General features: G+C 53.7%; 45 protein-coding genes (2 of these 45 running past the window's edge). 19 read left to right on the top strand and 26 right to left on the bottom strand.

Annotated features, from left to right (window positions below; translation table 11 throughout):
- Window positions 1-567 carry the beginning of a SusC/RagA family TonB-linked outer membrane protein gene (locus tag FOE74_RS07925; RefSeq protein ID WP_188686500.1) on the bottom strand. It extends 2,469 nt beyond the left edge of the window, so 567 of the gene's 3,036 nt are visible here — the first part of the coding sequence; it begins with the start codon at window positions 565-567; its stop codon lies beyond the left edge, outside the window.
- 550 nt (window positions 568-1,117) lie between these two features.
- On the opposite strand from FOE74_RS07925, the gene FOE74_RS07920 reads away from it, so the two are divergent.
- Window positions 1,118-1,993: a DUF2911 domain-containing protein gene (locus tag FOE74_RS07920; RefSeq protein WP_149098042.1), complete on the top strand. Its 876-nt coding sequence runs from the start codon at window positions 1,118-1,120 to the stop codon at window positions 1,991-1,993.
- 98 nt (window positions 1,994-2,091) lie between these two features.
- On the opposite strand, the gene FOE74_RS07915 is transcribed toward FOE74_RS07920, so the two are convergent.
- From FOE74_RS07915 to FOE74_RS07905, 4 genes are all read right to left on the bottom strand, one after another.
- A complete protein-coding gene (locus FOE74_RS07915; protein WP_149098041.1) occupies window positions 2,092-2,676 on the bottom strand; it encodes a nitroreductase family protein in 585 nt (194 codons plus the stop codon).
- A gap of 24 nt (window positions 2,677-2,700) precedes the next feature.
- The gene (locus tag FOE74_RS07910; RefSeq protein WP_149098040.1) at window positions 2,701-4,389 is read right to left on the bottom strand and encodes a sodium:solute symporter family transporter; all 1,689 of its coding nucleotides are present in this window, start codon (window positions 4,387-4,389) and stop codon (window positions 2,701-2,703) included.
- Window positions 4,386-4,511, bottom strand: coding sequence for a hypothetical protein (locus FOE74_RS21560; RefSeq protein ID WP_262713743.1), 126 nt, complete (start codon window positions 4,509-4,511; stop codon window positions 4,386-4,388). Before FOE74_RS21560 ends, FOE74_RS07910 begins: the two co-directional genes overlap by 4 nt.
- Window positions 4,512-4,682: 171 nt before the next feature.
- Window positions 4,683-7,208 carry a PIG-L family deacetylase gene (locus FOE74_RS07905; RefSeq protein ID WP_149098039.1) on the bottom strand — a complete coding sequence of 842 codons (2,526 nt, stop codon included), beginning with the start codon at window positions 7,206-7,208 and terminating at the stop codon, window positions 4,683-4,685.
- A 183-nt stretch (window positions 7,209-7,391) separates the two neighbouring features.
- Here FOE74_RS07905 and FOE74_RS07900 point away from each other — a divergent pair, with 183 nt between their 5' ends.
- Window positions 7,392-7,676 (top strand): hypothetical protein, encoded by a 285-nt coding sequence (locus FOE74_RS07900; RefSeq protein ID WP_149098038.1) that lies wholly within the window; start codon window positions 7,392-7,394, stop codon window positions 7,674-7,676.
- 93 nt (window positions 7,677-7,769) lie between these two features.
- On the opposite strand, the gene FOE74_RS07895 is transcribed toward FOE74_RS07900, so the two are convergent.
- Window positions 7,770-8,462 (bottom strand): hypothetical protein, encoded by a 693-nt coding sequence (locus FOE74_RS07895; protein ID WP_149098037.1) that lies wholly within the window; start codon window positions 8,460-8,462, stop codon window positions 7,770-7,772.
- 392 nt (window positions 8,463-8,854) lie between these two features.
- Window positions 8,855-9,700: an OmpA/MotB family protein gene (locus tag FOE74_RS07890; RefSeq protein ID WP_149098036.1), complete on the bottom strand. Its 846-nt coding sequence runs from the start codon at window positions 9,698-9,700 to the stop codon at window positions 8,855-8,857.
- A 339-nt stretch (window positions 9,701-10,039) separates the two neighbouring features.
- On the opposite strand from FOE74_RS07890, the gene FOE74_RS07885 reads away from it, so the two are divergent.
- The 7 genes from FOE74_RS07885 (at window position 10,040) to FOE74_RS07855 (ending at window position 16,672) form a co-directional block, all read left to right on the top strand.
- Window positions 10,040-10,261: a CDGSH iron-sulfur domain-containing protein gene (locus FOE74_RS07885; RefSeq protein ID WP_149098035.1), complete on the top strand. Its 222-nt coding sequence runs from the start codon at window positions 10,040-10,042 to the stop codon at window positions 10,259-10,261.
- A 118-nt stretch (window positions 10,262-10,379) separates the two neighbouring features.
- Entirely contained in the window at window positions 10,380-11,846 is a 1,467-nt protein-coding gene (locus FOE74_RS07880) for an APC family permease (protein ID WP_149098034.1), read from the top strand.
- A 675-nt stretch (window positions 11,847-12,521) separates the two neighbouring features.
- Entirely contained in the window at window positions 12,522-13,079 is a 558-nt protein-coding gene (locus FOE74_RS07875; RefSeq protein WP_149098033.1) for a porin family protein, read from the top strand.
- Between the two features lie 397 nt (window positions 13,080-13,476).
- Window positions 13,477-14,001, top strand: coding sequence for a GNAT family N-acetyltransferase (locus tag FOE74_RS07870; RefSeq protein WP_149098032.1), 525 nt, complete (start codon window positions 13,477-13,479; stop codon window positions 13,999-14,001).
- A 69-nt stretch (window positions 14,002-14,070) separates the two neighbouring features.
- The gene (locus FOE74_RS07865; protein WP_149098031.1) at window positions 14,071-15,111 is read left to right on the top strand and encodes a zinc dependent phospholipase C family protein; all 1,041 of its coding nucleotides are present in this window, start codon (window positions 14,071-14,073) and stop codon (window positions 15,109-15,111) included.
- 96 nt (window positions 15,112-15,207) lie between these two features.
- Window positions 15,208-15,822, top strand: coding sequence for a deoxynucleoside kinase (locus tag FOE74_RS07860; RefSeq protein ID WP_149098030.1), 615 nt, complete (start codon window positions 15,208-15,210; stop codon window positions 15,820-15,822).
- Window positions 15,823-15,997: 175 nt separating this feature from the next.
- The gene (locus FOE74_RS07855; RefSeq protein ID WP_192576596.1) at window positions 15,998-16,672 is read left to right on the top strand and encodes a hypothetical protein; all 675 of its coding nucleotides are present in this window, start codon (window positions 15,998-16,000) and stop codon (window positions 16,670-16,672) included.
- Window positions 16,673-16,704: 32 nt separating this feature from the next.
- On the opposite strand, the gene FOE74_RS07850 is transcribed toward FOE74_RS07855, so the two are convergent.
- The 5 genes from FOE74_RS07850 to FOE74_RS07830 form a co-directional block, all read right to left on the bottom strand.
- A complete protein-coding gene (locus FOE74_RS07850) occupies window positions 16,705-17,124 on the bottom strand; it encodes a hypothetical protein (RefSeq protein ID WP_149098028.1) in 420 nt (139 codons plus the stop codon).
- A gap of 105 nt (window positions 17,125-17,229) precedes the next feature.
- On the bottom strand, window positions 17,230-18,594 hold the full coding sequence (locus FOE74_RS07845; protein ID WP_149098027.1) for a M23 family metallopeptidase: 1,365 nt from the start codon (window positions 18,592-18,594) through the stop codon (window positions 17,230-17,232).
- Between the two features lie 101 nt (window positions 18,595-18,695).
- Window positions 18,696-18,953: a hypothetical protein gene (locus FOE74_RS07840; protein ID WP_149098026.1), complete on the bottom strand. Its 258-nt coding sequence runs from the start codon at window positions 18,951-18,953 to the stop codon at window positions 18,696-18,698.
- 35 nt (window positions 18,954-18,988) lie between these two features.
- Complete coding sequence (locus FOE74_RS07835; protein ID WP_149098025.1) at window positions 18,989-19,504, bottom strand: hypothetical protein; 516 nt, start codon at window positions 19,502-19,504, stop codon at window positions 18,989-18,991.
- Between the two features lie 79 nt (window positions 19,505-19,583).
- Window positions 19,584-20,414 carry an MOSC domain-containing protein gene (locus FOE74_RS07830; RefSeq protein WP_149098024.1) on the bottom strand — a complete coding sequence of 277 codons (831 nt, stop codon included), beginning with the start codon at window positions 20,412-20,414 and terminating at the stop codon, window positions 19,584-19,586.
- Between the two features lie 516 nt (window positions 20,415-20,930).
- Between FOE74_RS07830 and xseA the strand changes: the two genes are divergently transcribed.
- The 3 genes from xseA to FOE74_RS07815 all read left to right on the top strand — a co-directional run bounded on the left by xseA (window position 20,931) and on the right by FOE74_RS07815 (window position 23,826).
- Window positions 20,931-22,511 carry an exodeoxyribonuclease VII large subunit gene (xseA, locus tag FOE74_RS07825; RefSeq protein WP_149098023.1) on the top strand — a complete coding sequence of 527 codons (1,581 nt, stop codon included), beginning with the start codon at window positions 20,931-20,933 and terminating at the stop codon, window positions 22,509-22,511.
- A 122-nt stretch (window positions 22,512-22,633) separates the two neighbouring features.
- Window positions 22,634-22,846: an exodeoxyribonuclease VII small subunit gene (xseB, locus tag FOE74_RS07820; protein WP_149098022.1), complete on the top strand. Its 213-nt coding sequence runs from the start codon at window positions 22,634-22,636 to the stop codon at window positions 22,844-22,846.
- Window positions 22,847-22,956: 110 nt separating this feature from the next.
- Window positions 22,957-23,826: a sulfurtransferase gene (locus FOE74_RS07815; RefSeq protein ID WP_149098021.1), complete on the top strand. Its 870-nt coding sequence runs from the start codon at window positions 22,957-22,959 to the stop codon at window positions 23,824-23,826.
- Between the two features lie 129 nt (window positions 23,827-23,955).
- Here FOE74_RS07815 and FOE74_RS07810 read toward each other — a convergent pair whose 3' ends face one another.
- Entirely contained in the window at window positions 23,956-25,164 is a 1,209-nt protein-coding gene (locus FOE74_RS07810) for a S8 family peptidase (protein WP_149098020.1), read from the bottom strand.
- Window positions 25,165-25,447: 283 nt separating this feature from the next.
- On the opposite strand from FOE74_RS07810, the gene FOE74_RS07805 reads away from it, so the two are divergent.
- Window positions 25,448-26,209: a peptidylprolyl isomerase gene (locus FOE74_RS07805; protein WP_149098019.1), complete on the top strand. Its 762-nt coding sequence runs from the start codon at window positions 25,448-25,450 to the stop codon at window positions 26,207-26,209.
- 90 nt (window positions 26,210-26,299) lie between these two features.
- Window positions 26,300-26,695, top strand: coding sequence for a hypothetical protein (locus FOE74_RS07800; protein ID WP_149098018.1), 396 nt, complete (start codon window positions 26,300-26,302; stop codon window positions 26,693-26,695).
- Between the two features lie 165 nt (window positions 26,696-26,860).
- Here the strand turns inward: FOE74_RS07800 and FOE74_RS07795 are convergent, their stop codons facing one another.
- From FOE74_RS07795 to FOE74_RS07780, 4 genes are all read right to left on the bottom strand, one after another.
- A complete protein-coding gene (locus FOE74_RS07795; RefSeq protein ID WP_149098017.1) occupies window positions 26,861-28,951 on the bottom strand; it encodes a M13 family metallopeptidase in 2,091 nt (696 codons plus the stop codon).
- A 222-nt stretch (window positions 28,952-29,173) separates the two neighbouring features.
- Window positions 29,174-30,100 carry a YihY/virulence factor BrkB family protein gene (locus FOE74_RS07790; RefSeq protein ID WP_188686498.1) on the bottom strand — a complete coding sequence of 309 codons (927 nt, stop codon included), beginning with the start codon at window positions 30,098-30,100 and terminating at the stop codon, window positions 29,174-29,176.
- A 73-nt stretch (window positions 30,101-30,173) separates the two neighbouring features.
- On the bottom strand, window positions 30,174-31,217 hold the full coding sequence (locus FOE74_RS07785; protein WP_149098015.1) for a hypothetical protein: 1,044 nt from the start codon (window positions 31,215-31,217) through the stop codon (window positions 30,174-30,176).
- A gap of 2 nt (window positions 31,218-31,219) precedes the next feature.
- On the bottom strand, window positions 31,220-31,570 hold the full coding sequence (locus FOE74_RS07780) for an MGMT family protein (protein WP_149098014.1): 351 nt from the start codon (window positions 31,568-31,570) through the stop codon (window positions 31,220-31,222).
- 470 nt (window positions 31,571-32,040) lie between these two features.
- On the opposite strand from FOE74_RS07780, the gene FOE74_RS07775 reads away from it, so the two are divergent.
- The 4 genes from FOE74_RS07775 (at window position 32,041) to nudC (ending at window position 38,599) form a co-directional block, all read left to right on the top strand.
- Window positions 32,041-33,144, top strand: a complete 1,104-nt coding sequence (locus tag FOE74_RS07775; RefSeq protein WP_149098013.1) for an efflux RND transporter periplasmic adaptor subunit — start codon at window positions 32,041-32,043, stop codon at window positions 33,142-33,144.
- Window positions 33,145-33,156: 12 nt separating this feature from the next.
- A complete protein-coding gene (locus tag FOE74_RS07770) occupies window positions 33,157-36,258 on the top strand; it encodes an efflux RND transporter permease subunit (protein WP_149098012.1) in 3,102 nt (1,033 codons plus the stop codon).
- Between the two features lie 24 nt (window positions 36,259-36,282).
- The gene (locus FOE74_RS07765) at window positions 36,283-37,599 is read left to right on the top strand and encodes a TolC family protein (RefSeq protein WP_149098011.1); all 1,317 of its coding nucleotides are present in this window, start codon (window positions 36,283-36,285) and stop codon (window positions 37,597-37,599) included.
- Between the two features lie 88 nt (window positions 37,600-37,687).
- The gene (nudC, locus tag FOE74_RS07760; protein WP_149098010.1) at window positions 37,688-38,599 is read left to right on the top strand and encodes an NAD(+) diphosphatase; all 912 of its coding nucleotides are present in this window, start codon (window positions 37,688-37,690) and stop codon (window positions 38,597-38,599) included.
- A 178-nt stretch (window positions 38,600-38,777) separates the two neighbouring features.
- Here the strand turns inward: nudC and FOE74_RS07755 are convergent, their stop codons facing one another.
- The 8 genes from FOE74_RS07755 to FOE74_RS07720 all read right to left on the bottom strand — a co-directional run bounded on the left by FOE74_RS07755 (window position 38,778) and on the right by FOE74_RS07720 (window position 50,343).
- Entirely contained in the window at window positions 38,778-39,299 is a 522-nt protein-coding gene (locus tag FOE74_RS07755; RefSeq protein WP_149098009.1) for an acyl-CoA thioesterase, read from the bottom strand.
- A gap of 40 nt (window positions 39,300-39,339) precedes the next feature.
- Window positions 39,340-39,951, bottom strand: a complete 612-nt coding sequence (locus FOE74_RS07750; RefSeq protein WP_149098008.1) for a TetR/AcrR family transcriptional regulator — start codon at window positions 39,949-39,951, stop codon at window positions 39,340-39,342.
- 305 nt (window positions 39,952-40,256) lie between these two features.
- The gene (chrA, locus tag FOE74_RS07745) at window positions 40,257-41,624 is read right to left on the bottom strand and encodes a chromate efflux transporter (RefSeq protein ID WP_225840728.1); all 1,368 of its coding nucleotides are present in this window, start codon (window positions 41,622-41,624) and stop codon (window positions 40,257-40,259) included.
- 58 nt (window positions 41,625-41,682) lie between these two features.
- On the bottom strand, window positions 41,683-42,546 hold the full coding sequence (locus FOE74_RS07740; RefSeq protein WP_149098007.1) for a chromate resistance protein ChrB domain-containing protein: 864 nt from the start codon (window positions 42,544-42,546) through the stop codon (window positions 41,683-41,685).
- Between the two features lie 166 nt (window positions 42,547-42,712).
- Entirely contained in the window at window positions 42,713-45,292 is a 2,580-nt protein-coding gene (locus tag FOE74_RS07735) for a DUF4132 domain-containing protein (RefSeq protein ID WP_149098006.1), read from the bottom strand.
- A gap of 3 nt (window positions 45,293-45,295) precedes the next feature.
- Window positions 45,296-45,634, bottom strand: coding sequence for a hypothetical protein (locus FOE74_RS07730; protein ID WP_225840727.1), 339 nt, complete (start codon window positions 45,632-45,634; stop codon window positions 45,296-45,298).
- A 297-nt stretch (window positions 45,635-45,931) separates the two neighbouring features.
- The gene (locus tag FOE74_RS07725; protein ID WP_149098004.1) at window positions 45,932-48,898 is read right to left on the bottom strand and encodes an FAD-binding and (Fe-S)-binding domain-containing protein; all 2,967 of its coding nucleotides are present in this window, start codon (window positions 48,896-48,898) and stop codon (window positions 45,932-45,934) included.
- 287 nt (window positions 48,899-49,185) lie between these two features.
- Window positions 49,186-50,343 (bottom strand): class I SAM-dependent methyltransferase, encoded by a 1,158-nt coding sequence (locus tag FOE74_RS07720; RefSeq protein WP_149098003.1) that lies wholly within the window; start codon window positions 50,341-50,343, stop codon window positions 49,186-49,188.
- Window positions 50,344-51,012: 669 nt separating this feature from the next.
- On the opposite strand from FOE74_RS07720, the gene FOE74_RS07710 reads away from it, so the two are divergent.
- A complete protein-coding gene (locus tag FOE74_RS07710) occupies window positions 51,013-57,153 on the top strand; it encodes a PAS domain S-box protein (protein ID WP_149098001.1) in 6,141 nt (2,046 codons plus the stop codon).
- A gap of 365 nt (window positions 57,154-57,518) precedes the next feature.
- Here FOE74_RS07710 and uxuA read toward each other — a convergent pair whose 3' ends face one another.
- Window positions 57,519-57,671: the 3' end of a mannonate dehydratase gene (gene uxuA / locus FOE74_RS07705; protein WP_149098000.1), read on the bottom strand. It continues 1,020 nt past the right edge of the window; 153 of the gene's 1,173 nt are visible here — the last part of the coding sequence; the start codon falls outside the window, past its right edge; its stop codon occupies window positions 57,519-57,521.

Genomic DNA, 57,671 nt, shown 5'->3' with positions numbered 1-57,671 from the left:
CAAATCTGACAATGCGTTCACACCCTGCCCGCCGTAGCTGACTTGGGAATAGTCTCCGGTGGTCAAAGGCACCCCATCTACCACGTACAGCGGCTGGTTACTGGCGGAGATAGAACTGGACCCACGTACCCGAACAGTCACCCCACCCCCTGGCGTACCAGAGTTCTGCGAGATCTGCACCCCGGCCGCCCGGCCCTGCAAGGCCTGGTCAACGCCCACCACGGGCAAGTCTTCAATGGCGGCGGCGGTCACCTGGGCGGTGGCCCCGGTCAGTTCCCGGCGCTCCTGGGTACCGTACCCTACCACCACTACTTCTTCAATAGACTCGGTGTCGGGCGCCAGGCGCACATCTACCGTGGTGTTGGTTCCTACGGCCAATTCACGGGGCGTAAACCCAATAAAGGTAAATACCAACGTTGGGGAACCCGTCACACTAATAGAGTAGCGCCCTTCTACATCTGTACTGGCGCCTATGGTTGTGCCTTTCACAACCACACTCACGCCCGGAAGTGCTGATCCATCGGCCGCAGAGGTCACTCTCCCGGAGATGGTTCTGTTTTGTGCCATTGCATTAAAACTTAACACAGTGAGCAAAAACATGAACAAGAGTAAATGTTTTTTCATTTGGTGTAGTTTGTTAATTAGTAAATGGTAAGGCAATTCTCACATAAGTTATATTTCCCAACTGTAATTCCAATAGGTCTTCTTCTACGAGTCGCTTGCTTCCATAGAAAATATAGGTAAAGGAGTAGCCTTATCTAATTTAACTATTTGACAGCAAGAATATTAACTCAAAGCAATATTTATGTTAAAATTTTATTTTCTGCTAAAGTGGAAGATCGTGGAGCAACATGATGGTGGAAAGTTTAACTCTGCCCTTGAATTATCAGAACATACCTACGATATTTTTAAACTTACGGAACAATAGATTCAATTTTTTCTTAACAAATGTTCATAACTCAACTGCATAAGTTTATGTTTTTATAACATAATATTGCTCTATTCAGAATAAAGTTAAATTTTATCAACAAGAAAGAGGTAACTCCTTGGTTTAGGCTTCCTCCCTGCTTTTCTTTAATATTACAGCACCATTTTTGCGTTAAAAACCATAAAAGACATGAAAAAGACCTTAACCCTGAACTTAGCCTGGTCCCTGGCCATTGCTATGTTCTTCCTGGGCAACCAAGCCTCTGCTCAAATCAAGATGCCGGCCGCCAGCCCTGCTTCCACGGTGAAGCAAACCGTGGGTATGACAGATGTGACCGTGGAATATTCTCGCCCCAGCATGAAAGGCCGGAAGATTTTCGGAGATCTGGCGCCTTATGGCAGATTGTGGCGCACCGGGGCCAACGGTTCTACCAAAATCACCTTCTCTGACGAGGTGATGCTGGAAGGCAACAAAGTACCCGCCGGTCAATATGCCCTGTACACCGTGCCCGGTGAGAAAGAGTGGACCATTGTCATCCATAAGAACACCAAGCACTGGGGAGACGGTGGCAAGGACTACAAGCAGGAAGAAGACCAGGTGCGTTTCAAAGTGACTCCTAAGAAACTGGCCGATAAAGTGGAAACTTTCACCATTGGATTTGCCAACCTTACCAATAACGGCGGCACCCTGCAGATCATGTGGGAGAACACCCTGGTACCGGTTAAAATCACCACCGATGTAGACACCAAAGTGATGAGCCAGATCCAGGAGAAAGTGATCAACGGCACCAACGTGACCCCGGCTTTGTACGCGGCGGCCGCTTCTTACTACGCGGACAACAACAAAGACCTGAAACAAGCCCTGACCTGGATGAAACAAGCCAACGACAAGGACCCTAAGTTCTGGACCCTGCACCAGCAAGCCAAGATCCAAGCCAAGCTGAACGACTACAAAGGCGCTACCGCTACGGCCCAGAAGTCTATCGAACTAGCTAAAAAAGAAAGCAACGCTGATTACGTGGCCTTGAACGAGAAACTCCTGGCGGAAATCAAAAACAAGAAATAACGCTTTCTGGCTGTTTTTCTTAAAATGCCCCTAAAAGAGAAGCCCACCGGTACCATACCGGTGGGCTTCTCTTTTAGGGGCATTTTCTTCTCTATTGGTTACATCCAGCGTACTTTCTCCTCTAAAGAAACCGTTCGCTTTCCTTCGGCCCCGGCCCCATCGGCGTACCCCAGGTACAGCACGCCTAGAACGGTATCTTCTTCCCGCAACTCCAGCATTTCTTTCATGGCCGGGTGGTAGGCCATTCCGCCAGAACCCCAATAAGACGCTATACCTAAAGCAGTAGCCCCCAGCAGCAGGTTTTGAATAGCGCAAGACGCGGCAGCCACTTCTTCCAGAGCCGGGATCTTGGGCAAATCACCGCGTTGCATGTAGGCCACCAGCACGTGCGAGGCCTGGTCGCCCATGTGCAGCAGTTTCTCATACTTCACCTCCAGGAACTTATCTGGGGTGGTGTGGTGCTTATACAGCGCCGCGTGGGCCCGGCAGAAATCCGTCACCTTCTCGCCGGCATAGACCACAAACCGCCAGGGCTCGGTGTAGCCATGGGTAGGTGCCCAGTCTGCCAAAGCTAGAATCTCCCACACCTGGTCATCTGGTATGAGTTGCCCATTCATCTTCGGGGGCTTGGTGGTCCTGCGGTTTTCTATGATGCGCTGGAGCGCAGTAAAGGTCTCGTTCATGGCAGAGGTACTAAAGAAATGAAATCAGGCCTGCTTTCTAGCCAAAGGCTGCAAAAGAAACCCTATGCTTACTACCAGCGCAACGCCAATCAGGTTGTACCAGAGGTACGCGATCTCTGTTTGGTAGTACAACAGGAAAATGAGCAATTGGGTCACCACGGCCGCCCAAAACACGGCATGGCCCTGCAAGCGCTTGAAGTAGAAGGCGGCAATGAATACCCCCAGAATGGTGCCGTAAAACAGAGAACCCAAAATGTTGACCGCCTGAATCAGGTTTTCCAGCTGAGAGGCGAAAAGCGCGAAGAAAATAGACACGGCGCCCCACCCAATGGTAAACCAGCGCGAGGCCTTGACATAATGGTCATCTGAGGCGTTGGGTTTAAGCGAGCGTTTGTAGACATCCACCACCGTAGTAGAAGCCAGGGAATTAAACGCCGAGGCGGTACTGCCCATGGCCGCACAAAGCACCACCGCCAGCAGCAAGCCCACCAAGCCTTTGGGCAATTGCTGGGTCACAAAGGTGAGAAACACATAATCGGTATCCTTCATGTCAGTGCCTTGGTTGTGGGCTTTTACCAGTTCCTGGGCCTGGGTGCGAAGTTCTTTGCGACTATTCTCCGCCTGTTCCATTCGCTGGGCTGCCTGCTCCTCCGCGCCAGCATCCTTCTCCCGGTGGGCTTGCACCAGGGCCAACGTCGCCTCTTTTTTCGCCTGGAAAACCTGTTTATCCTGTTCTTCCAGAGAGCGCCAGGCCGGGGCCGCCGTGGAAGCCAGCACGTTCTGCGTGTGCTGCTGGTTGAAGTACAGGGGCGGTTGGTAGAATTGGTAGAACACGAACACCAGCACGCCCACCAGCAAAATCAGGAATTGCATGGGCACCTTCACCAAACCGTTCATGAGCAGCCCCAACCGGCTTTGGGCAATGGTCTCACCGCCCAGGTAGCGTCCCACTTGTGACTGGTCAGTGCCGAAGTACGAAAGGGAAAGGAAGAACCCGCCAATGAGCCCAGACCATAGGTTGTACCGATCATTGGGGTTAAAGCTCAGGTCTACCAGGTTCAGCTTACCAGAGGAACCCGCCACCGCCATGGCTTCTGAAAAGCCTACCTCCGGGGGCAGCAACCGCACCACCACAATGGCGGCCACCAGCATACCGCCCAGCATGACCGCCATCTGCAGACGTTGCGTCTGGCTCACCGCCTTGGTGCCGCCTACCACCGTGTAAAACGTGACCACCACCCCAATAAAGAGAATGGTGCCCGTAAGGTTCCAACCCAGAATAGCCGACAGGATAATGGCCGGGGCGTAGATGGTGATGCCCGTGGAAAGGCCCCGCTGCACCAGAAACAAAAAAGCGGCCAGCGAGCGGGTCTTCAAATCGAAGCGGCTTTCCAGGTACTCATAGGCCGTAAAGACCTTGAGCCGGTAGTAGATGGGAATGGCCGTGATAGACAGCACTACCATGGCCAAAGGCAACCCGAAGTAGAATTGGATGAACCGCATGCCGTCGGCGAAGGCCTGGCCCGGAGTAGAAAGGAACGTGATGGCACTGGCCTGGGTAGCCATGATAGACAGGCCCATCATCCACCAGCGCTCCGTGTTATCGGCCCGCAGGTACCCTGACATATGCTGGGCCTTGCGGGTCTTCCAGACCCCATACAAGACAATAAACGCAATGGTGCTTATCAGCACCCCCCAATCCAACCGGCTCATGAATAGGCTTGGGTGATGAGGTAAAACACCAGAATCAACCCGGCCAGCACGCCCAGCACCAGCCAGTACATGGCCTTCCAGGTTTTAAAGAACGGGGGCGGGTCTATGTCTCCTTTGGTCATGTATTGGTCTATAAAGTAAGGTTCTAAGGTTCAAACAAAAGCACTTTCCGCAAAACAGGCGCAAAACGCGGCGCCGGCCCAACTCCCCTTCCATCTACCCAACGCTTTGTGGCACTGCCGGTATTGCCTTGCGCCAGTCACTCCCACAGGCTTACCCCCTATGGCGGTGTTTTAGGGCCTATTTCCTGAAACCGGCTCTGAAACGGTTTTCCCTAAGGAAAGCAGGTTCACGAACAACCGGTACGCTCCCGGCACTCCGGCCGGCAATTCTCTGAAGAAGGAATACCCGGTGTACACGAAATGCCCTTTCCCATATTTGGCCACCAGCAAGCCTCCTTCTTTGGCGGTTTCACCCGGGTCATTGGATGAAAGGATGGCTTCGTACTCGGGGTCCCATTGGTTGGGGAAGTACAGGCCGCGTTCCTGCACCCAGCCCTTGAAGTCCTGCGCGGTGATTTTGTTAGGCGTATTGAGAACCGGGTGGTTAGGCTGAAGGAACCGGACGTCGGAATCTTCTACCGTAACGCGGTCATTGGACAACTTGAGAGGATACGGCCCCAGGTCAGGAGTCACCAAACCATTGCTCACGTTGTACTGCACCACCAGCGTGCCTCCGTTCTTGACATACTGCATGAGTTGGGGCTGCAGGAATTTGAGGCGGTCCAGGGTGTTGTAGGCCCGCACGCCCACCACCACCGCATCATATTTCTGCAAGGCCGCCGCCGACAGATCTCCTACCTGGAGTTGGTCTACAGCGTAGCCGATCTGCTGCAGGCTGGCCGGCACCTCGTCTCCGGCGCCCATGAGATAGCCGATGTACTGGCCTTTGCGTTTCAGGTCTAATTTTACGGCTTTGGCCACCGCCTCTGGCAACAGGGTTTGGGTAGGAATATGCGGGTACTGGATGGTGCGGAGGCTCTGCGTATAGGTTTTGCCTCCGCTGGTGACGGCGGCGCCCAGTTCACTTTCTATCTGGGCTGCCCCGGGCGTGACCATGAAGGTAAAGGTTTGCTCCTCGCCTTTCTGCGCCAGGCTAACCGCGGCGGTGGCTGGTTCAGCGCGCCAGCCCTGTGGTAACCTAAGCGTTACCTGCCCCGCCACCTGGTCTTTCCCGGCACGCACCCGTACCGTCACCGGCTTGGGCTGGGCATCAGCGAAGACGTAGACTTTCTCTGTGATGTTCACGAAAACGGGCGGCGTCACTTCAAAAGGCCGGTACTGCTCCCCTTCCACGGGGTCTGTTCGTTTGTACACTACCGGAACGGTAAATATGAAAGGCTGACCCTGCACGTTCAGGTGCAGGCGCACCTGGGCGGGGGCGGTATTCTCTGGTTGCCCAATCATGGCCGGGTCTTCTACCTTGAACATGCCAGTGGAACCGGGTTGCCGCAACCAATAAGGTTGGGAATAGGCAGTGGCAGCCGGAATGGTCATTGTAGTGCGGGCAAACCAGGGTTTGCTTTCCTCCAGCTTCTGCTGCACGGTGGTGTCTTTTCCCGCGAACAGGTAGTCTACCTTAGTGAGCGTGACGGGTACCTGTGACCGGTTCACCGCCTCAATGGACAAGGTGACCGGCTCATCCGGCGACACCGAATAATCCTTTACCGAGGAGGCCTCCAGGTACAGCCCCAGACACGCTTTAATCACCTCCTGCAGTTCTTGTTGCTTTACCGTCTTCCAATAAGAGGCGGGTAATTTGGCCAGGGCCGAATGGGCTTTGAGCAAGACCGGCACCGAGGCGGCCGGGGCCGCGACCTGGTACTTCTTCAGGGCTTCCTGCAGCAGGTTGGCTACTTCCTGGCTGCCGGGCACGCGGTTCCAGGAAGTGTTAACGCCTTCCGCCAGGTCTTTCTTGGCAGGTGCGCCTTTCAGAAACTCAAAGTATTCTACGGCCTCTCCCCGTGTACCGCTGCTGCCAAACCCCTGGCTTTTGTGCATGCTGCGGCTCTGGGCCGCAATCTCATTGTAAGACCGGCCCAGCAGGGGGCTGTACACGCCGGTCTCTACCATCAGTTTATCTGCGGCGTCAAACTTCTGTCCGGGACTATAGAAAAAGGAGGAGGTGTTCCAAAGCAGGCGTTTGGCTTGCCAGGGCTCCACGGTTTTCAGCTGCTCAGGGAACCGCTTGGGGTCAGCGGCGGCGTCAAAGGCTTCCTGGGCAATCATGGCCGAGGCGGTGTGGTGCCCGTGGGTGCCGCTGGGTTGGGGCGAGAACCGGGTGATAATCACGTCTGGCCGGAACTTCCTGATGACCCACACGGCATCTGCCAGCACCTGCTCCCTGTCCCAGATGGTGAACGTCTCAGCGGGGTTCTTGGAAAACCCGAAGTCATTGGCGCGGCTGAAGAACTGCTCTCCGCCGTCTACGCGCCGGGCCTGCAACAGCTCCTGCGTCCGGATGATGCCCAGTTCCTCCCTGATCTCTGGCCCAATCAGGTTCTGGCCGCCATCGCCGCGGGTGAGCGACAGGTAGCCGGTGCGGTATTTGCGTTCATTGGCCAGGTACGCGATGAGGCGGGTGTTTTCATCATCTGGGTGTGCCGCAAAATACAGCACGCTGCCCAGCACGTTCAGTTTTTCCAGCGCCAGGCGGATATCAGCGGCATTGGGTTTCTTGGGAGCCTGGGCAAAGGAGGCCGAAAACCCCGCTCCCCAGGCCAGGAGCACGGCAGTCACTAAAACACGTACAGAGGTCATGTCAACCAAAAGAAGTTCAAATTAATGTTGGGGTCTAAGACGGGAATCCCAGCGGTATCAGAGGGTAAAGCTATGGAATTTTACTTCAAGGGAACAGGGCCACCCCATGATTTAGGCCGGATAACTTTTTCGCCTGTTTAGCAGTTAACAGAATCTAAAACAGCGCTTAAACAGAAGAACGATATGAAAAAGCTCCTAATACTTTTGGCAATGGCTGGCATGACCGGTTTCAGCGCCTGTGACACCCAAACCGGCGGGAACACGAACTCGGCGGGGCAAGACGCGGCGCAGAACTCCAGCAACCCCAACAACAAGAGCAGCGTGGTGAACCCCAACCCCAATGACACCACCGGGGCCACCGCCACTGAACTGACCCAGAAACGGGTAGGCAACTCAGACACCCGCGGTGAGGAGAATTCCTCCAAATCAAACACCACCAAAAACCAGGTACTCAGAGACACGATCTAAGAGCCTTACTAACAGCGAGGCCGTTTCTGAAGCGTTTTCCTAAAAACGCTTCAGAAACGGCCTCGCTTCTTTTAGTATTGAGTTAATGACGCCTTACTGCGCCTTTCCCGGCCCTTGTTTCTTGGCTTTCTGCTGCTCCTTGAACTCCTGGCCAGACCTGAGGGTGTAGAACTCGCCAATGAGGCTTCTGATCTTTATCTCATCCAGGGTGGTGAGCTTCTCCTCTACCGCGGCTTTGCGCTTGCCCAGGTTCTGCAGAATATAGTCTGCGTAGTCCCAGTCGCGGGAGGTCCAGGCCTGCCGTTTCACCCGCACGTTCTGCATGAACCGAATGTAGGCCTCGCGCAGATGGATAGCACTGATGTTCTGCACATTAGCAAAAGACCCCAGCAGTTCCTTTTCGCGCAGGCGCACTTCTTCGGCTTGCAGGGGTACTTCATCGGCCATGGGTTTGGCCTCTAATTCCTGAAAACGGGTTTTTAACTCCAGGAACTCCCGCTTGGAGTTCTCAGACAGGTTCTGGAAGCTGCCTTCTATCTTATTGGCCTGCCGTGAAAAATCACTCTTGATAGTAGGCCATTCGGCACGGGTGGTAGTGGCTACTTTGTCTGACTGAAGCCTTACCCATTCCTTGAAATTACGGAGGTCCTGTTCCACCACCGGTTCCTGGGTTTCCTTGGCGGAAGAAGTGGTGGGTTTCTCGGTTTCCTGTTCCTGGGCCCACCCCGTACCGGAGCATGCCATTGTCAGGCCCAGTACCAGCCCAAAAATATTTCCTTTTTGCATGGTTTGTCTCTTGTAATGTTGATCGGTTGCCTAGCCAAAGGTACTTATTTTTCTGAAAGGCCCTCACTTGCTTATAGAGCAAGAACAAGGCCAAAAAAGGCCCTGGCATTTCCTCCCATGAGCCGTTCTATTTTGCCCCTGCTTTACCAAAAACAGCCTAAAAAAGAAGGCCTACCCCAGCACATGGCTAGAGTAGGCCTTAGAAAATCAGGGAAGGGCCGGTTTATGCTACCTCTTACATGGAATGCCATATTCTACCATTCGCGTTGTAAGGCTATCGCCTTACTGAACCGGTAAACTTCTCCCCAACATGGTTTTGAGGTAGAAACTTGAACCAGGGAAAAGGTAGAAGGAAACGGCCTTCTCTTAGGGCAACTTCCGCCCAAGCAAGCTTAGTTCTTCTCCAGAATCTGGAAGAGCTCATCCAACTTAGGCGTCAGGATGATCTCGGTGCGGCGGTTTTTCTGGCGGGCATCTGCGGTGGTGGCGGCATCAACGGGCACGTATTTAGACCGGCCCGAAGGCGTTACGCGTTGTGGTGCTACCCCGGCTTCGGTGAGGATGCGGGTGATCTCAGTGGCCCGCAGTACGCTCAGGTCCCAGTTGTCTTGCATGCCGGCGGTGCCTCTGGCCACGGGCACGTCATCGGTGTGGCCTTCCACCACCACGTTCACGTCTGGCTGGTTCTGCAGTACGCTGGCCAGTTTCTTAAGGGCTTCCTGCCCCTGGGCGTCTACTTTGGTAGAACCCGACTTGAACAGCAACTGGTTTGAAAGGGACACATATACTTTGCCGTTGCGCACATCTACGGTGAGGTCTGAGGCTTTAAAGCCCAACAGGGCCTTGCCCACTACCTGCCGAAGGTTGTTTACCGCCCGGTCTTTCTCGTCCAGGATCCGCTGCATCTCGGCCAGTCGGGCTTCGCGGGCCTGTAGATCAGCGCTGAGTTTGTCTACCTGCTGGTTCTTGTTGCTCAGGTTGGTCCGGAGCGAGGCTTCAGTAGAGGCTTTCTCCTGGGCCAGGTCGGCTTTCTCTTGGTTCAGACGTTCTTTGTCTTGTTGCAAACGGGCGCGTTCGCTTTCCAGCTCGGCTTTCTGGCGGGTCAGTTCATCTTGCAGCACCACCAGGGAGCGGTTTTCAGCCAGGGCCGCCTCATACTTTTTAGATGACACACAGGATCCCAGCAAACTCATAGCCAACACAGCGGGCAACGCAGATCTTAAAACGTTTTTTCTCATAGTATTATAATTAATCAGGCAATAGATGCTTTGGAAGCATCGTAGTTATACGTACGCAGCGGCTGCCGGGGTTAAAACACAGAAAAAAATGGGCAGAAAGCAAATCTTGCCGGCATCTCTTGTTGGCTAGCAACCAGCCGTGGGTTCTGTTGGGCGGCCGGTTCCAGGATTTCTCCCCTAGGCTCCCTGGCAGGCAGAAACCTTGGAACCGGCATGCGGCGCTTTGCGCAAAAACACTATCTTTGAAACGAGGCAAAGTCTTCGCTCCTTCCAAGAGGGACGGAACAGGCGTTGCCTCTTCTTGAATCTTTTCGTTTACCCCTATTTTTTGAAAACAGCATGAAAACCAAACTGACCGTGAACAATAACGGCTCGCTCAAGATTGAAGGCGAGTTCATCATAGTTGACCCCCAGGGCAATGAGTACAACCTGCAAGGGCGCGAGGTGGTGTCTATCTGCCGGTGCGGCCTATCGCAGAATAAACCTTTCTGCGACGGTTCGCACAAAGGACATTTTGAGCACAACGCCGTGGCCTTTGAGTTGCCGCCGCGCAAAATCTAGTTGTAGGTTCTTTTTGTGAAAAAACAATGGAAATGAGCGGGGGCCTGGCCTCCGCCTTTTCTTTTTACTCTTTTCTTTCTCCACCTTTCACCCTTCTTTCCAACAGTCATTAGATTCTATGTCAGAAACTTCTACGGGATTCAAGCGCGAGATCAAATTATTTGATGCCGTCATGTTAGTTGCCGGGTCCATGATTGGGTCCGGTATTTTTATTGTTAGTGCCGACATTGGCCGCTCTGTAGGAAGCTCTGGTTACCTGCTGCTGGTTTGGGGACTGACGGGCCTTATGACCCTGGCCGGCGCACTGAGCTACGGTGAGCTGACCAGTCTGATGCCCCGCGCCGGGGGCCAGTACGTGTATTTGCGCGAGTCTTACGGGCCGTTGGTGGCTTTCCTCTACGGCTGGACCCTTTTCCTGGTGATCCAGAGCGGGACCATTGCGGCCGTGGGCGTGGCGTTTGCGCGGTTTACCGGGGTGGTGTTGCCCTGGTTCTCAGAAGACAATGTCTTGCTGGATCTGGGCTTTCTGCAATTCACCTCGGTGCAGTTGCTGGCCATTGCCTCCATTGTGCTGCTCACCCTCATCAACCAGCAAGGCGTCCGGAACGGAACCATCATCCAGAACATCTTCGGGAGCACCAAGATCATTGCTTTGTTCGCGCTACTGGGTTTTGGTTTGCTGCTGGGCACCAATCCGGAGGTCATGGACCTGAACTTCTCCAACCTCTGGGATGCGCAGTCGGTGGTGCTGGACAAGGAGACCGGGGCCATCACCCGCACCACGCTTTCGGGCTGGGCACTCATGGTGGGCATCGGCACGGCCATGATCGGGTCGCTTTTCTCTTCTGACGCCTGGAACAACATTGGCTTCTCCGGGGACGAGATCGTGAACCCCAAGCGCACCATTGTCTTGAGCATGGCCATTGGTACGGCTATTGTCACGGTGCTTTACATCCTGATCAACATTGTGTACCTCACCATTCTGCCGCTGCAGGGTGACCCGGCGGGGGTAGATGCTCTGAGCCGAGGCCTCCAGTTTGCCAGCAATGACCGCGTAGGCACGGCCGTGGCCGAGGTGATGGGCGGGGCGCCCGCCACCATTGGCATCGCCATTCTGATCATCATTGCCACCTTTGGCTGCAACAACGGGGTGATCCTGTCGGCGCCGCGTGTGTACTACGCCATGGCCAAAGACGGGCTTTTCTTCCCCAGCATGGCCAAACTGAATAAGAACGGGGTTCCGGGGGCTGCTTTAGCCATCCAATGCGTTTGGGCGAGTTTGTTGTGCCTTTCAGGCCGTTACTCAGACCTGCTGGACTACGTGATCTTTGCGGTGCTGCTGTTCTATATTCTGACCATTGCCGGCATTTTTGTGCTTCGCCGCACCATGCCAGATGCCCCGCGCCCGTACAAGGCCATCGGTTATCCGGTGTTGCCTGCCTTGTACATTCTCATGGCCTCCTTCATCTGTACGATCCTGCTCATCTACAAGCCGGACTATTCCTGGCCCGGCTTGATTCTGGTGGCGGTAGGCGTACCGGTGTATTACCTGGTTGGGAAACGCTTTAAGCGGGTAGAAGGGTAACCGCTTTCCCCCTAAACAAAGAACCGCTGCCCCGTTAAGCTACGAGGCAGCGGTTCTTCGTTTATAGCCTATTTCATAGAAAAGGGACCTGAAACCGAACGGCTATAAAAGCGAAAAGCCTTCCCCGTCTGGGAAGGCTTTTCTAATATTGGTTTAATAACGTAATCAATGCTTTTCCTGATGTTGGCTTTCGCCGTTGTCTTACCAAGCGTACTACTAGAGTATCCCTTACTACTAAACCAGTTCGGCTTATCTTCATAAGTTTCAACTCCAGGCAATTCAGCCTAGCTTTTCACTCCATCTGGCCAGCTTACACTATTTAACCAATTGTTATACCTTCTTTAACGGCTCCTTTTAGGCAAGGTTTCAAAAAAGACAGTAAAAATATCATTGGGGTTTTCCGCTGCTCTAGGGCTTAAACCAACCCCCATCAAAAAAAGGCACCATCCTTCATCCGCTTTCTCCATTCTTTGGAGCAAAAAGGGAGTACTAGATAAGCGGGGCTCTTGCAGAGAAGCCCGCCCTTTGGAAGATCTACCCCTGGAGCACACGGTTTTTTAATAAATAGCCGTTAAGGAGGTGGCCATGGCAGGAGATTTGGTACCCTTTTCCGCGAAAGGCATCCTTCCGGGATTATTGCCGTACCTTTCATATTTTTAACAGAGTACTATTCTTATGAGAAAACTATTGATAGCCGGAGCCTTGGTGCTCGCTTGCGTAGTGGGCGCCCAGGCCCAAACCAGCCTAGGAATCAAGGGAGGCTTGAACGTCTCTACCATTCGGGTGCCCAATGCGGATATTGACCCCAGAATTGGGGCGCATTTTGGCGGTTTTGCCTCTACCCCTATCTCCAGCCGGTTCGCGCTGCAGCCCGAAGTTTTGTATTCCTTACAAGGCGTGGAGATTCACCCGTACACCTTCACCTACCATTACCTGAATGTGCCGCTTATCTTCAAAGGCACTATCGCGGGCGGACTTCATGCCCAGGTAGGCCCACAGTTCGGCATCTTATTATCGGCGAAGCGGGAAGAAGGCAAGCATTCCCTGGACATCACTGAACACACGAACCGCTATGACGCAGCCGTGGCCCTGGGATTAGGCTATGATGTAGCCGCCTGGCAAGTATCGGCGCGCTACAACCTGGGCTTATCTGATACTCGCGACGACAGCGACAGCGGCATTGACCACACCAACAACGTCTTCCAACTGTCATTGGGGTATAAATTCAGATAACGCATCTTTCGTTTTTTAACTTATTGGAGGTCCCTTGCCCGTTTTCCACGTGGGTGAGGGACCTCTCTTGTTAAAGGGGCATTTTCAGAAAACGGGGGAAAAACGCTTGCCTTTATAGATCCACCCAAAGCTCCTGCCCTAGCCGCCTATTCCCACTCCACCCTGACAAATAACGGTTACAGCCGCTCTCCTGAGGCATCGGTTTTTAAACCGCCCAGAGATCTTTCTAAGGGCTGAAGAGGTAAGGAATGAAGAGGATTAACCGATTCCTTGTGTTTTCGTGGCTACGGCCGCTACCTTTGTTTTTTGCTATCAGAGAAGTTATCTAGAACTGGTTAAAGTCTGCCATAGTTGACCCGTTACAAGCAATTCAACATTCACTTCGCACTTATTCGTTATGACACCGTCCCTGCCAAACGCCCCGCGCATTGAGATCCAAACCACCACAGACGCGGCCATCATCCATCAACTGGCCCATGCCACCTGGTACCCTACCTACCAGAACATCCTGGCCAAGGAGCAGATTGAGTTTATGTTAGCCCAAGTGTATTCCCTGGAAGCCCTGGAGAAGCAGATGGCAGAGGGACAGACGTTCCTGTTGCTGCGGGCGGAGGGTGAACCAGCTGCTTTTGCGGCCTATTCCTGCCTTAATCCGGCTACGCACTTGTATAAATTGAACAAACTGTACATTCACCCGGCCTTTCAGGGACATGGATTTGGCAAACGACTTCTCCAAGAAGTGACACAAAGGGTAAAGGACCTTGGGGGAGCAGAATTAGAACTTAATGTGCATAGGGAAAACCCTGCCCAGCACTTTTATTTAAAGCACGGATTTAAAATTTCACAAATTGTAGATCTTCCTTTTGCCCAATTCATGCTTAATGACTACATTATGCACTTAAACCTACTATCCCCCAAGTAGAAAGCGCCGATTAACCAACCGGCTACAGATTTATTCTGATTCCGTGAAACATTGTAAATTTATATATTTATGATTCGCAACTCACCCCGTAAAGTACTATTGACGCTTGGGCTTCTCTTCCTCTGCTCAGGGATTGGATATAGCTGGGGGTTCTTCGGCCACAAAGTTATTCAGCAACTGGCCATTTACGGGTTGCCCAAAGACATGCAGGGGTTTTACCACCGGCACATGGCGCTTCTGGTGGAGACTTCGGTGCGGCCTGATGAACGCCGGGACCATGACCCCCAGGAAGCACCCCGGCACTTCATAGACCTGGAGGCTTTCGGGGCGAACCCGTTGGAGGAAATGCCCCAGGTGTATACCCAGGCCGCCGCCAAATACAGCGCAGACACGTTGCAGAAGTATGGGGTGGTGCCGTGGCAGATCCTGAAACTGAAAGAGCGCCTCACCCAGGCCTTCTTCCGGAAAGACACTGATAGCATTCTGTATTACTCTGCAGACCTGGCCCATTACATTCAAGACGCCCACGTGCCGCTGCACACCAGCCTGAACTATGACGGGCAACTCACCGGCCAGCATGGGTTGCACAGCCTCTGGGAATCCAAGCTGCCCGAGCAGAACCTCTCCTCTTACTCCCTGCAACATAACAAGGCCCGTTACCTCCCAAACCCGCAGCAAGAGATCTGGAACGTGATCAAGGCCTCGCACCTGCTGGTGCCTAAGGTACTGGCCCTAGAAAAGCAGGTAAGCGAGACTTTCACCCAAGACACCAAATACATAGTCACCGAACGCAACGGGCGCACCCGCAAAAGCTATACAGACGCCTTCAGTACCGCCTATAACCAGGCGCTGGGTACCATGGTACAGGACCGTATGCGCGCCGCGGCAGAGCAGACCAGTTCTTTCTGGTACACCTGCTGGGTAGACGGCGGCAAGCCAGACCTGGAAAAATTGCTTCCTACGCCCCGTACCAAAACCGAGAAAAGCCAACTCAAGCAGGAACAGAAAGCCTGGAAGAAAGGCACCTTACAGGAAAAAGACCTCCTGCTCACCAAAATACGGTTCTCTCTCATGAATGTGGTGGAATGGGTAAGCAACACGCTGTCATAGCGCTACTTTTTCAAGCCTATCTTTTTTCCGCTGCCAGAAATCTGAAGGCAAAGCCGTACTTTTGCGGCTCGCGTTTAACAACAGTAGAGACAACCCATGCATATTGCAATAGTAGGCAACATTGGAGCAGGAAAAACCACGCTAGCCACTAAACTGGCCCAACATTATAAATGGGAGGTTTTTCTGGAAGCCGTAGATGACAACCCCTACCTCAAAGACTTTTATGAAGACATGCCCCGCTGGGCGTTCCATCTACAGGTTTTCTTCCTGAACAACCGGTTCAACCAGGTGCTCAAGATCAATGAACGCACCAATGGGGTTATCCAGGACCGCACCATCTATGAAGATGCCTTCATCTTCGCCAAGAACCTGCACCAGTCCGGCATGATGAGCGACCGCGACTACCAGAACTACTTCAACCTCTTCCAGTCCATGACCCGGCTGGTGAAGGCCCCAGACCTGTTGGTGTACCTGAAAGCAGACCTCCCTAAACTCATTGAGCAGATCCAGAAACGGGGCCGCGACTATGAAGACAATATCTCGCTGGCCTACCTCAAGAACCTCAATGAGCACTATGAGCAATGGATTGCCGGATACAAGCACGGGAAACTGCTGGTCATAGACGTGAACCACATGGATTTTGTGCAAAAGCCCGAGGACCTGGGCGAGATCATTGACCGCATCAACATTGAGCTTTTCGGGTTGTTCTAAACCGCCAGGCAGAACCGTCTGAACCACTGAACCAAGGGTGTTTCAGGGCTTGTTTTTTGAAACAGACCCTGAAACACCTTTCTCTTTTCGGGCCTCCTCTACTTCCGTTTCGGGCTCCGTTTTTCCTGAACACCACCAATCCTGAAGAATTGCGTATACATAGCAAAAAATAAATATGATGCGCAAACCCTCAAACTATACGGCGACTGGTGCGCTTTTTCTGGTACTACTGGGCGGCACCGCCTGTGAACGCACCTCCCCTTCCAACAATGACCCCAACAACCAGCCTCAGAACCGGGCAGAGGCAGACCTGGCCGAGCTACGGGAGTGGGTGAAAGACAAAACCGAGAAAACAGACAGCACCCTGCTGGAGAAAGGCCCCAAGGTGCGGGAAGAGTTCAAGCAACGCTCCTCTCAACTAGACACCCGTTTAGACAGCCTTTCTGAGAAATCAAAGGAAGAATATAAAGAACTGCGGAGAAAGTACGAGAACTGGGAGGCCCGGAACCAGCAGCGCGGCGAGGTGCCCCTGCACCAGGAAACCCTGCGCCGCATAGAGACAGAGCTTTTCGGGACGCCCAACGCCCTGGAAGTGCAGATACCCGCTGACCAGATGCGCGACGTGTACACCCAGTTCCTGCAGAACGTGCGCCAGCGCCGCACCACCTGGACCGCCTCTGACTGGGATTATGTAGATGCCATCTACCGCCGGCTGAACGAGAAAAAAGACCTGGTGGAAGCCCAGATCCCGACTAATGACAAACTAAAGATCAAGGCCCTGCAGGCCGAATACCTCACGCTGGAAGCCGGCAAAGACGCCAAAGACCTGTACCGGGAAATGAAACAGTAAAAGCTAGATTGATTTAATAACGTACCTTGGCCTTACCCAGGAGTGGTGGCAAAAGAAGCAAGCCATTCCTGGGCAGAAGGCAAGTCATAGAACAAGCCCACCTGGCACCTATCGCCTAGCCGCCGCTTTAAATCCTGCGCAGTCACCAGGCCGTGCATGTCACGGGAGAGCACCAAAGCAAAGTATTTCAAGCCGGTGGTCTCTACCTGAGGCATCCAGTCAAACTCCAACCAGTCATTGGCCCCTTCCCATTCTCCGGTCACCTCACTTTTGTCATTCAAGAGCTTGGGGAACCGTTTTTCCTGTTGTACGGTGAGGTAGGTAGTGGCCGCCGCCACCACATCGTCGGCATCTATGTGACCGCTCCATTTAACATAAACCCAATCCTGGTCCTCCTCAAAGGCAAGGGAGATATAGGAGTGCGCACTGGTAACCGCCCATATATTGGCCATACCTATTATTTACATAGTTGTACGTGTGGGTTGTTTCAGGAAGGTTGTCTGTCATTGACAGGTACGGTCTAGCACCTTATAAGTTCAACTTAGGCAGGAAGATCTCTATCTGGCCGCTTCCGCGGGAATCCAGCCGGTAGCCCCGTTCGTTTCTGATACCAGCCAAAAGTCTTCCTGCTTGGCCAGCACCTGCACCATGGAATCAGCCGCCAGGCTCTTCTGGGCGGCCGCCAACGCTGAAGAGGCATCTAAGAGCGGGGCTTCCCGGCGCAGCCGAACAGTCTGCAGGGGCTTCTCCAGGTTTTCTACCAGGGAGGCGGCCAGGTAGCCTTGCTGTCCGTTGGGCAGCATGACCCGGTACCAATTGGCAGAGCCAGCCAACACCTGCAACGGAACGTGTTTGGAAAGGGTGAGGATGGGTGTAGCGGAGGAAGCCGGGGCTTCGCGCAAGGTAGTGTTGGCTTTTGCTACCCGCACCCAATCCCCGAACCTTTTTTCATCTGCCTGCAGCGAGGCTGGTTTGGTGCGACTTTGGTGCACGTAGGGGAAAGGGTCTACCGCCCCCTGCCCAAACCGGTAAATCCCGAAGTGCAGGTGCGGCGCGGTGGTTCTGGCGTTGCCGGTGTTGCCCATCAGCCCCAAGGTATCTCCAACGGAAACCCGTTGCCCAGGCTGCACCAGCTGGCTGTCTAAGTGGGCATAATACAGGCTCTGCTGACGTTTCAGGTCAGAAAGCCACACCACTTTCCCGCCAATGGGCGTTTCGTTCACCCGGGTCACCACGCCTTCCACCGCGGCTACCACCGGGGTATTGCGGGCCGCGAAAATATCAATGCCCTCGTGCCGCCGCGCGCCGGCATCGCGTTCCGCGCCCCAATAGCTCTGCACGGCCCGGCTGTCTTTGCCTTGCACCGGAAAAGCCAGAATGGGCATGGTTTCAATAGTGACGGTGTACTGCCCGCTCCGTAAAAGCTCTGGCTGGAGCCGCACCAGATGCGGCAGCTCCTCTTCCACCTCATACTCCAGGCTTTGGGCCGTGGTGTCTGCGTAGGCCACCTGTTTGGGGACCGACGCCTGGGTAGGGTCGGCCTCAAACAGGTCTATGAACACCTGGGGCACCTGCTGGCCTTGGGTTTCTACTTTCACGGCCACTTTCTGCCCTTGCTTGACCGTAAACCGGTAACTGGCGGCCATGGGTTTTTCTGCCGGGAAATACCCTGTCTCTTTAAAAGGCAGGGAGACCGGAACCGCTTGCTGCAGCGCGCGTTCGCCGGCCGCCAGCCACTGCTGGCCCAGCGCGGTCTGATCCAGTTTGGCTTCTTTCAGGCCCGCCTGGTACTTCTCATAAGGGGTTTTCTTCTCAAAAACGCCTTTCAACGTGTTTTGCGGACTACAGGCCGTCAACAGGAACAACCCCAGCACTAGCACCAAGAAAGGAAATCGCGGGGGAGGAATAGTTATAATTCGCATGCGTCTATCGCTTTACATGAACAACCCGGTTAAGGCAGATAAAGTTTGATCTGCCCCAACCGGGTTGTTTTACGCAGGAAGGCGTGCCAGGTAACAGTGACCTACTCTTCTTCCACCCGCTGGTGCGGATGGGAATAGCCCCGGGCGGCGGCCTCCTCAATGACCTCGTACTGGTCCAGCATAAGGTTGGGATTGTCTGAGTTAGTGGCCTTCACGTACACGCCCTCCGGGGTACGGTAAATGGCATAGTTATGCAGTCCGAACGGGAAAAGATTGTTACTGCGCAATTCTTTGGCGTAGGTGAGGTCCAGTTGCTCTCCTCCTTGGGCGGTGACTAAATAAAGGCTGTGCTGCGTCATGGTTCTTGGTGCTTAAAGGTTTGGCGGTAGGTGGCTTAATTGCCTGCCTCTCTGGTTTGCCGGGCCAGCCAATGCTTGGCCTCTGAGACCGAGTAGAAATGCCGGTTGAGGCAGATGCCTTTCCCGTTGGAGATTTCCTCTATGGCATGAATGGCTAATTTGGTGAAGATTTTCTCAGATACCACCAAGGCGATGTAGAGATAACTGCCTTTGGCACGGGCGGCTAACTGCTCTACAATGGAATTGCCCACCCACTTCTGGTCGTCTGGAGACACCACGCCCATCAGCCTTGCATCTACGAATAACCGCTGCACAGAGGTTCTGGCCATAGAAGCCACTGCTCTTTGGTTGGCTTCCCTGAATTCCGCTGAAGTGCCCTGCCGTTTGTAGAGCAGGTAAACCGCTTCTAAAACCGCATCATGACCGGTTGTGGCATAGTCATTATCTGTGTGCACCATGGGAAAAAGGGGGATATCTGTCGTTTCGCTTACAAAGTACGGCAGAAACAACACCCGCTGCAAGTGCCTTAACGCCACTACTTTTATTTCCACCTCCTGCCCTCTGAAGTCCTTACAGCCCTGCCATTGGTTTACCGGGTGTTTTTATCATTCTGCCGGTAAAATGCTTCCCTTACATAGAGGCAGAAACCGAGGCGGTTTCCATCACCGAGATGGGATCGCCTACCGCTACCGTTCCCGTAGAAAGACCTATCAGGTTCATCCCGAAGATGACCTTGTTGCCCTTGCTCTGGTAAGAGGCCAGGGTTTGCAGCGGCTCTTTACCGGCCTGGGCCGTGTCTTGGTCTATGGTGGTCACGTTGCAGCGGCCACAGGGCTTGGCCCCGTAGAACAAGACATTGCCAATCTTGAACGTCTTCCACTGCTCCTCGGCGTAGGGCTGCCCGCCAGTGAACACGAAGTTGGGTCTGAACCGGTTCATGGGCACAGGATCTGTCAACCTGGCATTCAGATCATTCAACGACTCCTGCCCGATGATAAGGAATGGGTAACCGTCAGAAAAGCTCACCTTTTCATTGTGCTTGGCATAGTTAGGGTCAATCAACCTGATGGAATTCTCTGGCATGTACACCAGGCGGCAGTTGATCCCCAGCGCTTCTGAAAACCAAGCGTTTGCCTCAGGGCTCACGATAAAGGCAAAGCAGATATCGTCCCAGATGGTGACCAGGGTAGAGCGGGTGCTGTTGGCCTCATAGGGAACCAGCAAAGGAGCCAGGACGCGGGATTTATGCGTCACCAGCAGGCCCTCCGGACTCAGGGCCACCTGCAGCAGGGCCATCTCGGCTATTTTCCGCTGGGTGAGAAAGATGCCACTGTCGTCAATCAGCATCCAGCGCCGGTCATATTGGAGGCCTCTTTCTTCCACCTCCGCTGAAGTCAGGGAAATACCGCCTAAAGATTTGATGGGATAAATGTAGATTTCGCTGAGTACTAATGCTGGCATACGGTTTTCTTGGTGGTGAGCATGGCCTCCCGCCCCCTGGGGTTACCAAAGGTAGGAATGATTCTTAAAACGCGAAGAGCCTAGGGAAGGATTTGTACTTTATGAACAATTTCACGAGAACAATGGAGAAATGAGCCCAGATAAATACCTCTTTTTGACTTCTTTCCCTTTTTCCAGGCCTCCTGCCTTCCCCAAGGCCATCTGCTACTTCCCCTGAAAAGGAACACTGCTCAAGGACCGGGGCCACAACTTTGTTTCAGACTTATTTTCCCCAAAACAAGCCTGACATAGTAACCAGGAGGTTGGTCACTCTATCTGCGTTTAAGTTGGGGTACTTTTGATGACAAGACGCTTAAAGTTTTCTACTTTAGATCTTTCTGCTGAGCATAGGTCTTTCCTAATATTCTTAGGAAATTTTTAACCCGGCACCAAATTGCTTAAAATTTTAGCCAACGCATTGGCGGAAATCATAAAAACCGTACTTTTAGGAGACTGAAATCAAGAGGAGCGCAAGGCATGGGGACACATTTTCAGAGTAGCCGCGAAGAAATTTCGTTTACAATCAGCACCAACCGTCCCTTCACGCTCTATGAGTTCAACCGCCGCCTGCGCGAGGAGATGGAAAATGCCCTGCCGCACCGGTATTGGATCATTGCCGAAATCTCTGAGGCTAGGGTCCACCACCAAAGCGGGCACTGCTACCTCACCCTCACCGACAAGGAACCCGGCTCTAAAAGCACCCTCACCGCCCAGGCCAAAGGCACCATCTGGAAGCGCCAATACCAGGAGATCGCCCAGTATTTTGAAGCCCAGACGGGCCATAAACTAAGGGCCGGCCTCAAAATCCTGTTCAATGCCAGCGCCCGGTTCCATGAACTGTACGGGTTCAGCCTGGAGATCCACGACGTGGACCCCACCTATACCCTGGGCGACCTGGCCCGGCAACGGCAGGAAACCATTGCGCGGCTCCAAACCGAAGGGCTCCTGGAGTTGAATCAGCAAAAGGTACTCCCTGAGGTTCCCCAACGGCTGGCAATCATCTCGTCACCCACCGCCGCCGGCTACCAGGATTTTGTGGCCCAGCTGGAAAACAACCCCTTTGGCTACTCCTTCCAGCTTACGCTGTTTGAGGCGAGCGTGCAAGGCATGGAGGCCGTTTCTTCCATCAAAGCGGCGCTTTCCAAAGTAACCCTGCAACAGCAGGCCTTTGATGCGGTGGTCATTATCAGGGGCGGCGGCTCTCAGACCGACTTATTATGCTTTGACCACTATGAGCTGGCTTCCGCCGTCGCCCAGATGCCCCTGCCCGTTTTGACCGGAATTGGGCATGAGCGCGATGAGTCCATCACCGACCTGGTGGCCCACACGCCCCTGAAAACCCCCACCGCCGTGGCCGCTTTCCTTATTGACCGCCTCAATGAGTTTGAGGCCACCATGGAAGGCGTGTTTTTCCAGATCAAAGAAGCCGCTTCGGCCCTGGCCGTTGCCCAGGAGCGGCGGGTAGCCCTGCTCACGTCCCAGATCCAGCAACGCACCAATACGTTTCTCCATAACCGGCACTACCAGCTGGAATGCCAGACCCGCACCTTGTCTGATAAACCGCAGAAATTCCTTACTAGTGAACAGCGGCATGTCATGTGCGAGGAACTCAGGCTTACCCATGCGGTACAACAGGTGCTCCGCACAAAGGAAAACAAGCAACATCAGTACTCGCAGCACCTGGAGACCTGTAGCCTGAAGAAGATGGAAACGGGGCAGCGGAAGTTGACCCACCTGGAACACTGCCTGCAGATGTCCTCTGAGCAGCGAATCCAGAAAGCCCGGCTCCATTTCCAGAAAAACCAGCAACGGCTGCTGTACGGGGCCAAAGACCATTTGCAGATCAAAGGGCACCAGCTCCAGCTTCTGGAAATGGACGTCAAATCCCATGACCCGGAGATCATGCTCATGCGGGGCTATACCCTCACCTACGTGAACGGCAAGCTGCTGCGGTCCCTGGACCAGGTAACGCCCGGCGACCTGTTGCAGACCCGCCTGCTGGCCGGCACCGTCACCAGCAAAGTCACCAAAACCAAAGAACCAGACCTTTTTGATTAACCTTTTTTAATTACGAATTAAGAATTAGGAATTAAGAATCTGGCTTGGGTTAGTTTACACTACATCCTTTTCTAATTATTTCAATTCCTAATTCTTAATTCCCCATTCTTAATTACTTAGCTATGAGCAATATTACTTATAAACAAGCCACCCAAGAATTAGAGGCCATCTTGAAAGCCATTGAGAACGACGACGTAGACGTGGATGAACTGACCCAGAAAGTTCAGCGCTCCTCAGAGTTAATCAAGCTGTGCAAGCAGAAACTCCGCAATGCGGAAGACGCCATCAGTCAGGTTTTCAAAGACATTAACTGCGAAGACCCCAAAGCCGAGTAAAAGCTATGCCGGCCCGTTTTAAGCTGGGTTTTTGAAAAAGCAGGGCAAACGACCCTCGTCTTTCACTAGTTTTTCTTAAGCCGCTTTAACATTATCTAACGCACAAGCCCATGGTACACCCCATCATTGACCCGCAGGAATTGGTTTCCCTAGCCAACGCACAAGAGGTGATTCTCATTGACGCGCGGCAAGGGCCGGAGGCCTTTGACCAATACCAGCAGGAACATCTGGCGCGCGCGCGCTATGTGGATCTGGAGAAAGACCTGGCAGCTGTTCCCCAGAATGCTGCCCAGGGAGGCCGGCATCCGCTTCCGCCTATACAGCAATTCGCAGCTTACCTGGGAGGATTGGGTATTACGCCTTCTTCCCGCGTGGTGGTGTATGACGACAAAGCCGGAGCCAACGCTGCCGCCCGCTTCTGGTGGATGCTGAAAGCCGTAGGCCATGCCAATGTACAGGTGGTAGACGGAGGTTTTCAGGCTGCGAAGCAAGCTGGTTTCCCGGTCCATGATGCCGTTCCCGCTCCTACCCCGGCCCCTGCTTATCCGGTGACGGACTGGCAACGCCCTACCGCAGATCTGGAGGAAGTGGCCCGCGTAGCCGGAGACAAAGAACACCTGGTGATAGACGTGCGCGATGCCTACCGGTATCTGGGAGAAAGTGAACCCATTGACCCCGTGGCGGGCCATATTCCCGGGGCCGTCAACGTTCCGCTCACCGGGAATCTAGTGCCTGACGGCCGCTTTCTTCCTGCGCCTGCTTTACAAGAGAAATACAGAAAAGTCCTGCAAAACGTCTCTCCAGAGCAAGTGATTGTGCATTGCGGCTCGGGCGTGACAGCGTGCCACACCCTTTTAGCCCTGGAAAGCGCCGGTATCTCCGGCGCCAAGCTGTACGTGGGCTCCTGGAGCGAATGGTGCCGCAATGACCAGCCCATAGGAACAGCGAAGGATTTTGCGCCAAAAAACCAGGCCCTGTAAATACCTTTCCCGCCAAAGCTCGGGCAAGCGCAGGCTCGGTTTTAGGCAATTTTTAGAAAAATCAGGCTTAAAACAGAGAGGCCGTTCCTGAAGAATCAGGAACGGCCTTTCTGTTTTTGTTACACCAAATTAATGGATGATAATGCGATCTGGGTTACCATCAGGGTCCCCTATCACGGTTCCATCGGTTCTTGGGTTGCCAAGCAGCATGACCCCGGCCGCGTGCGGCGTAGCCATTGACGTACCACTGATGGTGTTGTAGGCTCCGCCTTTCCAGGTGGATTTGATGGCTACGCCAGGCGCGCAATAGTCTACCGGGGTGCCATAATTAGAGAAAGAGGCCCAAGCATCCTTATTGTTCATGGCTGAGATGGTGTACACGTTGGGACCGTTGGCCCGCGCTGGAGAATGGTTGAGGGCATCATCAGACTCGTTGCCGGCGGCCAGACAGAAGATAATTCCTTTACTGGCTGCGTTAACCACCGCATTGTCTAAGGTGGTGGAAACCCCACCGCCCAAGCTCATGTTAGCCACGTCTCCGGCTTTCCCGTTGGTTGCCACATAGTCTATACCGGCCATGACACCAGAAGTAGAGCCGCTGCCCTGTGAGTTCAGTACCTTCACGGCGACCACGGTGGCGTCATGCGCCACACCAATCACGCCTATGGTATTGTTTTTGGCCGCAATGGTACCTGCCACGTGGGTGCCGTGCCCGTTGCCGTCATCCGCGCTGCGGGAATCAGTACCTGAGGTAATGAAGGTTTCACTACGAGCTTTGTCTACGTTCAGGTCTGGATGGTCCAGGTCAATACCAGAGTCAATCACCCAGGCAACTTTTCCAGCCCCGCTGGCATATCCTACCCTTGCTATGCCATAAGGAACCTCCTGCGCAGGTTGGGTGGTTCCACCGCCGCCCGGCTTGCCTAAGCTGATCACTTTGTCGGGCTCCACATAGGCCACCCGGCTGTCACGGCTCAGTTTAGCAGCTTCCGCCTCTGAGAGACTCACCGCGAACCCCTGCAAAGCCTTGCCATACGACTGCTCAATGGCTTCGGGGTTAATGCCCCGCTCCCGCAAAATTCCCTGCCCGAAGCTTTTCACTTGCCGCAGGCGCTCTGCATAAGACGCACTCTCTGCCAAACGTAATCCACTTTCCTTTTTCAGGACCACAATGTATTTTCCGGCAATGATGTCACCAGTATTAGAAACACCAACTACTTCTTCTGGCTGCACGGCTTCCTCTGCATTCTCGCAGCTTTGGAAGGTACAGGAAAAAGCGACCAAGGCAGCGCCAATAAAAAATTTAAACGGACGGATGAAAGGGTACTTGTTGCGCATAATCACTTGTAAGTTAAGGTGAAATAATGTTGACCACTCTCAGTTGAATGGTACCTAATGTAAAAAGAAGAAAGGGCCAGCACAAGGTCTAAACGCTGTATCTTTCCATTATTTTCAACGTATACGGCCGTTTCAGAGCCCTTTTTCCCCATCTGGGTCAAACCTGGCTCCCCCTGAAAATCAAGCCCACCTTGACAGCATCCCTCGGTTTGAAAGTGCTTTTTGCGAATTCACTTCCTTCTTTTAGCTTTACCTGCCCGTTAACCAAAGCCTAAGAATTAGAATGGCCCTGTTCAGCTGTGTTCCCTCGTTTGGCAGTAAAATCTTCTTATTATTCTCCCTAGCCTTGTTGTGCGCCTGCGGGCAGAAACAGGACCCACCTACCCAGGCCAACACCCCACCACCGGCCCCGGAACCTGCCCTTCTTACCCAAGAAACGGCGGTAGACTCCCTGACCGCTTATGGGAAGGCGCATCCGCATGACACCCTGGTCCTGATCAGCACCCCTAAAGGCGACATCAAAATCAGGCTGTATAAAGACACGCCCCTGCACCGGGCAAATTTCGTGCGGCTGGCCAATTATGGCTTCTTTGACAAAACCGTCTTCTTCCGGGTAGAGAAAGACTTCATGATCCAGGGCGGGCGCTCAGATTTCCAGACCATGAAAATCGGTACCTACAAGATTCCAGCTGAGATTAAACCACATTACTTTCACAAGCGCGGCGCGGTAGGCATGGCCCGCTACGGAGACGACGAAAACCCCGAGCGCATGTCCTCTAACAAAGACTTCTATATTGTACAGGGCCACAAATTGCCAGACTATGAGTTGCAGGCCACCATCAAGGAGTTTAAGCTGAACCTGACGCCTGCTCAGAAACAAGTCTACCGTACCCAGGGCGGCGCCCCTAACCTGGACCAGACCTTCACCGTGATCGGAGAAGTGGTAGAGGGCATGGCCGTAGTAGACAGCATCGCCGCCGTTCCGGTAGACCAGACCAAGTGGCCTTTGAAAGATGTCGGTATGCAAGTACGGGTGGTGAAGTAAATCTCCCTTCGGAAGAAAGAAACCCATACCCTTTCTACCCCACTTTAGGCCGCCGGCTTAGCATGTAGTAAAATTCTTTTGTTCTCTCCCATGAAGCACAGACACCTCCTTAGCACAGAATCCCTCACCCTGGAATATAACGCCATAGATGATATTCTCCTCAGTAAATGGAAAGGGCATCTTTCAAATGAGCAGATCAAGGAAGGCTACGAAAGCATTGGGGTTCACCTGAAGAAGAATTTCTGCCATAAACTCCTGGACAATCACCTGGAAGTGCGGGGGCTCTGGGTGGACCTCGCTGAATGGGTTGCGAAGGACTGGCACCCCCGCGCAGAGGCCCTGGGTCTGGAGTACCATGCCTTTGTCTTTTCCACCAGCACGTTCAGCCACCTCTCCACAGAAAAAGCCCTGAGCTTGATCACGACCAGTATCGTGGCCGGTTTTGAAGAGGAAGGCTCCGCCGAGAAATGGCTGAAATCCTTTTAGGCGCATTTTAACGTTTTAGCCCGAAAACGCTTTCGCGGAACTACCTGCCTCTGCCCATCTCCAGCTTGCCGCAGGCCACTTCTTCTTTTCATAAGACACAAAAAACGCACCTCTGATGGGAGGTGCGTTTTTTGCTTTTTTTGGCAAAAACAGCTTTAAAGCGGCTTACCAGATATGCACGCGCTCACCTTCTGGCCGGTACATTTTGTTGCCCGGGCCACAGCCGAAGGCTTTGTAGAACTGCGGCATGTTGGACAAGGGCCCGTTGATGCGGAAGGCAGCCGGGGAGTGCGGATCTGTGAGCACTTGCTGGCGCAGGAAGTCATTGGTGGCGTTGGTGCGCCAGATCTGCGCCCAGGCCAAGAAGAACCGCTGGTCTGGGGTGAAGCCGTCAATCTTGCCCACGTTCTTATCGGCGATGGCTTTCTGCAGGGCGCTGTAAGCAATGTTCAACCCTCCAATATCGGCAATGTTCTCGCCCATGGTCAGTTTCCCGTTCACAAACACGCTGTCCAGCGGCTGGAACGCGCTGTACTGGCGGTCTACCCTATCGGTACGCTCCTTGAACTTGGCCTTGTCTTCGGCAGTCCACCAGTCGCGCAGGTTTCCGGTAGGGTCATACTGGCTGCCCTGGTCGTCAAACCCGTGGGTCAGCTCATGGCCAATCACGGCGCCCATGCCCCCGTAATTCACGGCATCATCGGCTTTGGGGTCAAAGAACGGCGGCTGCAGAATCCCGGCGGGGAACACAATCTCGTTCATGGTAGGGCTGTAGTAGGCGTTCACGGTGGGCGGCGTCATGCCCCACTCGGTGCGGTCTACCGGCTGGCCCAGCTTGGCCACGTTGCGGTTGTAGTTCCACTGGGCGGCATTGAGCATGTTCTGCAGGTAAGAGGCCCGGCTGATGGTGAGCCCGGAATAGTCTTTCCACTTGTCTGGATAGCCGATCTTCACCGCGAAGGCGTTGAGTTTGGCCAGAGCCTGCTGCTTGGTGGCATCGCTCATCCAGTCCAGATTCTTCACGTGCTCCTGGAAGGCGGACCGCAGGTTGTTGACCATCTCCAAGGCTTTCGCTTTGGCTTCTGGGGTGAAGGTCTTTTTCACGTACTCCTGGCCCAGGGCTTCGCCGATGGTGCCGTCTGTGGCGCCCAGGACCCGTTTCCAGCGCGGCTGCATTTCTTTGGTGCCGCTCAGGAATTTGCTGTTGAAGTTGAAGCTCTCCTGCACAAAGGCCTGCGGCAGGTAAGGGGCAGCACCCCGCACCAAATGCCAGCGCAGGTAGGTTTTCCAGTCACTTACCGGCACCGAGGCCAACATCTGGTTCGCTTCTTTGAAGAATTCGGGCTGGCCCACCACTACTTCTTTGGCGGCCTTGCCGTTCAGGTGGCCCAGCAAGGTAGGCCAGTTGAAGTTGGGCGCCAGTTTCTGCAGTTCGGCCACCGTCATTTTGTTGTAGGTGGCATAGGGGTCGCGCTGTTGCACGCGGCTCATGGAGGCGTTGGCCAGGCGGGTTTCCATCTCCACCACTTTGGCGGCATTCTGTCTGGCTTTGGCCTCAGAATCACCCAGAAGCTGGAACATGCGGGCCACGTGGTTCTGGTATTCGTCTTTCACGCTCTTGGAGCGGGCATCTGTCTTGAGGTAATAGTCGCGGTCTGGCAAGCCAAGACCGCCCTGGCGGATGTTGGCGATGTGCTGGGTGCTGTTCTTGCGGTCCTGGCTTACCCCAAACCCGAACAGGGCGCCGTTGCCTATCTGCTTCTGGCGGGCCAGGGTCTGCAGCAAGGTAGACCGGTCTTTGATGGCGTTGATGCGGTCTAACTCAGGTTTCAAGGCCCCGAGGCCGGCGCGCTCAATGGCCGCGGAATCCATGCCGGCAGCGTAGAAATCCCCCACCATCTGGGCCGTTGATCCTTTGGGGGCGTTGGTCTGGGCCACGGCCGCATCCACTACCGCCCGCAGGGCCGCGTTGTTGTTGTCCCGCAATTCATTGAAACTGCCCCAGCGGCTCTCGGCGGCGGGGATCGGGTTGTTTTTCAGCCATCCGCCGTTGGCGAACAGGTTAAAGTCTTCACAGGGAGAGACGCTTCGGTCTAGGTTAGCCATGTTCAACCCTATGCCTTTCACCTCAGGCTCAGATTGGCTTACGGCCGGTGTTTCTGGGGTTGCCGTTTGGGGAACGGCAGGTTGGCTGCAACCGGCGGCCACCACCCCACTAAAGGCAGAGGCGAGCCAAAACAAATTATGTTTCTTCATAATGATGTAAGTGATTAACAATAAGTTACCTTATCCAAGAACCTACTGGAGACTAATATAATGAGGCAGGAGCCTTAAAACAAACAAACGGTTGTATATCTCTGGTGACACCTCCCTGTGAACGATGGAAAAGCCCCATGAATTCCCCAATAGGCAGGTTCCAGGAAAAGAAAACCCTGTTTTGCGGCCGAAATAAGGAAAACAGGCGAAAAGCCCTGGCAGCTAGGGGATGGGCGCATGGTCTGTCTCGCGCCATTCATAGAAGGTGGCAAACGACTTGGGGTGCAGGGGCAGGTTCCGGTACCGGGCATACACCAGGGTAAAGCAGGCGCCAAAGAAAAAGATCATGGCCGAGTAGAAAATGAACAGCAGGAGCACCACAATGGAGCCCGAGGTGGCGTACAGGGAACCCAGGTTACTTTTGATCAGGAGTTGCCCTAACACTATTTTCCCCAGCAGGAACAGAAAGGCCGTGACCGCCGCCCCTACCCACACCGCCTGCTTGGGCATGTGCGCAAAGGGCAGAAACCGGAAGATGATGGCAAACCACGCGGTCTCCACCAGAAAGCCCAGGGCGCGGTTGAGCACCTGCAGGGCCTGCAACTGGAACTGCTCATCTACCAGCAGGTAATGGTCGTTGAGAAAAGCAAGCGAGGCATCTATCACCAGGAACGCCAGAAACAGCAAGCCGCTGGAGAAGATGATGAGCAGGGCCCTGAACCGGTTGCGCAAGGCTCCTTTGAGGTGTTGATGCCCACGCACCTTAATGCTCCAGAGTTGGTTCAGGGAATTCTGTACCACGGTGAAGAGCGTGGTAGAGACAAAGGTCAGGAACAGGAAACTGAGGGCAGCGGCCCATCCATTGCCCTGCAGAACCAGGAAATTAGTCAGGATCAGCTCTATCTGGCCCGCTACTTCCTCCCCCACCAATCCGGTCAGTTTCTCAAATAACTCGCCGGTAATGAGGGCATCGGTGAAGATGACGCCCAGCACTGAAATCACCAGGATCAGGATGGGCGGCAGGGCGAAAAGCGTGAAAAACGCCACGGAAGACGCCAACCGCAGGGGATCGTTGTTCCGGAAGAGGAGAAAGGTGTGTCTGAAAATCTGCAGCATCTGCTGCACTCTGTACAGAAATTGGGAAGGCATAAAAGCAAGCATCTCGCCCCATTACGTAAAGCGGGGTTTTACGGCTGGTTTAAAAAAAAAGAAAGCGGAAACATTATAAGTGCCGCACCATGATTTTGAGCTGGAGCCGCACCAGGTCGCCCATAGAGTCACACTGCCTGAAATCGTCTAGCTGGTGGTGCCGGGCCAGTTCCTCGCGCAGCTGCCCAACTTTCTCCTGGGTGGAGATGGTATCTTGCCGCATGCAGTCAATGAGGTCTTTGAGCCGGTACCGGGCCGCCCGTATGCGCCGGAAGAGCAGGGTGCGCTCCTCGTTCTGGTACTGCTTCATGGTTTCGGGCTGGAGCCACCGGGTGCAGAGCGCCACAATGGGGTTGTTGTCTTTGAAGTACTGGGGCAGGTACATGGTCTTGCGCCCCTCGTAACTCTGCTGGTCAAAATCAATGGGCCGTACCCGGTACTGTTCTTCCTCAAAGTCTGGGGTCACCACCACCACGTAATTATAAGACCGCATGTCGCCTAAGAGCAGGGCGAAGCAGCGTTCATTGAACTTCACGAACTCCTTAGCCAGGCGCACCTTGTTCAGGTTGGGGCGGCTCAGGTAGTGCTTGATGAATTCATCACCGGGAATGCCGGCAATGTGTTCCTCTATGAGAGAGGCGCCGTGCACCAGGTAATTGATACGGTTAGGCGACAGCACGTGCTCCAGTTCCAGTCCGTAGATGCGCGAGGCATCGGCTTTCTTGAAGTAGAAATAGTCATAGTTGTCGTTGAGCAGGTTCACGATCCGGATGCGGAAGGGATTGGAATTGCCGAAGGTGCAGTAATCTACCCGCTGCACCGAGAGCTGCTCCATGAGGCTTTCGTTCCCGTCAGACTTCAGCTGCACGTAGATACGGGTAAGGCCTTCATAGATCTCCTGCATCTGGCCCTGGTCATAGATCACCGTCTGCCACAGGGTATCCTGCCCCCAGCGGTCAAAAAGCGGGTAGGCATCTGTGTAGTGCAGCAAGTCTTGGTAGGTGATGGGCAAGGGCGCGGCGCGGTCATACGCCCGCAGGTAGTGCGCCAACGGAGGTGTTACGGGGTAATGCTGCTTTTTACGGGAGATGTCGTTGGGGTCTGGGGTCTGGGGCATGGTTACAAAAGTTCTTTAGCGGGGTCCCAGAAAAGCTTGTCAAAATCCACCACTTGGTCGTCTTTGATTTGGATTCCTTCCCGCTCCAGGTGGGCCTGCATGGCGTGAGAAGACTCAAAATGCTGTTTGCCCGTGAGCAGGCCGTTCCGGTTGACCACGCGGTAAGCTGGTATGCCGTGCTGCGCGTGCGAGGCAATCAGCGCCCACCCCACCATGCGGGCCGAGCCTTTGGCCCCCAGATAGGCCGCAATGGCGCCGTAAGAGGTCACCCGGCCCGGCGGAATAAGCTTCACCACTTCATAAACATCCTGGAAAAAATTGGTTCTTTTCTCTGAGGCATTGGTAGTTGGCATAGGGCTGCTTTTACGGCTTTTTTCTGGAAAGGGGCTCAAAACCAAAGCATACATTTTTTTCTGCCTTTGTTTAAACCTTCCCGGCCTTTTCAGGTCTAATTTCTAAAAATAGCCAAAAAACAGGATACATTTACCGGATACCATCCAGAGGTTGCTCTTTTTGCGCCTACTGTGGTGGTTGACCCCTATTTAAACAACCCCCAAATCCCTGGAATGAACAAGATGCTCTGCCCCCATTTGCCGGCCCAGCCCAGGCGCCTTTCTCCCCATCCGGAGAATCCGCCGCTTTTCCGCCCCTTCGCCCTTCACATCTCAGTCTTCACCTGCAACAACTGGTGAACTATTCTTAATTTAGGCGGTTCCTTCTCCTAAGGGGTTGGTTTTCCGGCTCTTTTCTGGGAAACCGCCCCAAAGGCTATTCCCATTTACAGTACCACTACAAACACAAGCATTCAGTACTTCCACACAATATGAAAATCAAACACATTGTTATTGCGCTGCTCATCATTGGTTTAGGGGCTTTGGTGTATTACCGTATTTCCAGTAACAAAGAACAGGCCGGGGCCGGTGGTCCCGGAGGCGGCGGCGGAAGAGGCCCCGGCGGACCGGGTGGACCCGGAGGTGCCCCGGCCATGCGCGTGAGCGGCGTGGTGGCTACCCCCCAGGAGTTCTCCAATTCCTTGTCAGTGACCGGTTCCATTGAGCCCAACGAGCAGATAGAGGTACGCGGGCAGGTTTCTGGCCTGGTGCGCGGCATTTACTTCCAGGAAGGCGGCAACGTGCGCAAGGGCCAGGTCTTGGTGAAAATAGATGACGCTGAATTACGTGCCCAACTGGCCCAGGCCCAAACCCGCAAAACGCTGGCTGCCGAGAATGAAAGACGCGCCCGCCTGCTGTTGGAGAAAGAAGCCATCAGCCGCGAGGAATACGACGTGGCCCGCGCCGAGCTGCAGACGGCCCAGGCCCAGATCCAATTAGTGCGCGCCCAACTGGCCAAGACCTCCATCACCGCGCCCTTTGCTGGGAAGGTAGGGTTACGGGCTGTCTCGGTGGGTAGCTACCTTTCACCGGAGACGGTGGTGACCAACCTGGTGAGCATCAACCCCATCAAAATCACCTTTGCCGTGCCGGAGAAATACGCCGGCCAGGTGAAACAGAACTCTGAACTGACCTTTACCGTGGCCGGAAGCCAGGAGAAATACACCGCCCGGATCTATGCCATTGAACCTAGCATTGCCGCCGCCACCCGTACCTTGCAACTGAGAGCCCGCGCCGACAACGCGCAGGGCACCCTGTTGCCCGGCTCCTTCGCTAACATTCAGCTGCCCCTGGCGGTTATCTCTAATGCGCTCCTCATCCCTACTCAAGCGGTAGTGCCGGTACAGAACGGGAAGAAAGTCTTCATTGCCGAGAATGGCAAAGCCAAAGAAGTGATGATTGAAACCAGCACCCGTACCGAGAAAGATCTGTTGGTTACCTCTGGCCTGAGCGCCGGAGACACCGTGCTGACCACCGGTGTCATGTCTTTGAAAGCCGGAAGCCCGGTAAAAGTGGCCATCGCCAAAAAAATATAACCTTACCGTAGCATGAGTTTATCCACCACCAGTATAAAAAGGCCCGTCCTCACGATCGTGCTCAACCTGCTCCTGATGCTATTCGGGGTGATTGGGTACACGTTCCTGGGGGTAAGGGAATACCCGTCCATTGACCCGGCCATCGTGTCAGTGAGCACCTCCTACTCCGGCGCCAACTCAGACATTATTGAGTCGCAGATCACCGAGCCCCTGGAGAAAGCCATCAACTCCATTGATGGTATCCGGAACATCTCTTCCTCCAGTAACCAGGGCCGAAGCAACATCAACATTGAGTTCAACCTAGAGAAAAACCTGGAAGAAGCCGCCAACGACGTGCGCGACAAAGTCTCCCAGGCGGTCAGAAGCCTGCCCGAGGACATTGACGCCCCGCCCGTGGTTTCCAAAGCCGACGCCGACTCTGAGCCCATCATCACCATGACGGTGCGCAGCGCCAACCGGGACGCCCTGCAACTTTCTGACTACGCGGAGAACGTGATCTCGCAACGCCTCCAGACCATTCCTGGCGTGAGTAGCGTGCAGATCTGGGGCCAGAAACGGTACGCCATGCGTTTATGGCTTGATCCTATGAAACTGGCCTCTTACGGCTTAACCGTAGGCGATGTGCGTACTGCCCTGAACCGCCAGAACGTGGAGTTGCCCACCGGTAAGGTAAGCGGCAGCAACACCGAGCTAACGGTGCGCACCTTGGGTAACCTCTCCAATGAAGAGCAATTCAACAACCTCATCATCTCTTCGCAGGGCGAGACCATCACCCGTTTCAGTGACATCGGCCGGGCCGAATTAGGGCCTGAGAACCTGGAAACCAAGATGACCGAGTCTGGGGTTCCCATGGTGGGCATGGCCATCATTCCGCAGCCGGGCACGAACTACCTGGAGATTGCCGGTAACTTCTATGACCAGTTTGAGAAACTCAAGACCGATGTTCCCAAAGACATCCAGCTGGACATTGTGATGGACAACACGGTCTTTATCAAGAAATCGGTGACCGAGGTGGCTGAGACCATCCTGATCGCCCTGGTGCTGGTAATCCTCATCATTTACCTGTTCTTCCGGGACTGGGGCATCGCGTTCCGGCCTTTGATTGACATTCCGGTATCTTTGATTGCCACGTTCTTCATCATGTACCTGGCCGGCTTCTCTATAAATGTACTAACCCTGCTGGCCATTGTACTGGCTACGGGTCTGGTAGTGGATGACGGGATTGTGGTCACAGAGAACATCTACAAGAAAGTAGAGGAAGGCATGTCTCCTATTGAGGCGGCTATCAAAGGCTCCAATGAGATCTTCATGGCGGTTATCTCCATCTCCATTACCTTGGCGGCGGTATTTTTACCGGTAATCTTCTTAGAAGGGTTCGTGGGGAGGCTGTTCCGGGAGTTCGGGGTGGTGATTGGCGCGGCGGTGTTGATCTCTGCGTTTGTGTCCCTGACCTTAACCCCCATGCTGAACGCCTACCTGATGAAAGGCGGCGAGCAGAAGAAATCCAAGTTCTACAACTGGACGGAGCCTATGTTCCAGCGCATGAACAGCGGCTACGCCGAGGCCTTGGCTGGTTTCATGAAACGCAAGTGGCTCAGCTTCCCGATCATCTTCGCCTGTCTGGGCATGACAGTGCTGTTCTACATGACCCTGCAGAAAGAGACCGCCCCCTATGATGACCGCAGTATGCTGCGTGTTTCTGCCACCGCCCCAGAGGGCGCCTCTTATGAGTACATGGACCGTTTCATGACCGAACTGTCTCAACTGGTAGAGGACTCCATCCCCGAGAAGCAAGTGAACCTGGTCATCACCTCGCCTGGCTTTGGCGGCTCTGGCTCCGTGAACAGCGGCATGATGCGTCTGGCCCTAAAACCCTCAGAAGACCGGGAGCGCTCGCAGAAAGAAGTAGCCGACCATTTATCTAAGCTGACCCGCCGGTACCCGGAAGCCCGTACCAACGTGATCCAGCAACCCACTATCTCGGTGAACCGCCGCGGCGGGCAGCCTATCCAGTACATTATTCAGGCGCCTAACTTCCAGAAGCTGGAAGAGAAGATCCCGCAGTTCATGGAGGCCGTAGCCAGCGACCCTACGTTTGTGCAGCCAGATGTGAACCTGAAGTTCAACAAACCGGAGATCAACATCACCATTGACCGTGAGAAAGCCCAGAGTCTGGGCATCTCCGTGATTGACGTGGCCCAGACCCTGCAATTGTCGTTGAGCGGGCAGCGTTTCGGGTACTTTTTGATGAACGGCCGGCAATACCAGGTCATGGGTCAGTTTGACCGCCCAGACCGCGACGACCCCATGGATTTGACCTCTCTGTTCGTGCGCAGCTCAACCGGGCAGTTGATTCAGTTAGACAACCTGGTGACCATGCAGGAACGCAGCAGTCCGCCCCAATTGTACCACAACAACCGGTACCTGTCGGCCACGGTTTCTGCGGGCTTGGCCCCGGGCAAAAGCATTGGCGACGGCATTGAAGCCATGGACCGCATCAGAGACCAGGTGCTGGATGAAACATTCTCCACCGACCTGGGCGGGGAGTCCCGCGACTTCGTGGAAAGCGGGTCTAACACCATGTTCGCCTTCGGGTTGGCCTTGTTGCTGATCTACCTTATTCTGGCGGCCCAGTTTGAAAGCTTCGTGGATCCGTTCATCATCATCTTAACGGTACCCATGGCGGTTGCCGGGGCCATGCTGTCTTTGTGGCTGTTTGGGCAAACCTGGAACATCTTCAGCCAGATTGGGACCATCATGCTCATAGGCCTGGTGACCAAGAACGGGATCCTGATTGTGGAATTCGCGAACCAGCTGCGCGAGGAAGGCAAGTCTAAGATGGACGCCATCATGGAAGCTTCGGAGGCCCGCCTTCGTCCTATTCTCATGACCAGTCTGGCCATTGCCCTGGGCGCCCTGCCTATTGCCCTGGCCCTGGGCGCCGCCGCCCAAAGCCGGATGGGCATGGGCGTGGTGATTGTGGGCGGTACCATCTTCTCGCTGGTGCTTACCCTGTTCATTATCCCGGCCATTTATTCCATGTGGTCTAAAGAGCGGAAGCATTATCCAGAGTTTGACCGCATTGAAGAGTACGAGAAAGCAGTAGCGCATTAACCAATTGATTGAACCTAGCCTTTTATGTTAAGATATACATTCGGCCTCTTAAGCCTTCTGCTCTCCCTGCTGCTCACGGCAAGGGAGAGCCAGGCGCAGGAGGTCCTGACCCTGGAAGAAGCCGTACGGGTAGCCCTTGAACGTAACTATGACATCAAGCTGTCGGCGAATGACGAGCGGATTGCCGAGAACAACGTGAGCCGGGGCAACGCGGGCATGTTGCCCAACGTTTCGGCCAACCTCACCAATAACAACACCCTCCAGAACAGCTCCCAGACCCGCGCCGATGGCCAGGTGAATGAGGTAAGCTGGGGCCAGGGCTCCTCCTTGAACTACGGCATAGGCCTGAACTGGACCGTCTTCAACGGGTTTGCCATGTTTGCCCGCTATGAGCAGTTACAGGAACTGGAGAAACTGGGTGAAACAAACCTGCAGCTCACCATCCTGACCCGGGTAGGCGACGTGATGAGCACCTTCTATGAACTGGTGCAGCAGCAACACCAGCTACGCGCCTATGACACCGCCATCTCCCTTTCCCGCCTGCGGGTGACCACCGCCCAGAACCGGTTTGAGATTGGCAAGGCTGCCCGGCTGGAAGTACTCAATGCCCAGGTGGACTATAATACTGATACCACCAACCTGCTGCGCCAGCAGGAATTGTACCGCAACACCCAGATCAGGATGAATGAATTGATGGTGCGGGATGTGAACATCCGGTTCAGGGTACCAGACCAGCTCACCATTGATGAACAACTTACCCTGGAGACCCTTTCGGCCCAGGCCGCTCAGCAGAACCCTTCGCTCAAAGCCGCCATCCTGAACCGGCGGGTGGCTGAATTGGACGCTAAGATCGTGCGGGCGAGCCGCTTGCCGGTGGTGGGCGTCAATACCGGCTACAATTTCAACCGGAACCGGTCAGCGCTGGGTTTCTCCACCCTCTCCACGGGAAATGGCTTAACATACGGGGTCACGGCCTCGGTGCCTATTTTCACGGGGTTCAACCAGCGCCGGAACGAGCAGAACGCCAACATTCTCATCAACAGCGCCCAATTGCAGTTTGAGCAGGTGAACCAGAACATCAACGCCCAACTGGCCTCGGCGTACCAAACGTACCTGACCAACATCAGCCTGGTGCGTCTGGAAGAGAACAACCAACGTATTGCCCGCCAGAACCTGGACATCACCATGGAGAAATACCGCTTGGGCAGCATTACCACCGTGGAGGTGCGCGATGCCCAGCTCAACTACGTGAACGCCGCCGTGCGGTACAGCAACGCACAGTATCTGGCCAAATTAGGCGAGATTGCCCTCAAAGAGATTGCGGGTACCCTTACCCTTTGATAAATGATGATTCTTTAGAAAGCGTTTCCGGCTAGGTTCAACAGAATCAGGCCGGAAACGCTTTTGCTTTTACCCCGTTACAACGGCTATGCGCAATCACCTCGCTTATTCGGCGCTCAATTACTTTGGGGCCTCTGACCTGGACCGGGTTCACCTCCTCCGGAAAAATCCAGCCTGGCTCGCTACGCAATTAACCCACCCAGATACGGTGTTGCTGCCTTTCCAACACCTGAAACCCCTCCTGACTTCAGACCGCCAATTGGTGCCGGTGACGATGAAAGAAGTGAATTGGGATCTTGGGCAGTTGACGCCTATTCTGCTGGGAGTGAAAGGGGATCGGGCGTATTTTGCCCTTGATCTTCAGGAAGGGCAGGAAATACCGGTAGCCAACGGTAGTTTTCAGGAACTCAGGGAGGCTACCCTGCAACTGGCCCGGCCCGACAGTTCTTTGCTGGCCTACGCCAAAGCCATGGTCTATTGGCACCGGCAGCAGCAGTTCTGCAGCGTCTGCGGGACTCCTACCTTCTCCAAAGACGCCGGGCATGTGCGCCAATGCCCCAACCCCACCTGCCACACCTCTCATTTCCCGCGGACAGATACCGCCGTCATCACCATGGTTACCTGCGGCGATTTAGGGCTGTTGGCCCGCCAAGCCTCCTGGCCAACTGGCCAGTATGCCTCGGTGGCGGGGTTCTTAGAACCCGGTGAAACCCTGGAAACCGCCGTGGCCCGCGAGGTACAGGAAGAGGTAGGCCTCCGGGTAAAACAAGTGGAATACCACTCTTCGCAGCCCTGGCCTTTTCCGGCGTCTATTATGGTGGGGTTCACCGCAGAGGCAGAAAGCACCCATTTGAAGATAGACCCCGAGGAAATAGAGGATGCCCGCTGGTTTACCCGGCCCCAACTGAAGGAACTGATCGCTTCCGGTGACATTAAGCTACCGCCGGCCCTCTCTATTTCTTACCGCTTAATTCAGGACTGGCTTAACGGAGCCTCTTAAACAGAAAGAGCGTTTAGGGCCTGTTTTTCAAGAACAGGGTCCTAAACGCTCTATTACTTTCCTTCCGCCGGGGCTTCAGGTAACCTGTTTCAGGTATAATTTTTGAAAACAGGTCTTAATCCGGGTCTTTGCCCAAGTACAGGTGTACCGTTTGGGGCGAACGAAAGCAGGTTTCTCGTTAAGCCTTTTGCGTGACCGCCTTCATCTGTCCGCGCAGCTGGGCCACCCGGTCTTCAAACAAAGCGGGCGTTTCTTCTTTTACCACCACATCGTCAAACAAGGCCATCAGTTCCGGCTCATGGCTGGCGCGTTCGCTTTTGCGCACGTCAATGTACACGAACTTAGTCCAGAGAATGGCTTTCAGCTTTTCCTTTTTCTCGTCCAGCATGATGTGCTCCACCAGCATACTGGAATCGGTGACCTGCCGGATGCTGGTTTGGATGGTCACAAATTCCCGCACCAGGGCCGGTTTCAGGTACACAATCTGGTTCTGGCCCACCACCCAGGCGCGGCCGGTCTTCCGGAAGAAAGCGTGGATGTCCAGGCCGTAGGCTGCCTCCACCTGGTCTTCGCGCTCGTTCTGGAAATAGTTCAGGAAGGCGCTGTTGTTGAGGTGCCCAAAAGGATCACAATGGTCAAACCGGATGCGGGTCTGGCTTTCCAGCACGGCAGGTCTGGGAGAAGTAGTGGTTGGTATCATAATTTTAAAGGGTATCTAGGATAAGGAAATAATTCAAAAGTTAGAAAGGGCCTAGTTCTAGTTGCAGCCAGCGTTCCAGTTGGTCAAGCACCGTTTGCAGGGGCTTTTCGTCGCCATAGGCTTTGGCCAGCAGAATGCCGCCCTCTACCGTGGAGATGAAGAAGGTGGCAATGGCATGCGTATCGGCGGAAGGTTGGAATTGGCCCTGCTCTTTGCCTAGCTCAATCAGGTTGCGCACGCCTTTGTGCAGCCGGTTCATGACCCGTACCACCCGTTCGTGCAGGGCAGGCTGGTTGTCATCGGCTTCCACGGCGGTGTTCAGCAAGGGACAGCCCCCAGCAATGATGGGGTTGGACAGGTAGGTGCGGTAAAAGTTTAGCAGGGCCCGCAACCGCTCGCCCGCATTCTCATACGGTGCCATGGCACTGCCCACCCGATCCATCAAGGTCTTTGCCGCGAACTCAAAAGCCGCGACGGCCAATTCCTCTTTGCTCGCGAAATGCCCGTAGAGGCAGCCTTTGGTGACCCCGGTAGCATCTATCAAATCCTGATAAGAAGTACCGGCAAACCCTTTTAAATTGAAAAGCACCGCCGATTGTTCAATGATGTGCTGGCGCGTACGCTCTGATTTGGAGACCTGAGGCTGTTTCATGAAGCTAAATAAACCAATTGGTATATTATCTCCAAGGTAATTATGAAAAGAATCTGAAGGATGCCTTCCAGAGGCTCCTGAAAGCTGCCTGAGACCAATTGATTAGATGGAGAAAAAGCCGTTGAGGAGATGGTTTCTTAAAAGTAGCGCAAAAACCCAGACTAGCCCTCGGTTCAAACGGCTATAACAGAAAGGGCAAACCTGTGAGCTTGCGGCAACAGCAGTAGCAAATGGTAAAAGTATCCTGCCCCTGAGGCTCCAGAGAGGCAGCTATCTCAGCAAACCTCCGCTTTTGAATTGTTTCCCTAAGAAGCCGCTGAAAACACCAGGTAATGGGCCAACCCGGCCAAGGCACTGATGCCAATCCAGAGCATCATGCCCACTTTGAAACGGTACATGGCCAGAAAAGAAATTACCATCCAGGCCAGCGCGAAGTAATCCATGCGGCCCAGAGACACACCCTCGGGAAAGAGCACCGCCACCCCGAAGTACACTGTCAGGTTCAGCACCACCCCTACCACCGCCGCCGTGACCACGCCCAAAACGGATTTCACGGCCGCGTTGCCGCGGGTGCGCTCAATGAGCGGTGCTCCGGCCAGAATAAAGAAAAAGCAGGGCAGAAACGTGTAGAACGTGGTGGTGAACAACCCTAGCGCGCCCATGGCTAAAGAACCGCCGTACTGATTGAACCCCGCCATGAAGCCCACAAACGCCAGCACCATGATCAACGGACCAGGCGTGGTCTCTCCCAGTGCCAAACCATCTATCATCTGGAAACGCGACAGCCACTCAAATTTCTCCACCGCCACCTGGGCTACGTACGGCAGCACCGCATAAGCCCCACCAAAGGTGACCAATGCCGCCTTGGTGAAAAAGGCCACCAGATGGCTCCAGAACGGGTATTCCCGGGTGAGCAGGTAGAACAGCCCCAGAGGCACCGTCCCTAGCAGCAGCGTAATACCCAGCCGAACCAGACTTTTAGACCACGTGAAACCGGCGCCCACAACTTCACTGCCGGCGTGCAAGTAATAGCTTTCCTCGTCCTCGGCCTGCTGTTGGGTCGCCTCTTTTTCCTGGAACAGGTTGGGGGTTACTTTCCGTAAAATCACCGCTAAAACAATGGCCGCCAGAATAATCAGCGGGAAAGGGATCTTAAGGAAAAAGATGGCCACGAAGCTGAGCAGCGCCAGCACGTAGTGGAACCACGTTTTCAAGGATTTACCCGCAATCTTCAAAAGCGCCAGTGCCACAATGGCCACCACCGCCGGTTTAAGGCCGTAAAACAGCGCCGCCACCCACGGAATGGTGCCGTAGCTCACGTACACCGAACTCAAACCCAGCAGGATGAACACCGAGGGCAGGACAAAGAAAATACCCGCCACCAGGCCGCCGCGTACCCCGTGCATGAGCCAACCCAGGTAGGTGGCCAGCTGTTGGGCCTCGGGCCCGGGCAGCAGCATGCAGTAGTTGAGCGCGTGCAGAAACCTTGAATCTGAGACCCACCGCTTCTGCTCCACAATAAAGGAGTGCATGATCCCGATCTGGCCGGCCGGCCCGCCAAAACTGATGAAGCCTAACTTGAGCCAGAACAGGAACGCTTCTTTGAATGAAGGCTTCTCTGGCGCGGTGAGTGGGGCTTTTTGCAAAGGAGTGTCTAGCATCTTTGTTTCCATGGCGATCCAAGTTTCAGCACAAGGATACGAATCCCCTTATACGCAAGCTAGAACAGAGTTAACCTTTGGAACCTGGTTTACCTTTCCGCAAATTTTTCTGGTATTCTGAGGGGCTTTGGCCCAGGTGCTGCCGAAAAATGCGGGTGAAATGGCTTTGGTCAGAGAAACCGGTGAGGTACGCTACCTCGGCCAGGGTGTAGCCCGAGGTATGCAGCAGGTTCAGCGCCTTCTCTATCCGCAGCTTTCTGATGTACTCCCCAAACGACAAATTATCAAAGTACTTGGAAAACGCCCGCGACACGTAGGTGGGATGCACGTCCAGCGCCTCCGCTATTTCCTTCAGGTTCAGACTCAGGTTGGTGTCTATCTGGTCCTGGATGATCTCCTTGAGGTGCTGGGCCCAAACCGGCACCTTCTGGGGCGCCTCTTTCTTCTGCTGCAGGTAATTGTTATAGATCTCCAGGAAAAGCTGCTCAGAAGGGTGTGTGGTGTGTTTCTGGTGCTGCAGGTGCTTCGCCCAACTGTATAGCCCATCATAGAGCACCATGGCCTGGCTCAAAAGCTCCTGGTCATCTGAGATGTTGAAGGCCATGCCGTGCGAGATCGCCCACAGCCCCGCCGACTGGGCCGCCAGGGAATGGTCATCGGTGTCGGCGCCGCGCACGATCAGGGCCATGGTCTGCAGGGCAGGGTCCTGCAGGTCAAACTTCTTCAGGAAATAATCAAAGGTGCAGTGGTCTTGGTAATGCGAGTACTCTACTCCCGGAATGTCAAACGGAATGGCGTCCAGTGCCTTGGCCTGGTCCAGCACCTGACGCTCGGGCACGTAAACGATTTCCGCGGTAGCGTCAATGAACCGCCTTATCAGCCACGGGCAGGCCAGCCGGTCAATCTTGGGGCGCTCGCGGGTGATCCACTTCATGGGTGTAAACCAAAAGAAGGGTTTTTCTTCTAAAGGTAAGCCTTTGCCTTTAAGTTAGAATATCCACTTCCATGGAAGTGATAGGTATAGGCTGTTCGTTTAAGAGTCCTTTTCTTCAAAATGCCCTTAAAACGAACAGCCTTGCTGGAGGAATCTGCTTCAATTGCTAGAATCGCTTTATTTGGGAGGTGATAGTAGAATCCGTGATTTTGTCATCCTCGGCTAAGAGCATGGCTTTGCTCAGAATCACTGAAAAACCTGTGTCACCTTCAAAAGGAAGGAAGACATTCTGCGTGATATCTTTCTTGCTGCGGTCTGGCACAATACAGAGGTATTGGTCGTTCGGCTCCATTAGAATATTGGTGCTACCCAAGTGTATTTTGTAGGTTCGTAGTTTGCCGCGTACCACCAGGAACTTGTCCTTGATCTCGGCTACATTTGCCAATTTCAGACGAGGAAGCAACTGCGTCAAAATCTCTTTCCGGGTTTTGGCTAGCTCAGAAAGCTCTCCGAAGGAGTACGCCTGCCAATAATCACGGTAGGCCGGTACGCCGCCGCTATCACGCCAATTGGGGTCATTGCCCACAGTAGCCACGCCTACAAACAAGTCTACGTCTCGCAGGACTTCAGATAAGATTACTCTGGGGATGTTGATCAACTCCACAACATTGTTCGATTGGGTATCTACAAACCGTAGTTGATCGGTGGCAATGTAATTCCAGATGCCGGTGTCGTTCATTTCTCCCTCGGCATCTACTTCATTCACCCAGTACTCAGCTTTCAAATGAAAGTCCGGAATCAGGCACGAAGCTGCTTCATTGTAGCGCCCATCATCAAAGGCGCCCAGCAAGGCATATTTCCAACCTCTTAATTTAGCCAGGGAGTTGAACTGATGCTGCTTGAGAAGATGCGCGGCCATGCGGTTGCTGTACACTCGGGTGTTTATCTCGGCATCGGTGAGCAGGTACACCTCGCGGTAGGCCTGCTTGAACGGCTGCAGAACCTGATGCTCTACCAAAAACCTGCGCCAAGCTTCAATCTCAGACATAGTGGCCGTGGCAGGATGCCAAAGTTGTACGGTTATCTCGGGCGCTGGCTCCAGCTCTGCTAAGTCATGCCCTACCCATTTTCCTTCGAAGAAGATGACGTTTTTGGATACGCCTTCTTTTTTGAACACCCAAATCAGGCGCTTGGTCAAATAAGAAAGCAGGCCATGGTTTGCATAGTATTTTTCAAAATAAGCCCAGGATAATAGCCGGTCGGCTTTGAACATGCGGTCTAACCGGTCTCGTTGGGCACTCAGGGAAACTTCTATCTGCTTGGCTGTTTCCTTCACCTGCTTGAGCGCGGCGGGCTGCTTCTCTTTCACTATGCTGGGCACCGATTTCTGCGGATTTCCGTCCGGTTTAAACCACTTTAATTCGGTTTTTCCTATCGCCACTATTTCTAATTCGGCTTTGAAGCCTTCCAGTTCATAGACGCGCTTGCCATCTTCTACCCCATATTGATCTACTGCCAGATCTTCAATCTCATGAACTGAGATGCCTTGTTCTTTAGCTGCTTCCTGCAGGTACTTCTCAATCAAGGCTTGCGTACTTGATTGCCGAATGCGCAATTTAAGTCTTGACAAGTGGCTGATTCCCTCTAGTCCCTCGGACTTGTAAAGAGTAAATAAACAGGCATTTCCAATTGCGGCCGCAGCGGGCCCCTTGCCCGGTATCTTTTTAAAGGCTCTGTCCGCCAAAGCCGCCAGCGTAGATAAGGTAGTTGGAGTAGCTAAGGGAGCACCCATCCACACGAGTCCTTTGATGGCGTCTAGGTTAGAGGCTGAAATAAACTCATAGTTGCTGTATGTATAGGTATGGCCACCGTGTGTCTGCGTATAGACTGTTTCTTTTTCCTTGAGGTGAATAATATATCTGAACCAGTCAAGTACTACCTCAGAAAAGACCTCGGCACCAAGACCAGTAACAAGCACTTGACTCTCCTTTAGATATTTCTGCGTGGGCTTTCCGCCCGATGCTTTCTGGGCATGGGCCATCACCTTGTACCATCCAGTTAGTTCCTGTTCTGGTCGTTGCCGAATGATAGGATTGGCATAGTTGGAGAAATCATCATAGCCTAGAAAATAGGTTGGTTTGATAGATGCCTCTCCTTCACCTGTATGTAGCAACTTATCGATTCTCTCAATTAGCTTCGCTCTTTCTTTTTCATAATATCCATTCTCAATTCCAGCCAGTACATCTCTTAAATTTAAAAGAGTGGTCTTACTTGTACTTGTAAGAGTAGCGCCTTTAAAGTTTCGCTCTACTTGGGTGAGGAAATTAGCAAGAGGCCAGTCGTGGATGGTTCCCCAATGGCTTTTGCGATAATCTATGAATTGCTGAGAGATGACTTCTATGTCTTGCTCAGAAAGAGCCAGTTTTGTCCTTAACAGTTGATGAAGAAACAGGCCTCTAATCTCTATCTTCAAATAGTCTTTATCAGAGGTGCTAAAACTACTCTTTCCTTTATACCACTGATGAGTGACCGTGATACATTCTAAAATAAAAGCCACTTTTTCATCAGCAGGTAAGTTGATGATTCTCTCAGTGAAGACATTCAGTTCCTTAGCCTTTATACCCCAGAAAGAACTGTATTTACTATTAGCTTCTTGTTCAGCAGCATCAATCAACTCCTCAAAAGGGCTCAATGGCGCAGCTGCTTTCTTAGAAAGAGCTTTTTTCACAACATCAACTATTCCCATTTCTCAGCCTCCTATCAATGGGGTTAACTTCAGGAAACTCACCGTGGTGGAGCCAGAAAGCAATACTTCTTCCTCAAGGGATTCAGCCTGTTGGTTGTCTACCAAGATAAAGTAACCATTGTTGAGAAACGCATTAAGGGCTATGTACACCTGCTTTTCAGGATCAATTTTCTTTCTTTCCTTTAGTTTATAGCCATTGGTGGTCGACTCAGTATCAATAGGCTGCACCAAACCATTGAAGTACTGAGGTAGCTTCTTGTTGTACTCTTCTACCTCTTGTACCACCCGGGCTTCTATGATGTCTTTCACAGTAACCAGTTCATTTTGTAAAGCAAGCTGCATTTGGTGCAACACTTTCCCTGGGAAAGTCTCGTCCTTGATTGTGAGGGTATAGGCCATTAATGGATGATTTATGATTTATGCTTTAATATAGCAATTAATCTTTATTCATAGAGAGACATAAAAACAAACACTCAATGACTAAGCTGATATAATTCTCAGTTTGGCTTCTTTGATTACCGCAAAATGTGGTGCTTTTTTTCTAATTCCATTTTGAGCCTGTTTTCAGAAATCAAACCCATAAACAGCAAAGCCTTTCCATCTGGAAAGGCTTTGCTGTTTATGGGTTTGATAAGGCAGTTACTTCTTCAAGGCTTGCCACAGGATCTCGGCGGGGTGCAGGGCTTTTTTGGCCGTTCCGTCTTTGATCTGGTGGCGGCAGCTGGTGCCGGCGGCAGCAATGAGCACCTCAGGCGCGGCGTTGCGCACGGCCGGGAACAGCACCAACTCCCCAATCTGCATGGAAACGTCATAATGCTCCGCCTCATACCCGAAAGAGCCCGCCATGCCGCAGCAGCCCGAGGGAATCATCTCCACCTCATAGTTCTGGGGCAGCGACAGGATTTTCTGGGTAGGCGTAAGCACCTGCAGAGCTTTCTGGTAGCAGTGCCCGTGCAGCTTGATGTGCTTTTTCTCCTGGGTGAAGGCCGCGGCGGTGATGTTCCCGCTTTCCGCCTCTTTTTGCAGAAACTCCTCTAAAAGGAAGGACTGAGCCGCTACTGTTTGGGCTAAGGGCACCAGGTCAGCGGGCACCAGGTCCAGGTACTCATCCCGCAGGGTGAGAATGGCGGAGGGTTCAATGCCCAGCAAAGGAATACCGGTGGCCATGGCCTTGCCCAACAGCAGAACATTCCGCTCGGCTATTTTCTTAGCCTCGCGTACCAGGCCCTTGGAGAGGTAGGTACGGCCGCTTTCCAGGTGTTCGGGCAGCTGCACGCGGTAGCCAAGCGCCGTGAGGAGTTTTACTGTGGTCTGCCCAATCTCCACGTCATTATAGTTCGTGAACTCATCGCAGAACAGCAGCACCGGCTTGCCGTTTTTGATCTGGGCCGCATTTTCTTTTTCCCATTTTTTAAACCAGCTTTTCAGGGTGGTGGCCCCTACTTCGGGCAATGAGCGCTTGGTAGCGAAGCCCACGGTTTTCTTGATCAGGTTGCTGGTCACCGGGTTGCTGATCATGAAGTTGTAGACGCTTGGTACCAGCGAGGCCATCTGCTGCATCTTGGTGAAGTTCCCGATCATGCGCGTGCGCAGGGGAATGCCGTTGGCGTCATGGTAGTGCTGCAGGAACTCGGCCTTCATCTTGGCCACATCTACGCTGCTGGGGCACTCAGACTTGCAGGCTTTGCAGCTCAAACACAGATCCATGACCTCTTTGATCTCTTTGTGGTCAAACTTGTTGACTTTGTCTGAGTTGGTGAGGAACTGGCGCAGGATGTTGGCGCGGGCGCGGGTGGTGTCTTTCTCCTGGCGGGTAGCCATGTAACTGGGACACATGGTGCCGCCGCTCACGTGCGTTTTTCGGCAGTCGCCGGAACCGGAGCATTTTTCCGCCAGGCGCAGAATGCCTTCCTGCTTAGAAAAGTCAAACAGCGTCTCTACCGGAATAATCTGTTGGTTTATCTTCTCTTCATAGCGCAGGAACTCGTTCATGGGCGGCGTGTCCACGATCTTGCCAGCGTTGAAGACATGTTTTGGGTCAAAGATCTGCTTTACCTCTTTGAGGAGGGCGTAGACTTCCGGCCCCAGGGCCAGCGGGATAAACTCGCCGCGCAGGCGCCCGTCGCCGTGTTCGCCGCTCAAGGAGCCGTTGTATTTTTTCACCAGCACGGTGGTCTCTTCCAGCACTTGCCTAAACACCTGTTTCCCGGCTTCGGTTTTCAGGTTGATCATGGGTTCCACGTGCAATTCCCCGGCGCCGGCGTGGGCGTAGTAAGAGGCTTGCAATTGGTGCTTCTCTAGTAACTGCTGCAGTTCGGTGACATACGCCGGCAGATCCTCGGGGCTCACGGCGCAGTCTTCAATGAGGTTCACGGGTTGGGTGTCACCGGGCAGGTTCCTGATCAAACCCAGGCCCGCCTTGCGCACATCCCACACGGGTTTGGTGAGGGCACCCCGCACCACAGGATAAGCATACCCCAAACCTGCGGCTTTCAGGTCTGCGATCAGGGCCTCGGCTTTCTGGGTGATGGTGTCCTGGCTGTCGGCCATGAATTCTACCATGAGCAGGGCCGCCGGGTCGCCTTCAATGAAAAAGCGGTTGGCGTCATAGGTGCGGTGGCCCTTGGTGAAGTCCATGATGTATTTGTCTACCAGCTCAGAAGACATGGGATGGTGCTTCAGGATGATGATGTTGGCCTCCAGGGCCTCCAGCAACGAATTAAAATGCACGCACACCAGTCCCTCCTCTTTAGGCGGCAGGGGAATCAGGTTCAGTTTGGCTTCGGTGACGAAGGCCAGGGTTCCTTCAGAGCCCGCCAGCAGTTTACATAAGTCCAGGGTGGTCTGTCCTTCGGGTCCGGCGCCCTCGTCTACCAGAAAGTCCAGGGCGTAGCCGGTGTTGCGGCGGGTTAAAGTCTTCTTAGGGTAGTTTTCCTGGATGAGGGCCCGGTTCACGGGGTTGCTGATGAGGCCGTAGGTTTTTCGGTAAATGTCACCTTCCAGGTTCTGGAGGGCGAGTTTCTGCTGCAGCTCAGCGTGGGTGAGCGGTTTGAACTCGGCCTCAGACCCGTCGCTCAGCAATACTTTGGCAGATAACAGATGGGTACGGGTATCACCCCACACAATGGAGTGCAGGCCGCAGGAGTTGTTCCCGATCATGCCGCCCACCATGGCCCGGCTGGCCGTAGAGGTCTCTGGCCCGAACAACAGGCCGTGCGGGCGCAGGGCGGCGTTCAGGTCATCGCGTATCACGCCGGGTTGCACCCGAACCCACTGCTCCTGGGGGTTGATTTCCAGAATCTGGGTGAAATACTTGGAGATGTCTACCACCAGCCCGTTGCCTACCACTTGTCCTGCCAAAGAGGTACCGGCCGCCCGGGGAATGAGCGTGATCTGGTGCCGGTTAGCGAACTGGATCAGCGCTTTGAGGTCTTCCTGGGTTTGGGGAACCGCCACGGCTACTGGTTTTTCCTGGTACACCGAGGCATCTGTGGCGTACACCATCTTCTGGGCCTGGTGCAGGGAAGAGGCGTTGTCATAGAAAAGCTCACCGGTAAGGGTTGCATCCAGTTCTGAGAAAGCTGAGGGAGAGGGAGCGGAGGTCATGGCTAAATGAAAAAGACAGGCAAATATAGGAACAGCTACAAAGGATGGCTAACAATTGGGCAAAAGGTCTTCGCAAAGAGTTTTTGGACACCATACCCCCCTGGTTGATAACCAGAGGAGAGGTAAGGGAAACCGTTCCAATCAGTAAAAGCACCCAAACTATGGAAGTAGTTGTCAGACAGGCATCCAAGGGTTGAGCAAGGGCAAGGCAGCGCTTCTGTTTTGATAAGGTTTTTCTAAAATCGGCCTTGAAACAATCGTCCTTCCCCTTTACCAGAAATAACGAATCAGGGGTTGAATTTAATACGGGTGGCAAAGGTGAGTTTGTACACTACCTGTCCGGTTTTAGGATTGAGCAAGGTGATTTTGCCCTGCTCCTTCAGTTTCTCAAAGGCCGTCTGGTAATTGGCTTTGCTGTAGTTCTTGCCTACGTTGTGCTTCTCATAGATTTTCTCCAGGGCCATGCTGTTGTAGACGGCGGTGTTCTGCAACAGATCTTCTATGAGGTTCACCAGCGAAAACTCCAGGTATTTGGAATACTCGGGCACCAACAACCGCACCGCCTTCAGGTTGGCGCCCAGCAGGGGTACGCCATCTTCCTGCACATCGCTGTAGGGCAGCACCACTTCCTTGAACCGGGTATGGGCCAACTCATGGCGTGACACAAACCAGACATGGTGGTTGCTCTGGTCTTTGCCGGGCACGTTGATTCTGAAGCGGGTGGCCTGGTAGCCTTTCTCCAGCAGGCTTTCCGCGAAGGCCTTTAAAACGTAGGTTTCTTTTTTGGCGGCGTGGCTGGTTTTAGCTAAAAGGGCCTTGAGGGCCGGGAGCCGGGAACCCAACAACGTGTGCAGCGGATGATCGGGTTTTTGGCTGCTCAGGGCCGCGGTCAGGCGCTTGAACTCAAACTGCAGCAGGAAATGGGTATGGTCTTGCCCAAGGGCACGGGCCCAGAGCTCCTGCGAAAACTTGTTCCCAAAGGGGTCCAGGGAAAGGAAAACAGCGTCTGCGGCGGCCTCCTGCTCCTGGAGGGCAAGTTGGGCCTCGGGCAGATGAAGGAACTGGGGCTCTTGCTGTAGGTCGGCGTAAAAAGGGAGTTCTGTGGCTAATTGGGGCAAGGTGGCGGCCAGGGCTTTGTTTGCCTCATACAGAAACGGATGGACCGCCTTGTTCAGGTTCAGGCGACCCCCGCTGCGGGCAAAGATGCTTTTCAACACCTGGAAGGAGACCGGCTGGGCGCCCTCCTCTTCCAGGCCCAGGCCGGCATTGGCATCCAGATACAGGACTTTTGCCTCTGGGTCTTTCTCAGAAAGCAGCATCTCACACCAAACCGGGAAAAAGGCCACCAGGAACTCGGCCTTGACCTGGGCCGCGCTTCTTCTTTGCCTGAAAAAATCCTTGGGGTCTGTCTTGGCCACTATGTCCTCTTTCCTTTCTGTCAGCATATCTAATAACCGGTGAAAGAACACTGGCCTGTTTTTTCCTTACTGCCTCTATTTTTCAACGGCAAGGCGTGACAAATTTACTATTGTTTTTGGTCTAAAAAGCGCGAATCTGCCTAAAAATATTAGCAAACCCAACCAAGCTGCTTCAACCTTGGAAGTAAAAGTTGAGGCATTCCCTTCTGCTGCTACTTTAAGCTTGCCCTCTGTTTTCCAAGTCATCAACGTCTCTCCCGTTTCTGAGGTTCTTGAAGGCTCCCTTGAGAAGGTTTTACTTTACCCATTAGTTAATTCTCTGACCAAAAGAAATCCCCTTCTTCTTCCATCTCTGTAAAACCAAAAGACTAAGACTCAGCGCCATATCAGAATTGTTACATATTATTTATATTTCTAAATTCCAGATTTTCAGAAACGTAATTGAACCTAAACTATAAATAAATTATTTAGAAAATACCGTCAGGCGTTTTGTTCTATCTTAAACAAACAAACTATTGCATTATACCTCTTCGCCTTTTTTCAACAAGATATAAATCACTAGATTTGATATCAGATTAGTATAATTTTTGCCAGCTGCCTCCGTAGCGTTATAACCCTATCAAGAGTTGGTTGGCAGAAGTACATCAGGTAAGCATTGGCCTGCCCCCGGTGGCAGTTGTTTCGTTTTAGTATCGCATGGCAGACTTGTACCGCGCTTTTATCAAGACCAAAGACCTTAAGCACCTTTTCATAGGATTGCTGTCTGGGTTTCTCCTTTTCACCACCTTCCTCTACGGCACGTACTACAACCTGAAACGGGAAAATGAAACCACCCAATGGGTCTTGCACTCACAGGAGGAAATCTACCAGATAGAACGGGCGGTTTCCCTGGCGAAGGAATTTGAAACCGTGGCCAGAGGTGCCCTTTTAACAGACAAGGGAAAAAACAGCGGATCTGTCACCTTGCCAATCAAAGAGCAGGAGGCAGCACTTGCCCAGTTGGGGAAATTGTTCTCTAGTGATGCTGTCCAGAAAGTCTACCTTGATTCTTTGGCCTTTTACCTGCACAAAAAGGCAGCCTTCTCCGCTGCCCTGCTCCAGACACAAGAACAACAAAGCCAGGAGGCAGCCATGAGGCTCTTTCACACCAATGCCGGCAAGAAGTACATGACCAGTATTCGGCAGTGGGCCAACACCATGAATACCAGAGCCACCCAGACCTTGGAGGCCCGCAAAAAAGAAAGCGAGCAGGCTACGCTCTTTACAAACCAAATTCTGGCGGCCAACTTCTTCTTTCTGGGTTTGTTGCTCCTCTATATGCTCTACAAAGGCTGGCAGCAGGAAAAAGCCAAGAATGCCGCCATAGAAAAGTTAAGGCAACGGGAAGAACATTACCGCACGCTCATTGAGAACAACGGCGAAGCTATTGTTTTATGGGACCAGGGCGGGGTAATCTCCTTTTGGAGTCCGGCCGCCGAAAGGATTTTAGGCTGGTCCCGGGCGGAAGCGCTCACTCCGGGCTTCTCCATCAGTTTCCACCCGGAGGACCAGGAGGAGGCGCTGCGCACCCTACAACAGGTCACCGAAACCCCTGCCCATAAAGCGAAAAGCGTGCAGCGGGCGCGGCATAAAAACGGGCACTATGTCTGGATTGAGGGAGAAGCCATTAATCTGCTTCACCAGGAAAGCGTGCAAGCCCTGGTTTTCCATTTCCGGGATGTCTCTGCCCGCCGGCAAGCCGATCTCAAAGTACAGAACGCCCATCTGTTGCTGGAGAAATCCGTCAACAACCTGAAACAGATCATGGACTCTTCCCTGGACATCATTTGCACCATAGATACCCAGGGGCGGTTTGTGCAGGTAAGCGAGGCCTGCGCCACCATCTGGGGCTATGGACCTGAGGAACTGACGGGGCGCGCCTTCATGGACCTGGTGACCGAAGAGGACAAGGAGTTAACCACCCGGGTGGCCACTTCCATCATGGCCGGCAACCCGGTGACCATGTTTGAGAACCGGTACGTGCGGTCCGATGGCAGCATAGTGCCCCTGCTCTGGTCTGCGCAATGGGATGACCAGGACCAGCTCATGTACTGCGTTGCCAAAGACGCCACGGAGAAAAAAGAGCTGGAGAAAGCCTTTCACCTGGAGAAGCAGCGCTTCAATGACCTGTTCATGCTGGCTCCTTCCTGTAACTGCGTCTTGAAGGGCCCTGACCATAGGTATATTTCCACCAATGCCTTGTTTGACCAACTGGTGGGCAGTGGGCGCCAACTATTGGGCCAACCGGTGGCGGAGATGTTTCCAGAGATGGTCCCGCAAGGCTTTATTGACATTCTGGACCAGGTATATGCTACCGGACAGCCCTTTGTCGGCACAGAGAAACTCCTCCAGATTGACCACACCAATGGAGAAGCCCTCCTGACAGATGTATACATGAACATGGTCATCCAGGCCTACCAGAATCAACTGGGTGAGGTGGAGGGGTTGTTCTTCTACGGGATCAATGTGACGGAACAGGTCCTGAACCGTAAAAAACTGGAGCAACGCGAGTTGAATTTCCGCCAGCTCATCCAAGACCTACCGGCGGCGATCTATACCTGCTCCACGGCCGGTCAGATTGAGCTGTACAACAAAGCCGCGGTGGAGTTATGGGGGCGGGAACCCCGGCTAGACGTGGACCGCTGGTGCGGCTCCCATAAGATGTATGACCTGGACGGCAACCTGCTTTCCCCCCATACCGGCCCTATGGCGGTCACCCTTGCCACCGGGGTGCCGGTAGTAGACCAGGAAGTCATCCTGGAACGCCCCAACGGCGAACGGCGCTTTGTAAAACCGCACCCAGTGCTTAGCTATGATTCTGCCGGCAAGTTACACGGCGGCATCAACATCCTGTTTGACATCACAGAAAGCAAGAACGCCTCAGACCAGATCAGGCGCAATGAGGCTGCCCTGGCAGAAGCACAGCATATCGCCAAGATAGGCTCCTGGAACCTGGACGCCCAAACCCAAGCCTTGGAGGTGTCAGAGGAACTCTACCATATCTTTGAGACAGACCGCGACGGCTTCACCGGAACCCTTGCTTCCTTCATCGCCTTTGTGACGGAAGAAGACCGGGAATATGCCCAGCAAGTCACCTTAAAGGCCTTTTCTGATGGGGAGCCCTACCTCGCTGATTTCCGGATTCTCACCGGGAAAAAGTCTCGCCGCACCATTCAGATAAGGGGCAACAGCCAGAAGGACGTGAACGGGCAGGTGCTGCGGTTGTACGGCACAGCCCAAGACATCACGGAAAGAAAAGAGTTTGAGACTGCCCTGCTGGCGTCTGAGGAGAAATACAAGCTCCTGTTCTACCAAGCCCCGCTGCCTAAATGGATCTATGACCTGGAAACCTTGCAGATCATGGACGTGAATGACAGCGCTATTGCCCACTATGGCTTTACCCGCGAAGAATTCCTGGCCATGACGGCCAAAGACCTGCGCCCGGCCAAAGACGTACCCGCCATGATCAAATCTGTACGGGCAGAGAATACCGGCAAAGGAGTCAACCGGTTGGGGTTATGGAACCATATCAAAAAAGACGGCACCCCTATCATTGTAGAAATCTCTGCCCATAGCCTGGTGTATGAAAACCGTAGTTGCCTGCTGGTAGAGGCCAATGACGTCACCACCAAAGTATTGGCAGAGCAGGCCCTGAAAAATAGCAATGACCGGTGGGAGATGCTCTCCAAGGTGACGTTTGACGCCATCTGGGAATGGAACCTGAAAACAAACGAGCTTTTCTGCGGCGAGAACTACAAGGTTATTTTTGGCCAGCATTCTGAAAACGCCAGGGAAAACTTCCAAGCCTGGCAAGACTACCTGCACCCAGAAGACCGGGAAAGAATACAGACCAGCCTCCAGCGGTTCCTGGCCAGCGGTGACACCACCTGGCAGGCAGAATACCGGAAATTAAAAAGAAACGGGGAGTACGCCTACTGCACAGATCGGTGCATCCTGATCAGGGATGAACAGGGGGCACCAGACCGCATGGTGGGCGCCCTGCGCGACGAAACCGAGAGCAAGCAGGCTGCGGAAAGCCTCCTCATTGAGAAAACCTTTTCTGAAGCCCTGCTGGAAGCCTCGCCAGACGGCATTGTAGGGTTCAACCAGGAAGGAGAAATCCTGCTATTCAACAAAAAGGCAGAAACCCTGTTTGGGTATTCCCAGGAGGAGATCCTGGGCGCATCGCTCACCACGTTGATGTCCATAGAAAGCCATGAGGTACACTTAGACCGCCGTACAGAACTGTTCAACAGTACTTCTCAGGCACCCAGCCGCGAGCTGCAAGCCCTCCGCAAAGACGGGTATGAGTTTCCGGTGGATGTAAGCCTTAGCCTCCTGCATTCCTATAAAGGCAAAATAGTCATCTGCAGCATACGCGATATCACCGAACGCAAGTTGGCGGAAAAGCAGCTAAGGGAGTCTGAAAAGAACCTGCAGGCCATCTTAAGCAGTTCCCGCGAAGCTATTTACCTCTTAGACGTGAACCTGCGGGTGGTGCTGCTGAATGAGCACGCCAAGGTGCTGATCCAAGATGGGTTTGACGTGACCTGTACTCCCGGTGACCATTTCCCTTCTTTGTTTGAATCCGGGCTGGCAGAGAAACTGGAGGGGATTTATGCCCAGGTATTGGCGGGCCAGAACCTGGAAGATGAGCGGCAAGTCCCCCTGCGCCAGGGAATGGCGTACTATTACTCGGTATACTTCCCGGTGAGAGACAACGCCGGTAACATCATTGGCCTCTGCTGCTCTTCCCGCAACATCACAGAGAGAAAGAAGATAGAGAAGGCGGTAAAAGCCGCCAATGCGGAAAAGGCCGAGTACCAGTCCCGTTTCAAGGCCATTCTGGACTACTCTCCGCAGGCGGTGCTCATCAAAGACCTGGAAGGGAAATTCATTTTCTCCAACAAAGCCTTCCTCAACCTCTTTGACCTGGACCGCAACCATGAGATCGGCCTGCAGCTGAAAGAGATCTTTGATGACCAGGAAGCCCGGGAAGAGTTCCAGGCCACCGGCTTTGAGACCGATCCTGAGAAAATCACCGCCAAAGAGTGGGCCCAGCAGATAGACCTGCCAGACGGCAAATCCCTGAACATGGAAGTCATCAAGTTCCCCTTGTATGACAACCAGAAAAACCTGTTCGGTATCTGCACCATCTGCAAAGACATCACAGAGCAAATGCGCCACCAGCAGCAGCTCATTGAGGCCCGCGAGAACGCGGAACAGGCCGAACGCCTGCAGGAACAGTTCCTGGCCAACATGAGCCATGAACTGCGTACGCCCATGAACGGGATCATTGGCATGGTGAACCTGTTGCTCACCTCCTCTTCTTTGCAGGCAGACCAGAAAGACCGCCTGCAGGTGATTCAACAGTCTTCTGACACCCTCCTCACCCTGATTAACGACATCCTTGATCTTTCCAAAATAAAAGCCGGCATGCTGACCATTGAGAACGTGACCTTTGATTTTAACGAGTCCATTGCCGGCACGGCCCTGCTGTTCCGGGAGAAAGCCAAGGAAAAAGGCATCAGGCTGACCGTGGCCACGGACCCTTACATTCCAAGGCTGCTTTCAGGTGACCCGCACCGGTTAAACCAGATCCTGAACAACCTGCTCAGCAACGCCATCAAATTCACGTCTAAAGGATTCGTGCGGTTAGAGGCCTCGCTGCTGAATGAAACAGAAGAGCAGGTGGTGGTGGAATTTGTGGTGAGTGACTCGGGCATTGGCATGGATAGCACCGACCTGCTCTACATCTTTGACAATTTTGCGCAGGCGTCGCATGAGATTTCCAGCAAATACGGCGGCACGGGCCTGGGGCTGGCCATCACCAAACGGTTGATAGAGATGCAGGGCGGCGAGATACAAGTGGAAAGCACCAAAGGCAAGGGCACTACCTTCACCTTCCACCTGCCCTACACCGTCACCCTTGACACCACGGCGGTGGTGCAGCCTTTCCACCAGACAGAACCGGCTCCGCTTAAAAGAGACTATACGGGCAAACGGGCTTTGATTGTGGAGGACAATGACATCAACCAAGCCGTGCTGGCCTCTAACCTCAAGCAGCACCGCATGGAGTACCTCATTGCCCCCAACGGCCAGGAGGCTGTTGATTTACTGGAGGCCGGAGAGCAGTTTGACATCATCTTCATGGATTTGCGCATGCCCGTCATGAACGGTTTCCAGGCCACCGCCTACATCAGGCAGAAGCTGCAGTTACAGGTACCCATTGTGGTGTTGACCGCCAGTGTACTCAGAAATGAAAGAAACCGCTGCCTGGAGATAGGCGCTTCTGAGTACATGGCCAAACCCTTCGCCATGGCAGACCTGGCCCGGGCCCTGGAGCAATTCGTGCCGTTGCCGGAGCAGGCGGTAGCACCATGCCCTGGAACTACCCAGCCCGAAGAACCTGCCGCCGCCCCTGCCCTTCCGGCAGAAGCCGGATTTGACATCAGTCGGTTGCTGGAACTGGAAGACGGGCCCTATGTACAGCACATTCTGGAGGTCTTCGCCTCTAAAATGCCCACCTACCTGCAGGAACTCAAAAGTCTTTACCCGGCGGGCTCTTGGGAAGATTTCCTTGAAAAGACCCATAAAATCAAGGGCAGCCTGGCCTTTATCCAGATCACCGAGGTAAATAAGTTGATCGTAGCCATGGAAGAGCAGGTTGAGGCCCGGAAAAGCCTGACTGGCCTTGGAGAATCCTTGGAGAAATGCGTGACAGCTTACCACCAGACGATTCCGGCGGTACAGGCAGAGGTAACCAGGAAACTGGCCTCCCCTAAGCTGAAAGCCTAGCCTTTCCAATTATGCCTGTCCGGTAAGCAAAAAAACCCTACCCAAGACAGGTTGATGCACCCGGAAAACTGACTTCGTTCTTCCATCTTCCGCCCAAAAAAAGGCCTGTTTTCACGCTCTTTTAGTGAAAACAGGCCTTAAACAGGAGCCAGGAAAGCAAGGAATTGCAGGTGCTCCCTGCTCCTTCCTTAATCCAGTAGCATGAGTGGCGATAAGGCGCATGGACTGGGAAAAGAGGGTCTTTTTTGCTAAAACAGGGCCTAAACAGGAAAAGGCTCCTGTTGCCAGAGTTGCACCAGAAGTGACCAGGGCAACCCAAAGGTTTTTGCTCCCCTTTTACAAAACCAGCCCTAAAATAGCTTTGGCTACTTCTCTTGCAGCGAACGCGCAATGCCCATCTCCAGGCCTCTCAGTTCCGCCAGGCCCCTGAGGCGGCCAATGGCCGAGTAACCGGGATTGGTTTTCTTGTGCAGGTCGTCCAGCATCTGGTGCCCGTGGTCGGGCCGCATGGGAATGGC

This window comes from Rufibacter glacialis, assembly GCF_008271745.1.
Lineage (GTDB): Bacteria > Bacteroidota > Bacteroidia > Cytophagales > Hymenobacteraceae > Nibribacter > Nibribacter glacialis.
The sequence above is the reverse complement of the archived record's forward strand: the minus strand, read 5'-3'. Positions and strand labels throughout refer to the sequence as shown.

Coding starts and splice junctions, on each gene's coding strand:
- FOE74_RS07885 (WP_149098035.1), top strand. CDS start 10,040: ATGAAAACCAAACTGACCGTGAACAATAACGGCTCGCTCAAGATTGAA.
- FOE74_RS07770 (WP_149098012.1), top strand. CDS start 33,157: ATGAGTTTATCCACCACCAGTATAAAAAGGCCCGTCCTCACGATCGTG.
- FOE74_RS07780 (WP_149098014.1), bottom strand. CDS start 31,570: ATGCCAACTACCAATGCCTCAGAGAAAAGAACCAATTTTTTCCAGGAT.
- FOE74_RS07855 (WP_192576596.1), top strand. CDS start 15,998: ATGATGCGCAAACCCTCAAACTATACGGCGACTGGTGCGCTTTTTCTG.
- FOE74_RS07815 (WP_149098021.1), top strand. CDS start 22,957: ATGGTACACCCCATCATTGACCCGCAGGAATTGGTTTCCCTAGCCAAC.
- FOE74_RS07840 (WP_149098026.1), bottom strand. CDS start 18,953: ATGACGCAGCACAGCCTTTATTTAGTCACCGCCCAAGGAGGAGAGCAA.
- FOE74_RS07710 (WP_149098001.1), top strand. CDS start 51,013: ATGGCAGACTTGTACCGCGCTTTTATCAAGACCAAAGACCTTAAGCAC.
- FOE74_RS07795 (WP_149098017.1), bottom strand. CDS start 28,951: ATGAAGAAACATAATTTGTTTTGGCTCGCCTCTGCCTTTAGTGGGGTG.
- FOE74_RS07880 (WP_149098034.1), top strand. CDS start 10,380: ATGTCAGAAACTTCTACGGGATTCAAGCGCGAGATCAAATTATTTGAT.
- FOE74_RS07845 (WP_149098027.1), bottom strand. CDS start 18,594: ATGCGAATTATAACTATTCCTCCCCCGCGATTTCCTTTCTTGGTGCTA.
- FOE74_RS07790 (WP_188686498.1), bottom strand. CDS start 30,100: ATGCCTTCCCAATTTCTGTACAGAGTGCAGCAGATGCTGCAGATTTTC.
- FOE74_RS07890 (WP_149098036.1), bottom strand. CDS start 9,700: ATGAGAAAAAACGTTTTAAGATCTGCGTTGCCCGCTGTGTTGGCTATG.
- xseB (WP_149098022.1), top strand. CDS start 22,634: ATGAGCAATATTACTTATAAACAAGCCACCCAAGAATTAGAGGCCATC.
- FOE74_RS07860 (WP_149098030.1), top strand. CDS start 15,208: ATGCATATTGCAATAGTAGGCAACATTGGAGCAGGAAAAACCACGCTA.
- FOE74_RS07725 (WP_149098004.1), bottom strand. CDS start 48,898: ATGACCTCCGCTCCCTCTCCCTCAGCTTTCTCAGAACTGGATGCAACC.
- FOE74_RS07910 (WP_149098040.1), bottom strand. CDS start 4,389: ATGAGCCGGTTGGATTGGGGGGTGCTGATAAGCACCATTGCGTTTATT.
- FOE74_RS07895 (WP_149098037.1), bottom strand. CDS start 8,462: ATGCAAAAAGGAAATATTTTTGGGCTGGTACTGGGCCTGACAATGGCA.
- FOE74_RS07785 (WP_149098015.1), bottom strand. CDS start 31,217: ATGCCCCAGACCCCAGACCCCAACGACATCTCCCGTAAAAAGCAGCAT.
- FOE74_RS07735 (WP_149098006.1), bottom strand. CDS start 45,292: ATGGGAATAGTTGATGTTGTGAAAAAAGCTCTTTCTAAGAAAGCAGCT.
- FOE74_RS07755 (WP_149098009.1), bottom strand. CDS start 39,299: ATGATACCAACCACTACTTCTCCCAGACCTGCCGTGCTGGAAAGCCAG.
- FOE74_RS07900 (WP_149098038.1), top strand. CDS start 7,392: ATGAAAAAGCTCCTAATACTTTTGGCAATGGCTGGCATGACCGGTTTC.
- FOE74_RS07810 (WP_149098020.1), bottom strand. CDS start 25,164: ATGCGCAACAAGTACCCTTTCATCCGTCCGTTTAAATTTTTTATTGGC.
- FOE74_RS21560 (WP_262713743.1), bottom strand. CDS start 4,511: ATGACCAAAGGAGACATAGACCCGCCCCCGTTCTTTAAAACCTGGAAG.
- nudC (WP_149098010.1), top strand. CDS start 37,688: ATGCGCAATCACCTCGCTTATTCGGCGCTCAATTACTTTGGGGCCTCT.
- chrA (WP_225840728.1), bottom strand. CDS start 41,624: ATGGAAACAAAGATGCTAGACACTCCTTTGCAAAAAGCCCCACTCACC.
- FOE74_RS07805 (WP_149098019.1), top strand. CDS start 25,448: ATGGCCCTGTTCAGCTGTGTTCCCTCGTTTGGCAGTAAAATCTTCTTA.
- FOE74_RS07740 (WP_149098007.1), bottom strand. CDS start 42,546: ATGAAGTGGATCACCCGCGAGCGCCCCAAGATTGACCGGCTGGCCTGC.
- FOE74_RS07920 (WP_149098042.1), top strand. CDS start 1,118: ATGAAAAAGACCTTAACCCTGAACTTAGCCTGGTCCCTGGCCATTGCT.
- xseA (WP_149098023.1), top strand. CDS start 20,931: ATGGGGACACATTTTCAGAGTAGCCGCGAAGAAATTTCGTTTACAATC.
- FOE74_RS07915 (WP_149098041.1), bottom strand. CDS start 2,676: ATGAACGAGACCTTTACTGCGCTCCAGCGCATCATAGAAAACCGCAGG.
- FOE74_RS07750 (WP_149098008.1), bottom strand. CDS start 39,951: ATGAAACAGCCTCAGGTCTCCAAATCAGAGCGTACGCGCCAGCACATC.
- FOE74_RS07720 (WP_149098003.1), bottom strand. CDS start 50,343: ATGCTGACAGAAAGGAAAGAGGACATAGTGGCCAAGACAGACCCCAAG.
- FOE74_RS07775 (WP_149098013.1), top strand. CDS start 32,041: ATGAAAATCAAACACATTGTTATTGCGCTGCTCATCATTGGTTTAGGG.
- FOE74_RS07870 (WP_149098032.1), top strand. CDS start 13,477: ATGACACCGTCCCTGCCAAACGCCCCGCGCATTGAGATCCAAACCACC.
- FOE74_RS07730 (WP_225840727.1), bottom strand. CDS start 45,634: ATGCAGCTTGCTTTACAAAATGAACTGGTTACTGTGAAAGACATCATA.
- FOE74_RS07800 (WP_149098018.1), top strand. CDS start 26,300: ATGAAGCACAGACACCTCCTTAGCACAGAATCCCTCACCCTGGAATAT.
- FOE74_RS07850 (WP_149098028.1), bottom strand. CDS start 17,124: ATGGCCAATATATGGGCGGTTACCAGTGCGCACTCCTATATCTCCCTT.
- FOE74_RS07765 (WP_149098011.1), top strand. CDS start 36,283: ATGTTAAGATATACATTCGGCCTCTTAAGCCTTCTGCTCTCCCTGCTG.
- FOE74_RS07830 (WP_149098024.1), bottom strand. CDS start 20,414: ATGCCAGCATTAGTACTCAGCGAAATCTACATTTATCCCATCAAATCT.
- FOE74_RS07905 (WP_149098039.1), bottom strand. CDS start 7,208: ATGACCTCTGTACGTGTTTTAGTGACTGCCGTGCTCCTGGCCTGGGGA.
- FOE74_RS07875 (WP_149098033.1), top strand. CDS start 12,522: ATGAGAAAACTATTGATAGCCGGAGCCTTGGTGCTCGCTTGCGTAGTG.
- FOE74_RS07865 (WP_149098031.1), top strand. CDS start 14,071: ATGATTCGCAACTCACCCCGTAAAGTACTATTGACGCTTGGGCTTCTC.